Source organism: Halosolutus sp. DAT137, from assembly GCF_059736405.1.
In genome coordinates this window covers 224,730-282,400 of the sequence record NZ_JCAQID010000008.1, presented here as the reverse complement: position 1 = coordinate 282,400, position 57,671 = coordinate 224,730, and the positions used below count along the sequence as shown (strand labels likewise).

The following is a 57,671-nucleotide window of genomic DNA, read 5'->3' as shown; positions in this document are numbered from 1 at the left end:
CCCGCGCGATCGAAGCGCCTCGACGACATCGAAATTCGCGCCCGGATCGACGAGGACGGTTCGATCGCCCGAGACGAGATGGGCGTTGCTCGTGAAGGTCTGGACCCCCTGTGCGAGGTTTTCGATCATAGCCACAGATAACGGGCCGACCCGTTTGTGCGTATCGACATCGTACGTCGGGGTGTGCATATCGCCATCGTACTGTCGCTCTCGTGCGATCGCGACCTTCGGCTTCAGAATCAGTGTTCTCCGGAAGCGGTGCCGGTAGCCGCCGTAATTCGGCGTTTCCAACGTATTCACAAGGATTTTTAGCTTCGGCACGTAGTGATAGACGAATGAATCGGTCGGTCTTCGCGGGATTCGTCGTCCTCGTCGTCCTCGTCGTCGCTGGCAGCGGCGTCTCACTCGCGGTGGTCGGGTCGCCGACAGTCGCCGCTGAGGAGGGACCGGCCGCCACGCCGTCACTACAACAGGAGTTCTCGTCGGAGACCATCGTGCTCGCTTCCCAGAGCGAGTCCCCGGATGCAACAGTCTCCTCTGCGGACATCATCATCCAGGAGTTCGATACCACGACATTCGAGGTCACCGTCTACGAAAACGGAAGCGCGACGTGGACGTTCCACCACAGACAGCGACTCGAAGACAGCGACGAGGAAGCGAACTTCGAGACGTTCGCAGCGGAGTTCGAATCCGAGGAGACGGACGTCTATAACCGCTTTCGGACGCAGGCGGAAGCGCTGACGGAAACCGGTGGTGAAGCCACCGATCGCGAGATGGAGGCGCGCGATTTCAATCGATCTGCACAGATCGAAGATGGACTCAACCCGACGGGCGTCGTAGAGATGTCGTTCGTCTGGGACGGGTTCGCGGCCACCGAGGACGGATCCGTCGTCGTCGGTGACGTGTTCCGCGACACGTACATCGCCTCCGACCAGACGATCGTGTTCAACGCCGGCGGTGATCTCGTCTTCGATCGAATTGCACCGGTCGACGGGGAGTACAATAGCCCAGAACTCGAGGACGCGTCCACGGTGCGCTGGACCGGCGAACGCGAGTTCCTCGATGGCCATCCGCAGGTCGTTTTCGACGATCCGAACCAAGATACGGGCGGCGCTGATAGCCCGGGTTCGTCGATGCCATCCGGTGGAACAGGTGTACTGTGGCCGCTCGCTACGATCGGGATTTTGCTGAGCATCGGCGGGATCGCACTCTGGTACCGACGAAGCGATCGGACCGGTACGGATGCGGAACCGACCGACGTGGCGGCCGACTCTCCGACCGCACCACCGGATGCGGACGACCCACGGGGAGACCACGAGGAGGACGACGCGGGAATCGACGAGACAGACCCGCTTGCCGACGGGGAGTTACTCACCGACGAGGACCGCGTCGTCAGACTCATCCGCCAGAACGGCGGCCGGATGAAGCAGGTCAATATCGTCGAGGAGACCGGTTGGTCGAAATCGAAGGTCAGTATGCTCCTCTCGGATATGGAAGACGACGGCACCATCAGCAAACTCCGCGTCGGCCGCGAAAACATCATCAGCCTCGAAGGATTCGAGCCCGAGGCGACGAAATCTCCCTTCGACGAGTGATCGGCCGAGGTCGCGAGTGACGATACTGCCTCGGACGACTGCTGTAGCCACTGGCAGACGGTACAGACCTGATCGCACGATGGCTGTGCGATCAGTGTGTAACCCGTTTCAGTTGGTACTACCGGTGGCGTCGATTTCCCGAATGCGTGTCACCGTTCGACACCGTCGCGTCGAAACGGAATGCTTAAACATCGTTCGCCGCTACGAACGAGTGCACGCGACGTGCGCTCCGATGGTGTAGTCCGGCCAATCATATTGCCCTCTCACGGCAATGACCTGGGTTCGAATCCCAGTCGGAGCATCCCTTCCTGCCGCCGTCTCCTGGTTTTGAGCTGTGGCGATCGGTGCTATCTTCCCTTGTAACGATCCTGAATGCTAGCCGTAACGGCTGGCGTAAGAGCTTATAAAGGATGGTCTAGATACACACCTGCTTGTCTTCGGTCGCAGTGATACGGCTCTCAGGCAGTTTACTGCTCGTTCGAGCTCATCCTCTTCGATACTGTTTTCCTATATCGTGTATAGGAAGCGGAACATCTTTAAATAATCATAATAGTGATAATTCAATGGAAGAAGAAAGATCGAACGACAACACCTCGAAATCAGGACGTTCTACTCCGACGATTGATTCTCTTCGGGAGAAGTACGATATAGATAACAGATATCGCAAGCACGGCAGCTTTTCCGATAACGAATCCTGCCACGGAAACGGGAAATACCCACCAGACTGGGATAGGAATCGGAGCGATATCAACGATGCAAAAGGTGGCCGACGAGAAGCGCTCCTGGAATATCAGAACTACGAATGTGGCCGGTGTGGAGCCGATCTACGATCAGGCGCGCACTGTCACCACTACCGCCCAATCAACGACGGCGGTACACACGAACTACAGAATCTTGTCGCACTCTGTATACCCTGTCACAAACTGATCCACCCAAACGTCGACAGGCTGGACGGAGATTGGCAGGATGCACCACTGTTCCCCGCAACCAATGCAGACCCGCGAGTAGCGACGATTCGAAAAGCCACGACGCCAGCGGAACGTGACCAGTACCTCCCCGAACTGGAACTTCTAGAGCTCACGAGCGCAGTTGGCGAGAACACGTTCACAACCTCTGATGTCACGTACGCTACCAGCCCAACAGATGCGATCGAGGCTGCTGAGAACCTCACCGACTTGCTTGAGAATGTCGATCTCACGCCGAACCAGAGCCTGATGATCCATGTGATCAATGCAGAACACAGTCCGCTTCGGGACGCCAACGTCGAACTAGAAATCGATTTGGGAGATCATGGAGTCTATACCACGGAACAGACCACGGACAAACATGGGGAAGCTCACTTTGCGATCCCGGAGCCGGAACGAGCGCGTGCGACCGTCCAAAAAGATGACTTCGAACCGGCCAGTATCGTCGTCCCCACGGAGAGCGAACCGTATGAGAGGACGGTGAAACTCAAGCTCACTGGAACAGCTGCCGCATCCGGTGCCACGGCAGCGGAAAGTTCGAGCGATAGCGGCTCCAATACGTCGCGGCGTGGAGCGTTGACAGTCGCTGTAGGTGTGTTAGGTGGACTGGGTGTGTATGGATACCTCTCCGCCACTCGGAACGAGGAATCTGAAGATATCGTCGACGACGGGGGGCAAACCCAAACTAGTGGATCATCTGAGACTGGTTCTGCCGGGCTCACAGAGAACTGGAACGTTGACACCGGAACGAGTGCAGCCATCCAATCTATCGAGACCGACGACGATCGAATCTATGCGAATACGAAAACTGGGGCGGTCATCTCTCTGTCATCTACCGGGGGCCAGCGATGGACTGCTGACCTCCGAGCAAAATCCACGGAACCACTGACGATTGTCGACGGTCAAATCGTTGTTGCTTCCCAGAATCAGATCCAGGCGTACGATGCAGACACCGGTGACAGCCAGTGGGAGTTCGAAGCGGCGGCGTCGGACGAGATGCCCCTCATCACCGCAGGAGGAGACGGCGTTCTCGCCGTCCTAGAGAACAGCGACGAAGAGATCATCGAGATGGCGTCCATCGATACTGCCTCCGGAGACGAACATTGGCGGACGGAAATCGATAGTTACCATCGCCCTGTTGGAGCCGGTGATGTAATCTGCGTACCTTTCGAAAATGGTATAAAAATTCACAATCAATCTGGTGAGTTGGACGAAGCAGTGGAGTTCCCGGAGCGTCCATATAGCGCCGGTGAGCTGACCGTAGTGGGGAATCGTGGGTATATACTCAGCGGTGAATCTGGTACGTTCGAGGATTACAAAACACTGGATCTACATGCCTTCGACATTGAGTCCCAAGTTCACCTGTGGCAGACTGAGTTGTCGGGTTCGGAGGATGAAGATGCAAAAATACCAGCACCAATTGTCAAAGACAGTCAGGTAATGCATAGCGTTTCCTCTATCATCAACACATTCGATGACTCTGGGGTGGCTTCTTGGGAGACAAATGTTGAGCAGAACATTACCTCTGTACCTGTAATTGGAAATGAACGTGTGTACGTCGGACTGGATGGCACAGATCAGTATTCGATTCAGGAGTTGGATAGATCAAACGGAGAAATAATCTCTGAAACAACAATTAATCAGTCGATTGTTACCAGCGCGTTAGTTGACACCAATCTTATCGTTGGCACCAGTCGAGGTACTATCCGAGAATTTGGACTCTCCGACTAAACTTCACACTATCTATTCGTGCATTCTATAAGATTAATTAATATTGGCCTATAACGATTTCACCATCTCTCCTGAATCACATTACGTTTTAGTAGGACAAATCTTGACATAATAATGAAGAAGATGACGATCGCTGACAGGTAAAAATACATTTGACGAGTATCGTGGTCGATATCTTCGCTACGGTCTATCCGAGCAGAACATTTGTCTGTTGGGTAGCGTGAATTTCTTTTATATGTGCATCGATAGACGGACTCTACATCACATATTCAACGGATCAATATTATGTCGTAGGACAATTTCTACAGTAACCCGTTGTTAATTTTAGCTACCCGATCGGGGTTGGCGAACAGAATGCAAAAGATTGTAATTACAGGAATCTTACACGAGGACGCATGAGTTCAGTCAGAGCAATCGAACTTGCCTAGCAGGCAACGAACTGGTGATTTATATGCATTCGCGGTGTTCATCGTGTTGTCGCAGTCTCAAACCGGGATTGCACAGGAGGTTTCGTTCAGTTCGGCCGCCAGCGTGTCGTGAGTGCGGTTGGCCTCTCACGGCAATGACCAGGGTTCGAATCCCTGTCGGAGCATTCGTTTGCGATCGAGGTTCTTCGAAGGTGTCGTCCGCTGCAGTTCGGTGGTGACGGTCGAAGACCAGAACGGTTTCTTTTGATCGAGACCTTCATTCAGTATGGCGTCGCTCAACCCGATCGCAAAGCGGATTCACAACGTCAGCCCGGAACCGATCAGGCTAACACTCGACGATGGCACCGAGGATGTGTTTCGAGTATCCGGAGCCGAGTTCTTCCAGCAGGAGTTTCAGGCAGAAGCCACTCGTGAGGGCGACAGCGCTGCCTACCGGCTCATTTCGAGTGAAGATAACGACGCGGTTCTCGTCGGCCGCAAAGATGCAGACGAGACAAACTGGTCGATGGTTGGGATCGTAGCAGACGCGACGGCCGTCGAATCCGGCACAGAGGGCTGATTCATCGTTATCCGTCCGCATGTTATCGCCGGAAACGATCGATTCGGCGGCGATCGGGGGAACGGCACGTCCGGTGTTCGCGGAACGACGGCCGATCGTCGAACTTTCGAGCAGAGCCGGAAACCGGAACTCCAAACCGCGGTCGTTATTCGGCCGCGGCCCCGAGAACGACTGTGACTTCAGTCGAACCGAACGCCCCTGCCAGCGGTGAGTCGCTCCGGACCCGCGGCTACCACATAACTGTCGACGACGGACGTGATTCGTTTTTTGCACTGAGCATCGAACGGCCGGACAGCGACACGGCATGGCTCATGTCTGACACCGTGGTGTCGCTGGACGAGATGCGGTAGCCGCTACCGAGCGAGTGTCAGAACCCCTGCTTGGGGGGTGCCCTCGATATCTGCCTGCCGATCGATTGCCGACCACGCAGCGCGCCGTCGATCGGTCCGGCCGGTACGATCTGCACCTCATCGGCCCGCGCGCGAGCATCGTAGTGCGCCGTGACTGTGATTGGCCCCCGGTAGTGGCCGCATCCGACAGGGGTGGTGTTTAACCACAATAATATAGAAAATGAATGTCGCTTCGTCGATCACATTGGGCCGTTCGAAATCGATCGTGGTATCCTCATTCGGATCTCAGTAAATTTTCACGGTAGCGCCGCTAGAATCCGTAATCTCATTTCGGCCGCGAAACTGGACACCGTTTTATTGACAGCAATGATCGTTGCACTCGGAGAACCACCAGTAAGTATCACGGAAAACGATGTGTGATACCGACATCTCGTGACACGGGGATTTTTAACATCGGACACGTACGGGGCGGATATGACACTGCATAACAGGGACGTTCGACAGGATGTCCGCGAACTCGGGACCCTCCTCGGTGAGGTTCTCGAGGAACAGACTTCACGACGATCGTTCGACACCGTCGAATCGTGTCGGCAAGCAGCGATCGACTACCGGGCGGACGATATTGAAACCCGAAAGCCGCTCATCACGGAACTCGAAGGGCTGTCTCCCCACGAACAGCGGATCGTTGCGCGAGCGTTTACGACCTACTTCGAGCTGATTAATCTGGCAGAGGAACGCGAACGGGTTCGATCGCTCCGGGCGGAATCCCAGGAAGGAACGCTCGCGGACAGTCTCGAGACGGCCGCCGAAGAACTCGGCGAACGGGACGTCGAGACGGTTACGCAGGTGCTCGACGACGTGCTGATCGAGCCGACGTTCACCGCCCACCCAACCGAGGCGCGACGGAAGACGGTCAAGTCGAAACTCCGGCGCGTCGCGACGGAACTCGAAACCCTCGACGAGCGGCTGTTGACGAACAAGGAGAAAAAACAGATCTGGCGCGACGTCGATTCGGAGGTGACGAGCCTCTGGCAGACGCCACAGGTCCGGCGTCGCCAACCCGAACCCGAAGACGAGGCGCGAAACGTCCAGTGGTACCTCGAGAATACGCTGTTCGACGTCGTCGGGGAAGTGTACGACGAACTCGCCGACGCGATCGACGAGGAGGTCGAGAACGATCTCGAGATCCCGAAACTGTTCGAGTTTCGTTCGTGGGCCGGCAGCGACCGCGACGGGAACCCGTACGTGACCCCAGAGGTGACGGCGAACACGCTCGAACGCCAGCGTGAAGTCGTCCTCGAGAAGTATCGCGACCAGCTCAAGCGCCTCTCGGGCGTCTTGAGCCAGGATGGCAGTCGAATCGACGCCGGATCGGCGTTCCAGGCCGCACTGGAGGCCGATCAGGAGCGACTGCCGGGGAGCGCAAAAACGGCCGAGGAGCGATACCCCGGGGAACCCTACCGGCAGAAGCTCAAACTCATGCGCGAGCGCCTCGATCGCGTCGGCGACGTTCGGCCCGGCGGCTACGACACCGTCGACGAACTCTTGGCGGATCTCGAGGCGATCGCGGAGAGCCTCCGGAACAACGGCGCTGAAACCGTCGTCGAAGCCCACGTCGATCCGATCCGCCGGCAGGTCGCGACGTTCGGCTTCTCGCTCGCCAGCCTCGACCTGCGCGAACACCAGCAAAACCACACCGACGCGATCGCTGAAGCCCTCGAACGAGAGGGAATCGACTACCACGCGCTCTCCGAAGACGAACGCGTCGAGTTGCTGACCGACGCCGTCCTTCAGGACGAGCCTCTGATCGACCTCGAGAACACCGAGGGTCTCTCCGACGAGTCGACGCGCGTCCTGACGCTGTTCGACCGACTCGCAGACTGGCAGACGGAGTACGGCATCGAGGCGATCGACACCTACGCGATCTCGATGACCGACGAGCCGAGTCACGTCCTGGAAGTGTTGTTCCTCGCGGATCAGGCCGACGTCGTCGCCCTGCCCGAACACTGTGGGATCGACATCGTGCCGCTGCTCGAGACCGAGTACGCGCTTTCGGGGGCTCGACGTATCATGGGGACGCTCTACGAGAACGAGGCCTACGCTCAGGTCCTCGAAGCCCGCGGCCGAACCCAGGAGATCATGCTGGGGTACTCCGACTCGAACAAGGAGAACGGCTTCCTCGCCGCCAACTGGTCGCTGTACAAGAACCAGCGCCGACTGGGCGAGATCTGCGCCGACTACGACGTCACCATGCGGCTGTTCCACGGCCGCGGTGGTTCGATCTCCCGCGGTGGCGGCCCGATGAACGAGGCGCTGCTCGCGCTGCCGAACTCCACCGTGACCGGACAGGTCAAGTTCACCGAGCAGGGCGAGGCGATCGCGGAGAAGTACGCCAATCCGCGCATCGCTGAGCGAAACATCGAACAGATGGTCAACGCGCAGCTTCGATCGCGACTGTACGCGATGGAACAGCCCACAGAGGAGGTTCCTGAGGAGTGGATCGACGCGATGGAAACCATGGCCTCCGCCGCCCGCCAGGAGTACCGCGACCTCCTCGAAAGCGAGGGCTTCGTCCAGTACTTCGAGCAGGCGACCCCGATCACCGTCATCGAGGATCTCGACCTCGGCTCGCGGCCGGCCTCCCGGAGCGGCGAACGGACGGTCGAGGACCTGCGAGCGATCCCGTGGGTCTTCTCGTGGACGCAATCGCGGTGCATTTTACCGGGCTGGTACGCCATCGCGACGGGCGTCGACGCGTACCTCGACGACGGCGGCTCCGTCGAGACGCTCCAGGAGATGTACGACGAGTGGGCGTTCTTCCAGACCACCCTCGACAACGCCGCCCTTTCGCTGTCCCGAACCGAACCGGAGATCGCTGAACAGTACGCCAGCCTGGCCGATGAGGACCTCCGCGATCGGTTCTTCCCGCGTTTGATCGATGAGTACGAGCGCGCGGCGGAACTGACGAAAGAGATCGGCCAGCGCGAGGAACTGCACACCCGCGACTGGCTCGGTGAGAACCTCGAACGGCGCAACCCGTACGTCGATCCGCTGAACTTCCTGCAGACGTATCTCCTCGATCAGACCCACCGGACCGATATCGAGGAACGGACGCTGCGACTGACGGTGAAAGGAATCGCCGCCGGTATGAAAAACACCGGGTAATCGCGTCTGGCCACACGTTCTCTGGAGTCGTATCGTGGCTCGATCCGAGGGGCGTGATCGACTCACAGACCTGCAACGAATCGAAACGGGTAAAAACGTGTCCCGGATAGATAGTGATGAGCCGAGATAGCCTAGCCCGGCCAAGGCGGCAGATTCGAAATCTGCTGTCCTCACGGACTCGGGAGTTCAAATCTCCCTCTCGGCGCTTCTCCGCCAACAGTCCGTCTAGCATCGACTGGTGAGTCCGGTTTCCGTTTGCTGACTTCCACGTTCGCCGGCGGTTTCGCGACACAACCAGAGTACGGTAACCTGATCGGCGTTCAGGGTCGGAGGCTGTCCGATCGACTAAACCGAACGGTCGAGTCGATCGAAATCGGTGAACTCGTCCACCGCACGGCCGTAGAGTGCAAGGCGATTTTTTATTCGCTCACGGCTGCTTCTTGTGCGTGTCAGTAGCTACCAATGGTCGCGTTCTACGAGATCACTACGATTCGGGGTGAGGGTGTTCGATGAGCACCGGTGAAGATGACGACTCGGCGGCGGACGCGTTTCACCCGCTCGGGGAAGGGTGGCAAGAGCGGGCCGAAGCGATGCTCGAGGAAACCGAGTACGACGCCGAACTCGGGATGCGGATGGCCGAAGACGCGATGAACGTCACGAAGGGGGAACTCTCGGAGGCAGAGTTCCACGGTCGGTACCACGACGACGTCATGGAGGAGTTCGGGGAAGACGAGCGCCCGATCGAATCCGGTGAACGCAGTCGGTTCGGTGGGGTGCTCGAGCGCTTCGGCGTCGACGAGGAATCGCGCCGAGACGTGCTGAAGAAGATGGGTGCGGGTGCTGGGGCAGTCGGACTGGGGGCCTGGGGAACGGCCGATTCGGGGGATGGACGGGCACTCGCGGCGACACAGGACGAGGACGACGACGGCGACACACCCGAACACGCTGAAGGGACGCAGTGGGGAATGGTCCTCGACCTCGAGCACTGCGACGGCTGTCTCTCCTGTGTCACGGCCTGCCAGGAGGAACACAGCTGGGACCAGGGCGCAAACTGGATGTACATCCTCTACTTCGAGGATTCGACGCCCGGCGGTCGAAACGCGCTTATCCGACCCTGCCAGCACTGCACTGACGCGCCGTGTGAGAAAGTGTGTCCGACGACAGCTCGACACACGCGTGACAGCGACGGACTCGTGTTGACCGACTACGACGTCTGTATCGGCTGTCGGTACTGTCAGGTCGCCTGTCCGTACGGCGTCAACTACTTCCAGTGGGAAGAACCCGACATCTCGACGGACGAGATCGACGACGACCACCTCTACGACGCCCGCGGCCGGTGGGTCAGCAGCCGCGGTCCACGGGGCGTCATGGAAAAATGTACGTTCTGTCCGTCGCGCCAGGACGGGACCAGAGGCGAGGAGTTCGTGGGTCGAACGGCCTGCGAAGATGCCTGCCCGCCGCAAGTCATCCAGTTCGGGGATATGAACGACCCGGAGAGCGACCCGCAGCAGTACCTCTCGAACGTCGCCCGATCGCGGGCGGCGAACATGGTCGAGGGCCAGAGTCCGAGCATCGAGGAGGTCGAGGAAGCCTACGCGTTCGTCGAAGGCGATATCGACCTGCTCGAAATGACGTTCCTGCCGGGCGAGTGGGATCAGACGGAAATCGAAGCCGTCCGATACCTCGAAGACGAGGTCGACGCCGACGAACTCCAGTTCGTGATCGATGCCGAGGAGGAAGAAGACCCGCAAGCCGCAGCAGACGAGGCCATCAGAGAAGTGCTCCAGGGAATCATCGAAGCCCCGGTCACGGACGTGGTCGGCGAGGAAGCGGCCGAATCCGAGATCGAAACGATCGTCGACGTGCTCCTCGACGAAGCCGACGACGGCGATGCCGACGGGGAGGCGCTCGAGGCAGCGAGGAACGAACTGGACACCGTGGTCCCAGACTCCGAAGCCGCGATCGAGGACGTGGTCGAACGGTACGAGAGCCGGGAGATTACGCCCGCCGAGGTGCAGGAAGCGGTCCAGCTTCTCGAGGAGGGAGACGTCGAGCCGGCCTCGGATGCCGGCGTCACCGACGAAGAGCAGGCTGAGCAGGTGATCCAGTCGTACGCCGACGGACGAGATTCGACGTTCAAACTCCTCGAAGACATCGGGACGAACCCGAACATCGTCTACGTGGGTAACGAACCGGGACCGAACGCGGAGGAGGTCGAGACGCCGGTCGCTTACGAGGACGTCGGACAGACCCAAAACCGAAAAGAGGTGCTCGACGATCGGACGGTCAACAGCGATCTGTTCATCTGATCGGTCTGGTCCGTGCTCTCCCGTTCCAACTCGTCGCGGAAACACGAACTCACTCGGTCGAACTCGCCGCGGAAACACGAGAGCTTCATTATCTACAACTCGAACTTTCGACCATGGACCAGCGCCAGCGACTGATCGTCGGAACCCTCTGGATCGGCGTCGCGGGACTGATGGCGTTCACGCTCGACCCGGGGATTCCCTCGTCCGCCAACGCGATCGCACGACTGTTCGTCGTGATGGTTGCCCTGTTTCTCGCCTACCTATTCGATCCGTGGGGCGTGCTCGGTCGACAGCCGTTTCACTAACCGAGCCGAGACACAGGAGTATTGCGGGTGAAAACGGTCAATCGTCCGTCAATCGTCGGCCAGTGCGAGCGGCTGACTCTCCGTTGCGAGCAGCCGATCGAGCGCGTCGACCATCGCCTCGACGCTCGCGCGGGTGATGTCGGCTTCGCTTCGAGCGACCGTAACCGATCGATCGTCGCGGGCCATCGTGACTTCGACGGTGACGACGGCGTCGGTTCCCCCGGTTACGGCGTCGACGTGGTAGGATTCGAGTTCCGCGTCGGCCGCCGATCCGAGCGCCTGACGGACGGCGGAGACGGCTGCATCGACAGGTCCAGAGCCGGTTCCGCTGGCGACGCGTTCCTCGCCGCCAACGTCGAGTCGGATACCCGCCGTTGGAACGTCTCCGCCGCTCGTGGCGGTGAGATCGAGGAGTTCGACGACGCGTTCGCGATCGTCGCCGGTGACGTCTTCGGCGATCGCCAGCAGGTCGGCGTCGGTGACGCGACGGCCGCGATCGCCGAGTTCGGTGACGCGGTTCGCGATTTCCGCAATTTCGTCGTCGCTGGCCTCCACGTCGTGTTCTTCGAGCGTCGCGGCGACGCCGGCACGGCCCGTGTGCTTGCCGAGGGCGAGTCGGCGCTCGCGGCCAACCGTTTCCGGGGCGTAGGGTTCGTACATCTTGTCGTCTTTGAGAGTGCCATCGGTGTGGATGCCGCTCTCGTGGGTGAAGGCGTTCTCGCCGATGACGGCCTTGTTCGGTGGGAGGGCGATCCCCGTCGCTCGCGAGACGATCTGTGCGAGGTCGTACAGCTCCGTCAGTTCGACAGTGTCGATGCCGTAGACGTGGTGGAGGGCGATCGCGACCTCCTCGAGTGCGACGTTGCCGGCGCGTTCGCCAAGTCCGTTGACGGTACAGTGAACGAGATCGGCACCCGCGGAAATCGCCGACAGGGCGTTGGCGACACCCAGGCCGAGATCGTCGTGGGTGTGGGCGCTGACTGGTCCCAGTTCGGCCAGCCTGGCGACGGCTTCGGCGGTGCGCTCCGGCCCGGTGTGGCCGACGGTGTCGGCAAAACAGGTCCGATCGGCACCGGCCTCGAGTGCGGTCCCCATGAGTTCCTCGAGATAGTCGAGGTCTGCACGGGAGCCGTCCTCACCGATGACCTCGACCCAGAGGCCGTGGTCGGCGGCGTACTCGACGAGTTCGGCGGTCTTTGCGAGGTTGTCCTCGCGGGAAGTGCCGACTTTGCCTTCGACGTGGCGATCGCTCGAGGGGACGACGAGGTGAATGCCGTCGACGCCACACTCGAGTGCGAGGTCGATATCGGTCTGTATCCCGCGACAGAAACTGGTGACGCGCGCGTCGAGGTCGAGATCGGTGACGCGCGAAATCGCCTGGCGTTCACCCGCGCCGGTACAGGCGCTGCCCGCCTCGATCACGGAGACGCCGGCTCGCTCTAGCCCACGGGCGATCTCGACTTTCTCGTCGGGTGAAAGCGAGACGCCGGGTGCTTGTTCGCCGTCGCGAAGCGTGGTATCGAGAAGGCGGACGGTACGGTCTGATGGAATCGTCTGGTCGGCGGAGTGAGTTACAGGCAAGAGTGATGAACTGCGACTAGTATCGTCGCTGAATTTCGCATCCAGCCGGGTTGCCCCGACTTCCTCTATCCTCGGAATCCGGCGATGAGAACGAATCTCGTGCCATTGTATGTCGTCCTATCGAATCTCATCGTCTTAAATCCGCCGGTCTGGGCGAATCGATCGGCCGTAATTTTCCCACTATTGCGGATACGCGGCGAAATTGGCCGTAATCGACCGTAATGTTTACACGTCTGTTTTTCACTTGAACTGATATGAGGTACTGTTATGCATGCGGGGAGGAAATTCCGTCGATAGCGAATTTCTGCCCCGAATGCGGGGCCGATCTTCAAGCCATCGACGGAGCGGATTCCGATCGATCGGCCGACGGGGAGGCGAAGACGGGCACAGCGGGGGCTGGCCAACCGGGGGACTCGGGTCGCGGAGGCGACGAGGTTCGAGACACCGGAACGCCGGAAGAAACGACAGACAGCGTCGACGGCGGGCACGAGGACGAAACCGGTGGCGAGTTCGCCACCGCGTCCGCGGATTCTACCGTCGAGACCGAGACAGAGACCGCGAGCGAAGGCGCGTCGGTCGACGACGGGGCTGAGGCGGAACCAATCCCTGACGACGAGGCTGAGGCGGAGTCAGTCGCTGACGACGGGGCTGAGGCGGAACCAGTCCCTGAGGACGAGGCTGAAGCGGAGTCAGTCCCCGAGGACGAGGTTAAGGCGGAACCGGACGCGGAGTCAACGGTTGCGCACGAACCAGCCACCGAAGCGGCATCCGGAACGGACCAGATCGTAGCGGAAGACGACGCTACCCAGGACGCAGCCGACACGGAACCGGACGCAGAGAGCGCCGTTGAGGCCGATACCGGCGTCGAAGACGAGCCGGATCGATCGATCGAACCGGACGACGAGATGCCTGCTCACCGAATAGCGGGCGAGACCGACGAGCAGGACGCGACCGGCGATTCCGAGGGTGCTGGCGAGCAGCCGATCGACACCGAGGACCGATCGACTGGCGAAGCGGTTGCCGGCAGTGAAACAGCTGACCCTGCCGAATCGGACGACGACCCCACCGACCCTGCCGAATCGGACGACGATCCCACTGCCCCTTCCGAATCGGACGACACCGCGGAACCAGCCGAACGGCGTGTCGACGATGCGGGCGAACGTCGCTGGGTCGTCGACGATCGCGACGAGGATCGCTCCGATCTGGACGGAGCGTCGGAGACCGTGACCGACGCCGATGCCAGGTCGACTGAGACGGCAACCGAGGCCGCAGAAGACGACCGCAACGGCGAACCCGAACGCGGGACTGACACGGTCGAGGAGGAACCCGACCCCACCGCGGCCGACGAATCGTCGCCCGTCAATGCTGACTCTCCCACCGATCGCGATCGAAGTGGGGAACGACAAACTGACGACGGAATCGAGTCGGACGGCACGCAAGCGACGGCCGATCGGGCGGCGGCGTCGCCTGACGAAGGGTCGGATCAGGGAGAAGCCTCCCCGCGGTTTACGTACGACGGGACGGCCGACAGCGAGAAAGCCGAAGCAGGGGCTGCGATCGAGCAGTCCTCCGGTGTGGCCGACTCACCTTCGGCCAACTCGTCCGCGACAACTTCTGACCCCATAGATCGACAACAACTTGCGATCACCGGCGGCGTCGTCGGAATCGGGGCGTTCTGTGCGACGTACCTGCTAACCTATCTCGTCGTGATCGTCGACACGCTCTACATCGCCGGCTCGATCGACGGCGAACCGGGCGACTTTGCACCCGGGTCCGGGGCGACCGTCTTTCACGAGGAACTCGGAACTGGCATCGACGTTGCCATCTGGGAACTCGCCGTCTGGGCGGTTTTCGGCGGCAACAACGTCGATCTGGCCACGGCAGCGGAGGGTGGACGGACTGCGGAACCGGCGGCCGCGCTCGAACTCCTCGGGGGCTCCGTCACGGCCGAACTGTACTACGCAGTTGTGGTCGTCGTGCTTGCCGGCGCGGGATTCCTGCTCGCCCGCCGGCAGGGTGTCGACGGGAGCACGCCCCTCGTCGACGGCGTCAAACGTGGGTCGCCGGTCGCGATCGGATACGTCGTCGCGATGCTCGCCGCGGCGAATCTCGTCACCTTCGGGTCGGACCTGATCGCACTCGAGGCCAGTCTCGACTCCGCAGCGCTCTCCGCGGCCGGCTTCGGGATCGTCGCCGGTGGCGCTGGTGGCGCGCTGGCATCCGTTCTCGATGGCGACGCCTCAACGACTGCAGCGGCCGGCGACGCCCGATCGAGTTCGGTTGCGGCGTCGAGTTCCACCGAGGACGAACCCGAAGCGGCGGCGGCAGACCTCGAGTCGGAGCCAGCCCCCCGCGAGGTGGGGCGAAATGACTGACGGAGTTGTGAACTCACCCCTCCGGAATACTGTGGCCTGTCTCGCGGTTCTTATGATTGCGACAGTGGTCGTCACGAGCGCGGGGGTTGCAGGGGCAACGACCGTCGATCCGTCGTTCGACGGAACGGTCTCCGTTATCGAAGGCGACGTCGCGACGATCGGCGTCAGCGTCGATCCGGGCCAGGAGGTGACGGTAACCGTCGGTGACGAGGAGGAGGTTAATTACGAGGTCGACGTGACCGTCCGTGACGAAGACGGCGACGGATGGATCGATCTCGAAATGAATACGTACTACGCCGGTGGCTGGCACTCCGATGCCAGTACGGCCGATGCAGTCTTCTCCGGCGGCGACGGAACGACGGTGGTAACGGCGACGCGAAAGACGAACACGCTGAGTTCTCCGGTCGAACAGGGAGACTACGTTATCGATCTGCAAAGCGGCGGAGAATACGTCGATACCTCATTCCTCGTTATCGAAGGGCCTCGATCCACCGAAACGATCGAATCGGGCGTACTCCCCGGAACGAGTACGCCACAGAGCGCCAGCGATATCGACTCGGCCGCGGAGGGAACGAGCACGATCGCTGACGGGGATCTGGCCGTTTTGGGTATCGCCGCGACCGGACTCGGCGGGTACGTTGACGACGTCTCCGATCTCGATCCGGGATCGGAAGGCGTCTCGTTGACCGTCACGACCGATCCCGGCCCGAACGTCGACCAGAGCGAGGTCGATATCAGTGCCGTCGATCTGTACAAGGCGACCGCCGAGGGGTATTTTTACGTCCTCATCGACACCGCCGACAGCGCGCTGGAACCCGGCCAGGAGTACACCGCCGCATTTTCGATCGACGACGAGAACCCGTACGTCGACGGCGAAGAGCGCGTGGAGACGACGTTCGACGTGATCGAGGGAGAGGCCGCGTTCGATCCGCGACAGCCGGTCGTCGAACCGGTGCCCGATGCGACGATCACCGGAGAAAGCACCCTCGCGCCGGGATCGGAACTGACCGTCAGCGCACGCGTCTCCGGTGCGTTCGTCGACCAACAGGTCGTCGAAGTTCAATCCGACGGCCGGTTCGAGGCGACGTTCGACGCGAGCGGGGCGTCGACTGGTCAGGAGATCGAACTCGAACTCTCTCACGACGGCACGGAAGTCGATCGAACGGTCGGAACGATCGAGGAAGCGGGAGTCGAAGCGGTAGCTGAGCCCCAAATCGATGCGTACGCGCCGCCGACAGTCGAGGGCGGCGAGCAACTTCCAGTCGACGTGGTGATCGAAAACGCAGGGGATGTGGAGGAAACCTTCGATATCGAACTGTCTCTCGCCGGAGACGTCTCTGAGAGCCAGTCCGTTACGCTCGGACCGGGAGAAGGGACGACAGTATTCCTCTCGGCACCGACGAGCGGGCTTTCAGGATCTGTCGAGTACGAGATACGAGCGGGCTCGGCAAATCAGCGTGGGACCGTCGAGATCGAAGGCGAAACTGACGACGCACAACCGGCCCTCGAAATCGAGGACGTGAGCGTGCCAAACCAGGTCGCGACCGACGATCCGATCGATCTCGCAGTCACGGTGATCAACACGGGCACTGCGAGTACCGAGACCTTCGTCGCAGCGGGATTCGACGACGAATTCGTCGACGAGGCGTTCGTTTCCCTCGATCCGGGCGCATCCGAAACTGTCGAATTTACGGTCGAAGAAGAACGAGCACCCGGCACCTATTCCGTCGAGTTCGCCGTCGAGACGATGCTGGAAACGACAACAGTCGAGGTGGTCGACCCCGCCGAGATCGAATCGACCGACAGCGAATCAGGGGAACCGATCGAACGCGATGGCGACACTCCCCTCAGTATCGACTCGTTCGATCTGAATCTCGATGTCGACACGACCGGCACGCCGACAGCGACGGTGATCAACGACGGAGCGAACAATACCACTGCCGACGCGCGACTCGAGATCAACGGCGAAGTCGTCGATGAGCGTTCCGTTACGCTCGAGTCCAACCGAACCGCCGAGATTACCTTCGACCTCCCGGAACCACTAGGGACCGGAACCCACGAACTCGCGGTCGTCGTCGACCAGGCCGAGCATCGAACGACCGTCGAGGTCGTCGACCGAACCGAGCAGCCGGTCCAGCTCGACGCCGACGGGCAGTCAGGCTTTACCATCGTGGTGGCCATCATCGGCGTTCTCGGAACCGTAGCACTCCGCGTACGTTCTCCATCGGGCGACGGTGGCGATCGAACCGGCTGACAGTACGTCACGCCACCGGCGACGTCACCTCGATCGCCGACGTCACACCGTCGGCCGGTTGGGCTCTCGCTGCGGGGGTATCGACGGTCCGTAACCAGTTCAACGCCAACACCCTTCTCGGTGGCACTCGTAGCGTCGGCCGCCTATGGACCCCATGCTCGAGCCACTCGCCCGGTCGCTCCGTGACGCGCCGGTCGTCGATCGAGACGGCTATCACTACTTCGTCCACGGAGTGACGGACGGCATTCCGATCGTCGAACCGGCGGTGTTGCGAGCGATCGCTGACGGCATTCGAGACCGAGTCGACCTCGAGACGGTCGATACGCTGGTCGCACCCGAGGCGATGGGTATTCATCACGTCACGGCGCTCTCGCTCGCGACGGACGTCCCGTTCGTCGTCGTCAGGAAACGCGCCTACGGCTTTTCGGGAGAAGTTGCCGTCCACCAGCAAACCGGCTACGGCGAGAGCGATCTTTTCGTCAACGGAATCGAAGCGGGCGATCGCGTCGTCCTCGTCGACGACGTTCTCTCCTCCGGGAGCACGATCGACGCCGTCTGTGAAGCGATCGACGACCTCGGGGCGACGGTGGTCGACATCGTCACCGTCCTTCGGCGCGTCGACGGCGATCACGAGGGACTCGAGCGATCCGTCACGAGCCTTCTCGACGTCCGCGTCGAAGACGGCAGGGTCGTCATCGTCGAGTGATCTCGCAGTCGACCTCGTCCCGCGATGGGAGGCGGGGGCAGTCCGCCACGAGATCTCAGGCGTCGGACCGCTCGAGAATCAGTCGATCGCCAGGCTCGATTGCCGATGCGGCGCCAGCCGGGAGTTCGACGATTTGATCGGCCTCCTCGCGACCGAAACTGCGCCACGGGCGAAATCGTTCGACTCGCTGGACGACGTCGTCGACGGTCCAGACGACGTCGATCGGGACGAACACGAACAGCATGTGGACGTCGCGGGTCGACGCCCCGTCGAACTCGAAGATCAGCGCGTAGTCGTCCGGAATCGATCGCCGGAACATGAGTCCACGGGTCTGGCGGAAAAGCGAGTCCGCGATCTCGATCCGCGTCGCCAGAACGGTCGGCTCGTCGTCGATCGGGTCGTGAACCAGGCGCACGCAGTCGAGTCGACAGCCAGTCTACAAAAAGATCACGACCGGACTCGATCCCGAGTCGGCGCCAGATGCCGATCGATAGTTCGACGAGGTGTCACTATCCGGGGCGGTTACTTGCCGAACGAGAAGGTCTCGTCGACGACCGAGTCATCCGAATCGTCGCCCTCGTCCGTATCGTCTACCCTATCCGCATCCTCGCGGTCTGCGTTCGCGTCGTTACCTTCGGATGCCGGGTTCACGCCCTGTTCTCCGGAATCGTCGGTATCCGATCCGGCGGCATCGATTTCGGCGTTCGATTCTGTTTCGGTCGAGTCGACGGTTTCCAGATCGAGATCGGTCGTCTCGGACGCTTCAGTCAGGTCGAGGTCGTCGCCGTCGGTTGCCCCGGTTTCCGTTAGATCGAGACCGCCCGTTTCGTTCGCTCTCGTCTCCGTTAGATCGAGGCTGCTCGTACCGGACTCTTCCGTGTCACCGGTCTGCGCGTCGATCGCGTCGGCCGATCCGGAGTCGTCAGAACGCTCCCCGGCGGACGCTACCTGTGAGCCGTACTCGGCGTCGACGGTCGTCTGGTCGGCGGTGGCGTCGGAGTCGGTCTCGAACCGATCGAGCGCATCCGAAAGCGCTCCCGCCTGTTGTGTCAGATCGTCCGCGGAAGATGACACTTCCGTGAGTGCGGACGTCTGCTCCTCTGCGGACGCGGCGACGTTTTCGGCTTCGGCAGTCGTCTCCTCTGCGATCGTCGCGACCTCGTCGACCATCGCGACTGCCTCCTGCGTGGTGGCTGCCTGTTCTTCCGTCGCAGCGGAGATCGACTGGACGCCGTTGTTGGTCTCCTCGGCGAACTCTGCGATCTCTTCGAGTGCCGCATCGGCGTTCGTGACGAGGGTGTTTACCGCCTCGATTTCCTCGCTCGTTCGGTCGACCATCTCCGCCGATCGCTCGGTCTGGTTTTGAATCTGCTCGAGCCTCGTACTGATCTCGTCAGTTGTCACCTTCACGTCCTGTGATAGCTCTTTGACTTCGGATGCGACCGCGGCGAAGCCGCCGTCGTTGTCGCCGGACGCCGATCTGGACGCCTCGATGTTGGCGTTCAGTGCGAGCATATTCGTCTCTTCGGCAATTTCGGCAATCCGATCGATCAGGTCGTCGACCTGATCGACTTCTTCGCGGAGCTGGGTGAACTCTTCGACGACATCGTCGCGCTGGCCTTCGAGTGTTTCACAAGCCTCGACGGCTTCCATAAGCTCCTCGCGGCCCTGCCGGCCCGTTCGGGCGGTCCGCTCTGCAACGTCGGCGACCTCGTTCGAAGACGCCGCAATCTCTTCGGTCGTCGTCGAGAGGCTGTTCATCTCAGCGTCGACGGACCGCAGGGAATCGTACTGCGCGTCTGCCCCTTCGGAAATTTCCTGAATGGAGCCAGTGACCTGCTGGCTCGCAGCCCGGACCTCCTCGCTCGAGGCGGTGACCTCCTCGCTGGCCGTCGCGACTTCGGTCGCGAACCGACCGAGGTGCTCGACCGTCGCCTCGATTTCGGTGAGCATCTCGTTGAAGTCGGTCGCGATCGTCTCCATCGTCTCGTTGTCCGAAGCCGCTGGGTCCATCCGGACGGTGAGGTCGCCGTCGGCGGCCGCTTCCATGACGCCGCAGTAGGACTGTGCGGCACCCTGTAAGTCCTCGTTGAGAGTCTGGACTCGCTCGCGTTCGCGCTCGGCTTCCGTCCGAGCCGCTTCGGCTTCGGTAATCTTCTCCCGGAGTTCGTCGCGCATCGACGCGAACCCGTCGTACAGCCGACCGATGTTGTCGATACGTTTCGTCTCGAACTCGACTTCGAGATCGCCATCTTCCATCCGGCCGACCTTGTCCGTGAGTCGATCGATCGATTGTGCCGTGCTGCGGCCGATGACGGCACCGAACAGACCGATCAACAGGACGGCGCCGAATGTGGCCAGGTTCCCGTACTGGTCGACGGTCGCGACGAACCCGAACGCTCGGTTTTCGGTCGTGTGCGTGAGTACGAGCCAGCCTTCGTCGGTCGTCGCGTGACCGACGACGTACCCATCGGGGTCGAACTCGTACGGAGGGTCCTGAAGATACTGACTTGGCTGTTCCTCGACAAACGTCGCACCCGTTCCATCCTGACGGATGCGTTCGACGAGATCTTCGTTTCCGTAGCTCTCGTGGAAGGTGAACATGCTGAGGTCTTCACCCAGCGACATGTCGTCGGCAATGACTCGATCCTCCTCGTCGAGGACGGTCGTCACAGTCGACGGTACGTCCGTACTCGTCATCGAGAGGCTCGCGAGGTCGACCGTGAGAATCAGCGCTCGATCGTCGCCCGCGCCGATGTAGTAGGAAACGGCACCGTTGGTCTCGTCGCCAACGGCCGTCGTGTCGACCATTTCGTAGGGGTCGGTTTGCTGGACGACTTGCGTCGAGACGCCCGTACCGAGTTCGTCTTCGGCCGGGAACGCGAATTCGTCAACGTTCTCGACGTTACCACCCGAGTCAGCGAGAACATCACCCGTCGTCGTGTCGACGTACAGGAGGTGTTCGGTCTCTGCAGGGAGATCGCTCCCGAGATTCGTCAAATAGGTGTCGATGGGATCTACGTCACCGTTTTGAACCGTCGGTGTGCTAGCAGCCGACGAGACGGCTCGTTGGTTCTCTTCGTTCCATTGATCGAGTGCGGCCGCCTCCTGTACGGCCTGTGATTCCTGATCGTATAACGCCGATTCTTCGACACTGTCGGTAACCATCCCCGTGGCAACCAGCCCGATCGCTCCAACGGAAATCCCGAGTAGCAACAGGATGATTCCGAACTTGAGTGCGTAGTTCCGCCGTAGTATCGACGGAACGAGTTGTCGTACTCCTCGAACCATAGTCAATAACAACAGCTGTTATTAATAGTTCTGCTGGAATATCACGAAATATGTATTTATAAATTTAAGTGGAAGTAATAAGAATATATTGTACTATATCCGAGACACCGGACGATTCAACTTTCTGCACATCCTCGTAGCACATAATGGAGAAAACACCCCGTGGAACCGCGGTCGGCGTCGACGACCCGTACGAGTTCGCGGGCGTCTGCGATTACCTTACGGGCGAGGGAACGTGCCGGTACGCGTTCGATCACTACGAGCACGACCCCGAGTTCGCTCGGGAACGAGCACGAGCGGACTACGCGTGTCCGATCGTCGATCCCGAAACCGACGAGTCGTGGGCGGACTGCCCGCATTTCCGTTCCCGGAACCGCGATCGGGAGTGCGTCCGTTGTGGTCTCGAGGAAAAACCGATGGCTCACACTGACGAGCGGCCGCTTCTCGAAGAACACCACCTCTCGTACGCTCGCGATGGAGCGACACTCTCACACGAGATAACGATCTACCTCTGTCGCTGGTGTCACGCCAAGGTACACAACTCGTGGGCTCGGATCACCGACGACGCCGCTCCCGAGCCCGAGGCAATCGCCGCACTGGAGGGTCGTCGGAGTCGCGAACTCGAGGAGACGGGGTTCGAGTCGGCCGCACGGCGATACGGCGACGGCTCGAAATCGAACCGCGGTTCGAGGGGGAATCAAAAAACGGGACACGGGTCGGACGACGCTGACGAATCCGATCGGTAACGCGAGTTCGACATTGAATTTGTGATCTGGCGGCCACGTCGCTTTTGCCTGCTGACCGCCGAAATTCAGTATGCACGCACGGCCGAGACTGGGGCACGTCCACCTCAAGGTTCGAGATCTGGCACGGTCGCTCACGTTTTACACCGACCTCCTCGACTTGCATGTCAGCGAACGCCACAACTCGTTTGCATTTCTCTCCTGGGGCGATCGTCACCACGATCTCGCTCTCCAGGCGCTCGGTTCCGACGCCCCGCCGCCGGGATCGGGCGTCGGCCTCTATCACGTCGCCTTCGAGGTCGACGACGAGACCGCGCTTCGATCGATCTACCGCCAGCTTCGATCTGACGACGTCGCGGTGAGTCCCGTCGATCACGGGATCAGTAAGGCACTGTACTTCTCCGATCCCGACGGGAACGGGATCGAAGTGTACCTCGATACTCGATCGAGCCACGGCGAGGACTGGCTGGGCGTCTCGAGACCGTTCGATCCGGAACAGCTGGACACCGAGGTCGCCACGGATGCCGACGAGAGGGACGCGTAGGTCAGGCTCCGATCGAAACGCGTCGACGGTCGTGTCAGTCGAGTATGTCGCCGACGCGACGTGGTTCACCTTGCAAGTTCGGTTGTTCGGCCACCATTTTGAGTACCTCGTGGTCGGTGACGTCGTAGTACTGTTTCTCGATCGCTTCCTCGATCAGTTCCCGTTCGAGGCGAAACTCAGTTCCTTCGTAGACGACGTCGACACCATCGTCGTCGAAAGCGAGGGTCGTCATAGGCGGCTCATACGCGGTGGGGGGTCAAAAGCGAGACGACTGCGCCCGGCGCATGTGACTGGCCCACAGAGTGAGGCGTCCGAAATCGCGGTCACGACTGGTATCGTCAGACGGACGGCAGACGACGCGCGAGGTTTAATAATGGGCGTCTCGTTTGACTGTCAGTGTGGCCATCAGTAGGGACCCGCTCGACGAACTCGTCGTTCCGGACGGCACCGAAGCCAAGGAAGTCGCCCTCGAGACCGCCGGTGACGTCCTCGTCGGCGGGCGATCCACCGTCGAGTTCGGCGTGCGCGGTCGGAACGTCCTCGCCGGAGAGGGGGTTCAGTTCGGCGGCGACATCGAGGCCGAGGGGGACTGCCGTCTCGACATGTGGTGTGACGTCGCCGGCAACGTACTGGTCGGCAACGACGCCTACATCGGGGAACGCGTCCACATCAGCGGTGAAATGAAAGTCGCCGGCGATCTGGACATCGGCGACGACGTCGAAATCGACGAGGGGTTCGAGGCCAACGGCTGGATCGTCATCCGGAACCCGATGCCGACGATCGTTTTCTTGTTCGTCTACCTCAAACACCTCTTGCTGGTCGGCGACGAGGACGCCGCTCAGCGCCTGATATCTGAACTTACTGACGAGGAGGAAGAAACCGAGGTCGACCCGCTCGTGATCCCGCGGAACGCATCAGTCGGTGACGACGCCTGGCGCGTGTCGACGCCCGCGACGATCGGTGACGATTGCAGACTCCACGGCAACGTCCGCGCGGAATCGATCGACGTCGGTGCCGACTGCAACATTTTCGGGAGCCTGCGGGCCCGCGGCGAGATCACGGTCGGTGAGAGAACGCGCATCCACGGCGACGTAACGACGCGAGACGGCGACGTCGTCATCGCACCCGACGCCCGAATCCTCGGCGACGTCTCGTGTGAGAGCCTCGACCTCGGCCCCGGCGCGGAGGTCGACGGGACGATCCGCGCCGACGGCGAGATCACGATGGGGACGACCGAACGAGACGACGAGTGACCGCGTTTCTCGAATCGTCGACCGTCTCACTGTCGATCATCGATTGTTCGTCGGTCGCTGTGGGGTCGGTGGTCGATCGGGAACGGTCGTCGGCCAACCCGATATAAACGCCGGCGTTCCGCCGATCACAGACGGGTTCACGTTCTGCGAGGACGCCACCGTCTGGCGGTCCGTCCGACTGTCTATTTCTGCGAGTGATTGTCACCCACACCCTTATTAGTGTTACCTCCGATAGGAGCCAACAGGCATGGGAAAACGAACCACACCGGAGCAATGGAGGCAACCATGCGATCGATCGTATTGACGAAAGGCGTCCCGGATTTTTCCGAAGGTGCCGTCTCTTTCAACGAAGACGGTCACCTCGAACGAGGAAAGACGCCGACGGTACTGAACCCCAACGACGAGTTCGCTTACCAGGCTGCCCTGCAGACGAAAGTGCGCCACGGCGGCCACGTAACCGGACTTAGCATGGGACCGCCAGGCTACGGCGACGTGCTACAGGAGGGAATGGAGTCAGTGTACGCCGACGACAGCTACCTCCTCTCGGACCGGGAACTCGCCGCGTCGGATACCTGGGCGACGGCGATCACGCTGAGTGCCGGTCTCGAAAAGTATCAGGAGGAGGTCGACGATATCGACGTCGTCTTCGCCGGCTTCAAGACCGCCGACGGGGAGACCGGCCAGACCGGTCCCCAGACCTGCTGGGCGCTGGAGTGGCCGATCGTCACCCACGTTCTCGCACTCGATATCGACCCCGACGAGCGTATCCTTCGGGCGAAACGGCTCGTCGAAGGCGATATCGACGAGATCGAAACCGTGGAAGCGCCGCTTCCGTGTATGGTCGTCACCGACCCCGAGTTCGAGCCGACCTACCGCAAGGCCTCCCACCGGCTGACCCACAAACAGCTCCGGGCGGAGACCCGGGAACGGGCGGCCGACCACGACGACCAGCTGACGGTGTGGAACCACGAGGACCTGAACCTCGATCCCGACTACATCGGTCTCGACGGCTCGCCGACGATCGTCTCGTCGGTCGATCCGATCCCGAAAGCGCCCTCCGAGCGCGAGGCGACGATGATCGACCCCGGCGACGAGGGGGCGATGGAACCGGTACTGGAAGCGATGCAGCCCTACGCTGCCGGAGGTGACTAATCGTGACGACGATCGATCCGGACGAATACACCGTCGACGAACTGACCGAGGAACTCGAAACGATCGACGACGAGGAGACGCTCCAGTCGGTGCTCGAAGCCGAGCAAGCCGGCTCCGATCGGTCCACCGCGCGCGAGGCGATCCGCGAACGGCTCGACGCGATCGGTGGCGGTGACGACCAAACTGCGGGTGTCGAGGGAGAGACGGAGACCGAAGGCGAGTACGAAGCGACGAAAGAAGACGTTGGCGAGGATGCTGAAGGCGAAGAGAGAGAGGAGGCCGATACATCCGACGAGGAAGACGATACCGCAGCAGACGAAGCGACTGACGACGAGCCGGAAGCAGACGACGGGCTCTCACACCCCACCCGAGACAAACGCCACGTCCGCGCACTCGACGGCGGCGAGTACGCCGACATGTGGGTCTTCTGTGAGACTCAGCAGGGCGAACTACTCGACGTCTCGAAGGAGATGCTCGGCAAGGCACGCGAACTGATGGACCAGTTCGCGGAGGACTACGGTGACGACGAACGCGTCGTCGCGTTCTTGATGGGCGAGGACTGCGAGGGACTGGCCGAGGAGTGTATCGCCTACGGGGCCGACGTCGCCGTCTACCACGACGACGATCGACTCGAGCGGTTCCTGCACAAGCCCTACACCGAGATTTCGGCTCACATGGCCCGCGGCGAGGGGGCGACCGAGAGCACCGACTGGCGCGACTACGACGAGCCGCGGTACGCGCTGTTCCCGGCGACGAACAACGGTAGGGACCTCTCGGCAAAGGTCCAGGCCGAACTGGACTCCGGACTCGCCTCGGACTGTTCGGACCTCTACATCGAGGAAAACAAGATTTCGAACCCGGTAAAGACTGGCGAACCCGGCGTCAAGAAAGTCTTCGAGAAGGTCTTGCACATGAAGCGCCCGGACTTCTCCGGGTTCGAGTACTCGACGATTCTCTGCCTCGACAACCCCGGCCGGGACTTCCACCCGCAGGGGGCGTCGGTCATCCCCGGCAGCTTCGAGCCGATGGAGCCGGAGTACGAGCGAGAGGGCCTCGTCGTCGAACACGAGATGGAGCTTCCCGAGGAGTGGTTCCGCGTCGAAATCACGGACCACGATCAGCTCGAAGCAGGGGTCGATCTGACCGACCACGAGGTGGTCGTCTGTCTCGGACGTGGAATCGCGGACGACCCCACGCGCGGGATGGAACTCGGTCTCGAACTGGCCGACGCCTTCGAGGACGCCGAACTCGGCATCACGCGCGGAATCGTCACCTCCTCTTACGAGTTCGACGGCCACGTCGAAGCGTACTCGAAGGAGGAACGACAGATCGGCGAAACCGGGCAGGTAGTCGCCCCCGACCTCTACATCGCGGCCGGCGTCTCCGGTGCGGTCCAGCACAAAGTCGGCATGGACGAATCCGATACGATCGTCGCGATCAACACCGACACCGACGCCCGGATCAGGGACTTCAGCGATTACTTCATCGAGGGAGATCTTTTCGAGGTCCTCCCCGAGCTAACCGCCGCGGTGAACGCCGGTGAACTGCCTGCCGAACCGATCGCGGACGGAGGTGAGGACTGATGACCGACGAGTACGAACACTACGAGGCGATCGTCGTCGGCTGTGGACCCGGCGGGGCCGCGGCCGCAGCGCGACTGGCGGACCACGGCGTCGAAACGCTCGTCCTCGAGCGGGGTACCGAAGCGGGGTCGAAAAACGTCTCCGGCGGGCTAATCTACGCCGAGGAGTCGGCCCCCTACACGATCGACGATCTGTTCGACGGCTTTCGGGATGCCGCCGCCGAACGGCCCGTCACCGACTACTACATCCACAACGTCGCCGGAAACAAGGTCAAGTCGTTCGACCTGACCGACCTCCACGAGCACGACACCGACTGGTGTGACGCGGTGCTCCGGCGGCGGATGGACGGCTGGCTCGAAGATCGCGTCCACGAGAAGACGAGCGAAACGGGCGGCGGGGTGCTGACGAACGTTCGCGTGAACGGACTCCTCCGAGAGAACGGAGAGATCGCCGGCGTCACCTGCGACGAACTCGACCCCATCACGGCGGACTTGATCGTCGCCGCCGACGGGGTCAACTCCGAACTCGCGCGCGATGCGGGGCTGATGGACTGGGACGAACCCGAGGAGTGGTTCCAGGGCGTCAAAGCTACCGTCGAGATGGACCCCGACGTGATCGACGATCGGTTCTCGATCGATTCCGACGAGGGTGTTGCCCACCTGTTCTCGGGTGATCTCTTCGAGGACGTCCGCGGGGGCGGTTTCCTGTATACGAACGAGGACTCGCTGTCGATCGGCACGGTGTTCCACCTCGACAGTCTGGTCGAACAGCGGGCCGAACCGCACGAACTGCTCGACGCCCTGTTGACCCACCCGCTGCTCGCGACGTGGCTTGGCGACGAGTACGACGAGCGCGAGTACGCCGCGAAACTGGTTCCGGACTCGAAGAAGGTCGCCCACCCCGAACCCCACCAGGGACGACTCGTCCTCGTCGGCGACGCGGCCGGCCAGATGCAGGCACAGGGACCGATCATCAAAGGGATGAACCACGCCGTTACTGCGGGCGCACTCGCAGCGGACGCCTTCGCGACGACGCGAGGGAACGCCGACCCCGCCGCTGCCGGCCGGCGGTACGCGCAACTGCTCGAGGACTCGGGGACGATGAGCAAACTCCGGCCAAGACGGTACGAACTCGCCCGCACCGTTGGCGAGCGAGATGCGGTCACCAGCGTCGTCGAGACGGTTCTCGACTCCCCGATCGGCTCGGTCGCGATCGGCAACCCGATCGCAAAGCGAGCCCTGAAGCGGGCGTACAACTCCCCGTTCCTGGTGTCGATGCTGCCGGATACGAAAACCGGGTACGTCACGCTCCCGGCGCTCATCGGTGAGCACCACGGCAAGACGGTCTACTGGGACAGCGAGATCGAGCCGCCGAGTCTCGAAGAACGAATCGGAGACCTCACCTACGACACGGACGTGGGCAACCCGCACATCGAACTCGTCGACGAGTCGTTCGAGGCCAGCGGGGCCGCCGTCGCCGCGTGCCCGGTCAGCGCGACGGATTACGGCGGCGGCTGTTACCGATCGGAGCAGGTCAAACGAAACGGGAGCGTCGAGACGGTGGTCAGCCTCGACACCCAGCCCTGCGTGGAGTGTGGCACCTGTGCGATCGTCGCTGAGACCGAGTGGGAACACCCCCGCGGCGGCAAAGGCGTCGAGTACCGCGAGGGATAGCCGTGAGTCGGTACGGACCGCGAATCGCCGCGCTCGCCCGACGGGCCGAACGCGATCGGGCGGCCGTCGACCCCTACACCGCGACGGCCGACGAGGCGATCGACTATCTTCGGGAGGGCGCAGGGCAGGCCATCTGGCTGTACATCGAAGCCCGCACCGGCGGCCGAATGGTCCCGTTTAGCGAAGCGGAGTTCGACGCGCTCGAACGAGCGATGAACCGCTGGCTCGAGTGTTACACCCGCTGTCACGGGGTCGCCCTCGACGCGGAGTTTACCGTTCGCGAGGGGGCGGAAGTACTTCTCGAAACGCGAAACGTCGTCGACACGGCCCAGCTACTGACATGCGTTCCCGAACGTCCGCACGATCGGGTACCAGAGTAGAATTCCGTCGCTCGGGCGGAGATCGGACGACTCCGACGGGAACGAAAGTGACGCTACCCGAGACCGGAGACACTCTCGGGGACTCTCACTCAACTAGATCGTACTCCCTTTTGACTAACAAGCAGGTGACGGGTTGTTGATTATCGGGTTCGAGCTATCAATATCGTGTATGGAACGTGACGACCAGTTCTCCCGACGACGGGTGCTCCAGTTCACAGGTGCTGCGGCAGTAACGACGGCCTTCGCCGGCTGTACGGACGGCGGTGGAGGCCCCGGAGAAGAGAACGGTAACGGAAACGGCAACGAAACCGAGAACGGCGACGAAACCGAGAACGGCAACGAAACCGAGAACGGCAACGAAACCGAGAACGGCGAGGAAGGCATGGGTGACGGCGAGGCGATCAGTCCGGACGACGAGATCGAACTCGGTGGCGAAGTGCAAGCCTGGATGGGGCAGGCTCCGGACCAGATCGCAGATGAAGAGAATCCGACGCTCTCGCTCCAGGAGGGTGAGGCCTACAGCATCACGTGGGAGAACCTCGATGGGCAAGAGCACAATCTCGTAATCTGGGACGAGAACGACGAAATCGTCGACGACTACGAGACCGAACTGATGAGCGAAGAGGGCGAAACCCAGACTCTCGAAATCGACGAGATCACCTCCGAAATGGTCGCGTACGTGTGTGAGCCACACTCCGGGACGATGATCGGTGATATCGAGGTCGTGAGCGGCGGAAACGGCGGCGAGAACGGCGAAGACGCCGGTAACGAAACCGAGAACGGCGAGGAAGAGATGGGCAACGGCGCTGAGAACGGCGAAGAAGACACCGGTAACGGCGACGAAGAGAACGGAAACTGAAGCGACGACGAAGACGACTCGCCATCGCCGGCGATCGGTTCGACGCATTCCTTTTTGCAGGACGGCGAAATCCCGTAGCGTCGCCACTGGTGGGGTCGCGAACCGGTCCGACTCGCCGGCCGACCGCCACAGCATGCTGTACTTTGCGATCGGAGACGATCCGATCGAGACCCACAACAGGTTCGAGACTCTCAGTAAATGAGTTCGTCGTCGTTTTCGACCATGTACAGCGTTCTGGCGGCGATGTTGACGGAGTGATCGCCAACGCGTTCGAGGTCGCGAATCGTCAACAGGAGCCGAGAGACGTCCTGGAGGAGTCGCTCGACTTCCTCCGAGGCTTCGAGTTCCCGTTCGATGAGGTCGCGAACGACGATTCCGCTGGCCCGTTCGGCAAAGTGGTCCAGATCATCGTCGCGATCGGCAATTTCGTAACAGGCCTCGGTGTCTTCAGTGTCGTAGGCGATCATCGCGTCTTCGAGCATTTCGAGTGTCAATTCGCCCATCTCCTGGACGTCGACGTCGGGAAAGAGGTTACGCTCCGACTCGAGCGTATACTCGCCGAGGTTGGTTGCGAGGTCGCCCACTCGTTCGAGGTCGGTGATGATCTTGAACGAAGCGGCGATAAACCGGAGGTCGCTCGCGACGGGTTGCTGGAGCGCGAACAGTTCGATACACTCCTGTTCGAGATCGAGATACATCCGGTTGATCTCGCCGTCGCCTTCGATCACTTCGTGGGCGAGTTCTTCGTCCTTCTGCTCGAGGGCGTCAAGCCCCATACGAAGTCGTTCCATGACGACCTCGCTCATGTACAGGATGTCCTCGCGGATCGTCGCGAGTTTCTCCTGGTACGATTTTCTGGCCATACCTCTGCCCTATTGACGCGCCTTCATGTAGTTTGCGCTCAGCGGCGTTTTTTTGAGATTCGAACGCCGATCTTGTGGAACGCTGATTGGAACGACGAGAGCCACGAGCAACGCGATCACCGTGTCACTCGGTGCAGTTGGTGCGATATTTCGGTGGCCCAGCCGAAACTCACGTCGAGAGCGCCCCGCGGGAATCCGATCAACTTCGCGGATCGTACTTATTTCGGATGAGTATCGCGACTGCGTTCATCAGAAGCAAGATCGTGAGCAAGACGACGATTCCGGCCGCGGCGACGTGCTGGAACTCCGCTTCGGGCAGCGTCGCCCACTCGAAGATCATCATCGGCATCGCACTGAACGGACTGGTGAGACCGTCCGGCGGGACGAACAGCGACGTCGCCGCGCCGACCATCAGGATCGGTGCCGTCTCCCCGATCGCCCGCGAGAGCGAGAGGATCGTCCCCGTCATGATGCCGGGGAGCGCGCGGGGTAACACGACGTCGCGGATGACCTGCCACTGGGTCGCGCCGACGCCGTACGCCGCCCGCCGCTGGGAGTCGGGCACGGCCCGCAGCGCCTCCTGCGTGGAGACGATGACGATCGGCAGGATCAACAGCGTCAGCGTGAGCGCGCCGGCGATGAGACTCGCGCCGAGCTGGATTCCCCGGACGAAAATCGCCAGGCCGAGCAGGCCGTAGACGATCGAGGGGACGCCCGCGAGGTTCGCGATGTTCGCCTCGATGAAGGATTTTAGCCGCGATTCGGCAGCGTACTCCTCCAAGTAGACCGCCGCGCCGACGCCGAGGAAGACGGTGAAGACGGCCGTTAGCGCGATGAGGAAGATCGATCCCACGATCGCAGGATACATTCCGGCGCCGCGTCCGCCCGGCAGGAAGTTCTCGATTATCTGCGATGGCGGGTAGGTCAGGAACTCCCAGGTAACCCAGCCCCACGACTCATAGAGCACGTCGCCGATCAGCGCAACGAGCGCGACGATGCCGACGAGCGTCGACGCGAAGCAGATCGCGACGAAGACGCGACCGATCGTTCGTTTGCGCTCGATGTTTTCGGTCCCGTCCGAAAACGGCTGTGTCGTGCTCATTGGTACTCCTCCCGGTAGCGCGATTTGACCCACAGACTGATCATATTCATCAGCAGCGTCATCGCAAACAGCGTCAGTCCGACGGCGAACAGGCTCTTGTAGCCGATCGATCCGACCGAGATATCACTGATCCCGATCTGGACCATGTACGCCGTCATCGTCTGCATCGGTTCGAGGGGGTTGGTCGTGATCTGGGGCTGCATCCCGGCGGCGAGCGTGACGGCCATCGTCTCCCCGATCGCCCGCGAGAGCGCCAGAATGTACGAGGCGATCACGCCGGAGAGTGATGCGGGGACGACGACGTTGGTCGATACCTCGAACTTCGTCGCACCGAGACCGTAGGCGGCGTTACGAAGATCGTCGGGCACCGCCGACATCGCGTCCTCGCTCAGGCTCGAGACCATCGGAATGATCATGATACCGACGACGATCGCGCCGGCAGCGGCGTTGAACGTTCCCGTCTCCGGGAAAAACCGCTGGATAATCGGTGTAATAAGTGACAGCGCGAAAAAACCGTAGACGATCGTCGGAATCCCCGCGAGCACTTCGAGCGTCGGCTTGACGATCTTCCGAACCTGGGGGTTCGCGTACTCGGAGAGGTAGATCGCCGTCGCCGTCCCGACCGGAATCGCGATCAGCGCGGAGCCGAGCGTGATGATCAGCGTTCCCCAGATCAGCGGCAAGACGCCGTAACTCCGCGGTCTGATCACCGGCGACCAGTTGGTTCCGGTGACGTACTCGACGATCGAAACATCCTGAAAGAACTCGATCGAGCCCTGTAGCAAGACGACGATGATTCCGAGCGTCGTCAGAACGGTGACGAACGCACACGAGAAAAAGACGTACCGAATGAGGTCGTTTTTCCGGTCGTCGATACCGCTTCCGGTCGATGTGATCGTCGATGCGCCGTCGACGCCGCTCATGCGAGCACCTCGTCGATCCGCTCGTCGAGCGTCTCCCTGCTTCGGTCGACCTGTTCGTCGGGAATCGCGTAGTAGCCGACTCGGCGGGCCGCCCACTCCGTCCAGGTCAGGTCCTCTCCGGGCTGGACGATGTCCGCCTCGGTCGCAGCGCCCTCTATCGGCTCGAAATAGAATCGCGCGAACGCCCGTACTTCTTCGCGCTCGAAGGCGTCCGTTCGGAAGTACGTGTACAGCGGCCGGGTCAGGGGCTGATACTCGCCGCTTTCGATCGATTCTCGAGTCGGTTCGACCGGCCCGTCACCGCTGTCGACGCCGAGCAGTTTGAGGTCGTCTTCGTTCTCGTAGTAATATCCCGCACCGCCGAACCCGAGTGCGTACTGACTGCCGCGAACGCCGCGTACGATCACGTTCGTATCCGCACTCGCCGAGTAGTCCGAGCGAATGCGTCCGATTTCGCCGGTAATCTCTTCGGTGAAGTAGTCGAACGTCCCCGAAGCGGGATCGCGGCCGTAGAGTTCGATCTCCTCGTCGGGCCACTCGCTTCGAACGTCACTCCAGGTCTCGACGTCGGAATCCGGTCGCCAGATTCGATCCAGTTCGTCGACAGTGAGTGACTCACACCAGGTATTTTCGGGGTTCGCAAAGACAGCGAGTCCGTCCAGCGCGACTTCGAGTTCGACGTAATCGATCCCGTTTTCGGCACACATGCGCTCTTCATCCTCGAGAATCGGGCGACTCGCGTTCTGCGTGTGCGTCCGATCGCCACAGAACTGCTGAAACCCCGCGCCCGTTCCAGACCCGCTAACGGGGATCTCGACCCGGTTGTTGCGCCACTGAAACTCCTCGGAAACGACGGCACTGTGCGGAAGGACGGTGTTGCTCCCGTCGACTCGAATTTCCCCTTCGAGGCCGCTGTCTTCGCCACGGGCGATACACCCTGCGAGGCTCCCCAGGGCCGCGCCAGTAACCCCCTGTAAAAGACGTCGGCGTGAAACCCCTCCGGACCGGTCACTACTCGACTCGGTTCCCATTGAGTCGACTGTAAGAATATGTCGTCTAAATACCCTACTATGATGGCTATATAATACTATGTTTGGCAACTATGAACACGACTCTACCAATCAATGATGACCCGTAAACAAAGAGAGACAGGGCAGAAACTGATTGAATCGGGGTTCTCCGGTACTCTATAGCTACTGGCAGATTTATAGTCGTTCGCTCGTACTCTCGCATATGGAGACGCGAAAGGTCCAGGTAACCGGGGGGTCTACGTATACCGTCTCGCTGCCGAAACCGTGGGCGACCGAGAACGGTATCGAAGCGGGAACGACGGTCGAGTTCTACCCCGACAGGGATTCGTTATTACTGACACCCCAATCGGAGACCGAGCGACAGGAAGGGACCCTCGATGTCTCGATGATCGAGGGCGATCGACTCACTCGCGCCGTCATGACGATGTACGTCAGCGGCTTCGACATCATCAATCTCGAGGCCACGCGCATTACGACCGACCAGCGCCGGGCGATTCGGGACGCCACCCAGAGCCTCGTCGGCGTCGAAGTAATTTCGGAGACGACCGACAGCGTCGTGATTCAGGACTTGCTCGACTCCTCCGAGCTGTCGATCGTCAACGCCGTCTCCCGTATGCGGCTGATCGCTCGCTCGATGCTCGAGGATTCGGTGATCGCGCTCATCGAGAACGACGACGACATCGCCCACGACGTCATCGAGCGCGATGACGACGTCGACCGTCTCTGGCAGGTCGTCTCCCGAATCTTCCGGGCGACGCTCCGATCGCCGCGTGCGGCCGAAGAACTCGGCGTCCCGCGGGAGGACTGCTTCGACTACCACTCGAGTGCCCGCCAACTCGAACGGGTCGCAGATCACGCCGCCAAGATCAGCAACCTCGCGCTCAAACTCGACGACGTTCCAGCGGACGTCACCGAGGCGCTGTTGGCCCTTCGCGAGGACGCACTCGACATCCTCGAGAAGTCGATGGATGCACTCGTCGCAGACGATACCGAGGAGGCGACGCAACTCGGCCACGACGCCAGGGAAGCGGTTCTCGACATCGACCAGCACACCCGCCGTATCGACGACATGCTCCGCGATCTGGAACCGGTCCAGGCGCAGTCGCTCGGACTGATCGTCGATTCGCTTTCTCGAAGCGCCGACTACGGGGGTAACGTCGCCGAAACCGCACTGCAGAAAGCAGCGCCGCGTCCCTGAACCCCAGTGCTGACCGAACGAAACTGAGCGGAGCGACAATCCCGGCGCCGAACGAGCGACGATGCCGCCGCTGTTCGATCGCGTTCGAGAGAAACGGGGACGGAAGGATTACTCGAGCAGGACGGCGTTGACCTGTCCCGTCTGGCCGGGTCGGGACGTGACGCGGGCGGTCCCTTCGGAGGTTTCGATCACGGCACCCTTCGTGACGATGTTTCGGCGGACGTAGTTCGGGTTGGCCTCGTTCTCGACGACGTCTTCGATCGTCGCGCTGACGGTCTCGCCGTCTTTGTTGACGCTCGCGACGTTCGTCGCCAGTGCGCGGGTCTTGGTCGTGTTCCCGCGAGCGTCGACGGTTCGGAAACGTGGCTCGCCAACCTGTGTCTCGGCCGGGAGGCGTCCAAGTTCGCTCTTGCGGCGATTTCGGACGTTCTTCAGTCGACCACCAGTTCGCTTGCGCGTAGATCGTCCCTGGTCTTGCATACCCGATAGCAGTCCCGGCGGCTATTTGAATGCAACGAGTCGGCTCGCCTGCCCCGTCGCTATCTGCTCGAACGCGATCGACGACTGATTGCAGCCGCAAAATCAGCTCACTGTCGTCAGGTCTAATACGGATCGTTGTACCGTGTTACCGGTGATCGTCCGACGGGGGCCGCGATCGTCGGTAAAGAATTACAACAGAGCGTATCAGTCGTCTTCTTCGACGACTTCGGGGTCGCTCATCGCGCTCTGGAGACTGTCGAGTCCGTTGATCCACTCGGTCACCAGCCCGTACTCCAGTTCTTCGGCAACGGTCATGTCGAGGTCCTCGCCGTCGATAATCAGCGTCCCCGCCTGCGCAGCGTAGCCGAGAGCAGCGTCGAGGTCCTCCTCGGCTTCGGCGTCCGCAGCGGCAGCGAGGTAGTCGCCGACGCTTCCTTCGTCTGCGGGCCCGCTCGCGATGTACTCCTCGGCGGCGAAAAAGACGCAGACGAGACTCGTCTGGACGCCGTCGACGAGAATCAGTTTCTCCTCGTCTTCGATGTCGACTTCGCTCAGAACGATCTCGCGAACGTCGTTGATCTCCGCGATCGCGTCCTCGCCGTCGAGGTCGTCGTCATCGTACGCGGCAACGATCTTGGCGATCGCGATCGCCGTGTCGTCCTGTAGATTCAACAGGAGGCGGGCCGACGATTCGTCTTCCGGATCGATCTCTTCGTCTTTGATGCGATCGATCCAGTTCTGCCAGCGTTCCTCCGAGTAGAACTCGGTCGGCGGATTGCTCATACAGACACCTACACCGGCCGCTTGAAATGCCTTTCTCTACATGGACTCGGGAACATGATCGTCAATTATACTGGTAGTTCCGGGGATCGAGATGGGCGTTAGCGTGCGGTTACGCCGCGGATTAGCCGTCGGCTTCGAGCGTTTCGACCGTGTCGATCCCGTAGACGAGCGCCGGCGTCTCGACGTGTGCGTTCCGGACCGCCTCGTCGTGGTCGTTCTCGAGAAGCCAGGCGACGCGTCGCGGAACCGTCTTCGGGCCGAGGACGGCACCCGGCCGATCGGGGTCGTCGATGTAATCGGTCTCCATCAGGAACGGCTCGCCGCGATCGGCGGCGCGTTCGAGGTACTCCTTCTGGCTCGTCACGCTCGGAATCGGGCCTGCGAGTCGGCCGCTCGCGTAGTGTTTGACGACCCTGCGTGCCGACAGTCCGACGTCCTCGGCCCAGTCGGTGACCTCGGTCATGTCTTCGCTCGCCTCGGCGTGTAACTGGACGGCACATTCGAGGTCTGCGGCGCGCTCGAAGGCGTGGCGCATGACGGCGTTGGACGCGTCCCAGACGGCTTCCTCCACCTCGTAGTGGGGGCGGCCGGATTTCAGCGCCAGCGCGTCGCCCGACTCGACGTACTCGGCGGCGACGTCGATCCCGCCTTGCATGATCTCGCTCGCTTCGTCGGGCGCGTAGCCGCGATCGTCGACGAGTCGGGTGATCAGTCCCGGATGCACCCCGAGGACGGGCCAGGCCCGTCCGTCGAGTTCCGTGCTGGCCTCGTCGACGATTTCGATCGTGCGCTCGAACACCGGCCGGAAGTCCTCGCCCCGCTCGGCCTCGACGCCCAGATGCCACGAGGGTTTGTTCACGACGAGCAGGTGTGTCCCGCCCATACGCGCGAAATCCCGGACGGCGTCGATGCCACGATTGTTGTCCGGATCCAGGTGGATGTGGTTGTCGAGCACAGGCCGATCGTCGTCGATCATAGTCGTCGATGAGGCGTCGAAACTGGAAAAGTCTCCGAAAGGGTCTCGCGACGAATGCCGTCGAACGGCGGTCCCGGATCCGAGCGGTGGGAGCCAACCGACCGATCGTGGGCCCGGCTCGCCGCGTTATCGATCGGGATCGGTTCGTTCGATGGCGACTGCGGTCGCGTAGGTCACGACGAATAGCGTTGCCCCGAGCGAGAGCAGCAGTCCGTACACGACGACGATCGAAAGCAAGTCCCACCCCCACGGCCTGTCGACGACGAACCAGAGGACGAAGAAGCCGAGAATGACGATCGGAACCAGGTTGCCCGAAATATCGCGAAGCGATCCTTTCGAGAGTCCGCGCACGTTCATCGTCTGCCATCCGACCACGTTCGGAAAGATAAAAAGAGGGGACGGGAACGAATCGACGGCGATAACCCCGCAACGATCGACGTGATGACTCCTCCGAGTCTCACGATCGCAGTGGCGACGCGTCCGAGGACGTGTTGGTAGCACCGTCGTCGGTCTCGGTCCCGTCGTCGGTCTCGGTTCCGTTGCCAGTCTCGGCCGTCGCGGGCGATCGATGGACGGAGTTTGCGACGACGAGCAAACTGCTAACCGCCATCAGCACCGCCGCGAGTAGGGGATTGATGACGCCGGCTACGGCGAGCGGAATCGCGATCGCGTTGTAGCCGATCGCCCACGCGAGGTTTCGGCGGATCCGTCTTCGAGTTTCCGCCGCGATCTCGACGATCGCCGGGATCGACTCGAGGGAATCGTCCATCACGACGGCGTCCGCGGCGGTGAGCGCCATGTCGGTCCCGTTCGACAGCGCGATGCCGAGATCCGCGCTCGCGAGCGCCGTCGCATCGTTCGTTCCGTCACCGACCATCGTGGTCGGTCCCGACTCGCCCAGTCGGTCGACGATCGCGTGTTTCGACTCGGCGCGAACGCCGGTGAGAACCTGATCGACGGCGGGATGATCGCCAAACCGGGACGCCGTCCCCTCGTCGTCGCCCGTCAGGACGACGAGTCGTCGATCGTCGGCCGCGAGCTCGTCGAAGACCGCCTCCCACCCAGAACGGGGGGTGTCCCGGACCGCGATCACGCCGCGTGCGGTGCCGTCCCAGCCGACGACGATCGGCCGCGACTCGGTTCCGCGGGTGCCATCGACCGCGTCGGCAACTTCAGCCGGGACCTTCCAGTCGTCGAATGCGGTCGGATGACCGACGGTAACGCGTTTGCCGTCGACGATCGCGGCGACGCGGCGGCTATCGCGTTCGAATTCCGAACCGGTTTCAGTAGCGATCGAGCCGTCCGCGGCGTCGACGATCGCCTCACCGATCGGATGGCTCGATCGTTCCTCGACCGCCGCCGCGCGTGCGAGGACATCGGCCGACGTCTCTTTCGGGGCCGGAACGGTTCGGTCGACCGTCAACTCACCCGTCGTGAGCGTTCCCGTCTTGTCGAAGACGATCACCGCCGAATCCGAGAGCCGTTCGAACACGTCGGCGTTCGTGACGACGACGCGCTCGGCCGCGGCCGCGTTCGTACCGTAGGCGAGCGCGAGCGGCGTTGCGATGCCGATCGAACACGGGCAGGAGATCACCAGCACGGAGATGCCGATCAGCATCGCCGTGCCGACGGATGCGCCGAGTAGCGTCCACACCACCACCGTCAGAACGGCGACGCCGATGACGAGCGGGATGAAGACTGCGGCGAATCGATCCACGAACCGTCGACTGCTGCCGGTACTTCGCGCGTCCCACAGCAGGTCGACGAGCCGATCGCGCGTCGGGTGGTCGTCGTCGAGAGTCACGACGATCGCGTCGTCGACGACGACGGAGCCCCCGAGAACCCGGTCGCCGGCCGATTTCGATCGCGGAAGAGACTCCCCGGTCACCAGCGATTCGTCGACTGGCGCGGTGCCGTCGAGGACGGTTCCGCCGATCGGGACTCGTTCGCCGGCGCGGACGAGAACGCGATCGCCCGCCGAACACTCGGTAACGGATACCGTCTCCGTCGATCCGTCGGGCGTGAGCCTTCGAACCGTTTCCACCCGGGAATCAGTGAGCGCTTCACGACTGCCGAGCGCATCGCGCTTGAGGCGCGATTCGACGTGAGTGCCGACGGTGACGACGACGAGGATCATGACCGCGACGTCGAAGTAGATGTCGCGTCGGCCGAGGCCGAGGGCTGCGACCGAATAGCCGTACGCTGCGAGCACGCCGAGTGCGATCAGGACGTCCGTGTTCGGCTGTCGCATGCGAACGCCGACGTAGGCACCCCTGAGAATCGGATAGCCGAGTCCGACGACGGTGATCGTGCTCCAGATCCCGAGCGGGACGTACACGAGCACCGTCAACGTCGGCGTGTACAGGAACGCCCGGGGATAGACGCCGAGATAGGCCGGATAAATGAACGCGAGGTACGGTGCCATAACCGGCATCATCACGAGCAGTGCGATCGCCGCCCGATACCTGTCGAATCCCGCGACGGTGCTCGCAAACGCAGCGCTCGCGGACGTTGCGCCCGCCTCGCTCGCTTCCGGGTCGTCGCTCGTCTCGTCCGGGAGCGACGCGCGGTAGCCGATCCCGGTGAGTTCCGCGGCGAGATCCGCGGCGCTCACCGTCGTCGGATCGTGTCGAACTCGCATCGTCTCCGTCGCGTAGCTCGATCGAGCGTCGACGACCCCCGGTATTCCGACCGCGACGTGTTCGAGAAACGATTCGCACGTGGTACAACGCATTCCGTCAATCGAGAGGTACGTCGTTTTACCGACGTTCGCGTCGGTGGCGTTTTCGTCGCCTCTCGCCGCCGTGGAAGGATCCTCGGTATCGTTCGCCGTTGTGAACGGGCTCTCGATACCCTCCGCCGGTATCGAGGGGCTCTCGACGCCGCCTGCCGTGGGACTCGAACCTGGATCGATCGACGTCCAATCGCTCGCGTCCCGTTTCACGCTCTCGCGAGGGGGTCCCACCTCGTCGTCGGGCCGCCCGCGATCGCGTTCGGGCAGGCAGCGGTAAACCTCGAGACAGCCGCGACAGCAGAACTCGCCGTCGACGCCGTCGTCCGTTATCGATCGACCGCCCGTCGGAAGGTCACAGAGCGTACAGGGCATCGAAATCGAGCGTTACTCCGGGTCCGGCGGGTCGATTTCTCCGCTCGCTCCCTCGTGTTCGTCGAGCCACTCGTCGTAGGTTTCGCGATCGACGACGGTCACCGTCGCGTCCATGTGGGAGTGGCGTGCGCCGCAAAACTCGGTACACTGGGCGCGGTATTCGCCGGTCTCGTGGACGTTCGTTCGAATCACGGTCTCTTCGTGCGGGAAGACGTCCTGTTTGACGCCGAGTTCCGGCACGGCGAACGCGTGGATCACGTCCCGGGAGGTCATCACGAGAGAGACGTCCTCGTTCGCCGGAATGACGAGTTCGTCTCGCGTCGTCACGTCGGCTTCTGCGTATTCGAACTGCCACTCCCACTGGTAGGCGACGACTTCGATTTCGGTGTCGTCCGCCGGAACCTCGGCGGGCGTCGGACCGGCACCGCTGAAATCCTCCGACAACACACCCGGCGAGACGAGCGGGTTCGCGAGCACCGCGTACGCCGAGACGCCGACGAACAGCAGAATAACCGCCGTAGCCGCGGTCCACGTTATTTCGAGGGCAGGGTCCTCGGCAGTCGGCTGGGGATCGTCGTTGTCCCGAAAGCGGACGACCGAATACGCGAGGATGACGAACACGAACAGCGTCAGCGGGATCGCGACGTAGAGCAACTGGACGTACAGCGAGTCGATGAGCTCCCTGTTCGTCGACTGTGCGGCGGCCGATCCGGTCGCACACAGGAATCCTGCACTCACAGCGCAGGCGATACAGACGTCCCGGACGTTCATCCGGATGTTCGACCACGAGAGGCGGTATATAACCCCGGCACCGCGCGAACACCGCCGCCCCTCCGACGCGGACTCTCGTGAGCATCCCGCGCTCGACTCCGGATCGGCCCTCATCGCAACCGGTACACGGTCTCTCCCCGGCCGCGTCACCGGGGTTTCATACCCCCGTCCGTGGTAGGGAGTCGGGATCGATGACGACTCGGATACCGCACCGTCCGCTCCGAGAGTCTGTGGGTGAGGCCGAAGCTCGAATACGATCGCTCGCGACCGCCGAGAGGCACCGATGAGCGTCGACCCGGACCTCCTTCGGATCGGGATTTTTGCGGCCGTCCTGCTCGGCTGCGGACTCGTTGCGCGACGCGCACGGCGACACGGCGACGGTCGGATCGCTCGAGCCGACGGCGGGGCCGAAGGAGAAACGGCCGGGCGGCCGTCGTCGCTCGGTCTCGAGACGATCGCCTCGGGGATCAAACGCTGGACGACGACGACGAATCACCGGGAAATCGGGATCCTCTACATCGCGTTCGGCACGGCGGCGGCCCTCTGGGGCGGGATCGACGGCATGATGATGCGGACTGAGCTGTTCGTTTCGACGGCGTCGGTGTGGAACGAGCCGACGTACAATGAGTTGTTTACCGCCCACGGCATCACGATGCTGTTTTTCTTCGTGACGCCGGTCTTTTTCGGCATCGGGAACTATTTTCTGCCGCTCTTACTCGGCGCGGATGACATGGCGTTCCCGCGAGTCAACGCGATCGCGTTCTGGCTCCTCCCGCCGTCGCTCGTGCTCGCCCGCGGCGGACTCATCGGGGAGACGATCGGACGGACGCTGGGATTTCTGGTCGGCCAGAACTCAGTCGTGGAGTTCTTCGCAGCGCTCTCCGAACCGGCTCTCGGGTGGACGCTGTACGTCCCGTTGTCGGTTCAAACGACGAATCCGCAGATCGACCTCCTGTTGCTCGGCCTCCACTTGAGTGGCATCGCAACCACGATGGCGGCGATCAACTTCGTCGTCACGATCGTCTACGAGCGCGCGCCGGACGTGACCTGGGCGAACCTCGACATCTTCTCCTGGGCGATGCTCACCACGAGCGGTCTCGTCATCTTCGCGTTCCCGATTCTCGGCAGCGCGATTGTCATGCTCTTGCTCGATCGTAACGTCGGGACGACCTTCTACGCGGTCGATGGCGGCGGGCCGCTGCTGTGGCAACACCTGTTCTGGTTCTTCGGCCATCCGGAAGTGTACATCATCTTCCTTCCCGCCGCGGGGCTGATGAGTTTCATACTGCCGAAGTTCTGCGGCCGCGCGCTGTTCGGCTACCGGTTCGTCGTCTACTCGACGCTCGCCATCGGCGTCCTCAGCTTCGGCGTCTGGGCCCACCACATGTTCGTCACCGGTATCGATCCGCGCATCCGAGCGGGGTTCATGGCGACGACGGTCACCGTCGCGATCCCCAGCGCGATCAAGGTGTTCAACTGGATGACGACGATCTGGGACGGTGACATTCGTCTGACCGCCCCGATGATCCTCTGTGTCGCTTCCATCGCGACGTTCGTCATCGCCGGCGTCACCGGAATCTTTCTCGCGGCGATCCCCATCAACATCCGTTATCACGGGACTTACTACGTCGTCGGCCACTTCCACCTGATCGTGATGGGGATCATCCCCTTCATGATGCTCGCCGCGAGCTACTACTGGTATCCGATCATCACCGGTCGGCTGTTCGACCGCCGGCTCGCTCGCTTCCAGGCGACGCTGTTCGTCGTCGGCTCGACGATCACGTTCACCACGCTCGTCGGGCTGGGCCTGCTCGAACTCCCGCGTCGGTACGCCTCGTACCCGGCTGCCTACGAGCCGATTCAGCAGGTCGCGACGATCGGCGCGTACCTCGTCGGCATCAGCGTCTTGCTGTGGCTGTACAACATGCTCTGGTCGTACTGGGCCGGCCCGCCGGTCGAGGACGCCGACGTCTGGAACTTAAAAGAGACCGAACAGTTCACCCGCGAGTGGCAATGGTTCGAAGACCGCCTCGAAACGAAGTACGGAATCGAACCGACCGAACCGGCAGAGACGCGATCGCCGGCGACGGACGATCCGGCTGAGGGCAGCCCGGTCGTCTCGCAACAGCTCGTTCCGGTCGTCCGCGGCGTCGGTGAGAACGCGTTTCTTGGCGCAGCGGCCGGACTCGTCGCCACGCTGTTGATGAGCGTCGTTCTCGCCGTCGGCGTCGCGATCGGCGTCTTCGATCTCGGGGCCTTCGCTGACCTCGCCCAGCTCCTGGGTATCACCGAAGGGGCAGCCGTCGGCTACGTGATCTTTCTCGTCGGCGGGATAACGGTGTGGCCCTTGCTGTTCGTGACGATCGCACAGTACCTTCCGGGCCGGACGCAGGTCGGTAAGGGGCTCTCATTTACGACGATCATCACGACCGGGTTCCTGATCGCCTTCTACACCGACCAGACCGGGCTGGCGCTCGTCGGGTACGTCGGCTTCTCGACCATCGCTCACTGGGTGTACGGCGTCTCGCTCGGTGCGCTACTCGAATACGCGATGGAGTGACCGACACTATGCACAGGACCGACCGCGACGGGGCGAACGCCGGGGCGCAGACTGATTCCGGAGGGACCACTCCGGGTAGCGAGTCTCGCATCATGACCTACGTCGTTCCGTTCGCCGCTGCGCTGTTGGTCGCGTTCGGGATCGCCGGGACCGTCCTCGGCGGTTGGGGGATGATCCAACCCGCGATCGGGGGCTGTGGGGACCCCGTCATCACCGTCTCGAGTCCGGCCGAGACCGACGAGCGCGTCGGCGGGAATGGCGCTGCTATCGAAACGCTCGCGTACGAAGACCTCACGACTGCCGAACAGCGCGCGATCGGAGAGGCGATCGACGATCCGCAACGCGAGGGCGTCGTTCACGGTGCCTTCGACAACCGGGAGGCGTTCGAGCGCGGCGTCCTCGTGACGGTCGACGGCACCGATCGATACGCGACGCTCGCGTCGGACGATCGGTGTCTCTCCGTCGATCCGCTCGCGCTTCCCCTCGGAGTCGCGTCGCTGGTCGCCGGGCTCGTCGCCTTCGCGATCGTCGCCGTTTTGAACTACCCCTGGCGGTTCGGCCTGTGACTGGGACGGATACCCTTCCCGAATCAGACGGTCGCGCCGACGTAGAGAACGGCCACGAGGAATAGCCAGACGACGTCGACGAAATGCCAGTACAGGCCTACCGTCTCGATCGAGGTGTCCCGGTCCGGCCCGTACTGACCGCGGCGCGCTCGAGCGAACACGAGCGAGAGGAGCACGACGCCGAGTGCGACGTGAAGCCCGTGGAGTCCGGTCAGCCCGAAAAACGCGCTGGCGAAGACGCCGTCGCTGATCGTGAACCCCTCGGTGACGACGAACTCGTAGTACTCGAGCGCCTGGCCGGCGAGAAAGACGACGCCCAGGAGGACCGTCGCGCCGAGAAGGGCCCTGAACCGTCGTTCGCGACCTCGCTCGAGCGACGCGTGTGCGGTGTGGAACGTGAGGCTGCTCGTCACGAGAATCGCCGTATTGAGCAGGACGAGCGAACTCAATAGGGGCGGCAACTCGCCCGGTGGCCACGGTCCCACGCGGACGAATGCGTAGTAGATGAATCCCGCGGCGAACGTTCCGAGGTCGGTCGCTAGGAACAACATCATCGTCGTTACGTAGAGGCCGTGATCCGTTCGGTCGTCGTCTGCTCGGTGCCGACGAACGAACACCCACAGAAACCACCCCAGAAGGCCGGCGATGGTGACGCTCACTCCGAAACCGGCGACGACGACGCCCAGAACCGCGGGAACCGTCCCCGCCGAATACGCGAGCGCCGCGAGCGCCAGCCCGACGTACATCCCCGCCGCACCGACTGCGCCGACGATCGGCCAGACGCTCCGGTGTTCGTGCGGGTGGTCGTGCGGCTCGTCCGCAACATCGCCGCCCCCGGGGTCGGGCAGCCGTGTTCGTGTCATGAGTCGTCGTGGGCGACCGTCGCGCGCAACCGGCGGAACCGGCCGTTCGCTCCGGCACCGCTCGTTCGGGCGCTGCTCCCACTCCCGCGATCAAAAAATCACCACCTGATTCGGCAGCCGGGTCGACCGACCGCAACTCGGTACACGATTTCCAATCAGTCGGTACTATCGCTGTCGATCGTCACCGCCTCGTCCGCGGCGTTCCGGAGCGCGTCCGATCGACCGTACGCCCCCGGTGCGATCGCGACGGTTTCGACACCGACGGTGCCGGCGTATTCGAGGACGGGTTTGAAATCGGTATCTCGGGAGGCGATCGCGAGGCGATCGATCGTCCCGTCGCTCGCGAGCGCGGTCGCGTCGACGGCGAGTTTGACGTCGACGTCGCCGCTGGTGACGATCACCTCGAAGCCCCTGGCCTCGGCGGCCTGAATCAGGCCGGGTGTGGCGTGTTCGTCGAGATAGAGACGGATGACACCGACGCGACCGAGGTCCTCGGCAGCCGTCCGGAGGTCGTCGAGGTCGACGTCGAACTCGTCCCGAAGGACGTTCGGTCCGTCGACGAACAGCCCGAGGGCCGGCTTCCTGTCTCCGTCGGGTGCGAGGCGGGCGCGAACACGATCGAACATAGCCACCCTTTCTCTGCACCGGAAATAGGTGTGACGAACCGGGTTTCGGAGGCCGGCTCGGTTGGCGATCGCTTGGCGGACGAACCGGCCGACGAAAAGACATTACTATATCCGGGGTGTTCTGGCGACTATGCCGCTTCAGACGCCGCCGTTACGTGGGACTCACGACGACCGTGGGGCGAAGTTTACCGAGTTCGGCGGCTGGGATATGCCGGTCGAGTTCGATTCGATCCAGACCGAACACAGGGCCGTCCGCACGGACGCCGGGAAGTTCGACGTCTCTCACATGGGCCAGATTCACGTCACCGGCCCGGACGCGACCGCGCTCATGCAACGGCTCACGTCGAACGACGTCAGTCGACTCGGCGTCGGCGACGCACAGTACGCGGCAATCACGGACGAAGCCGGGGTGATCATCGACGACACGGTCATCTACCGTCTCCCCGACGAGGACGGTGCGGAAACGTACCTCTTCGTCCCGAACGCGGGAACCGACGAGGCGACCCACGAGCGGTGGATCAGCTACCGGAACGAGTGGACTCTCGAAGCGACCGTCGACAACCGGACCGACGAGTACTCGATGATCGCCGTTCAGGGCCCCGAGGCCCCCGCGATCGTCGAGGACGTGACCGAGGAGTCCGTTAGCGACCTGGGCCGATTTCACGCGCGATACGCGACGATCGACGGGGTCGAGTGCTGGACCGCCCGCACCGGCTACACCGGGGAAGACGGCTACGAACTGATCGTTCCCTGGAGCGAGGCCGAGACGATCTGGGCGACACTCGACTGTCAGCCCTGCGGACTCGGTGCGCGCGACACGCTGCGAATCGAAGCGGGGCTGTTGCTCGCCGGCCAGGACTTCGATCGCGAATCGAACCCCCGAACGCCGTACGAAGCCGGCATCGGCTTCGCAGTCGATCTGGAAACGGAGTTCATCGGCCGCGATGCGCTGGAAACGATCGCCGCCGAGGGCGTCGCGGAGCAACTCGTCGGGTTCACCCTGATCGATCGGGGCGTCCCGCGCCACGGCTACGACATCACCAACACGGAGAGCCGGGTGGTCGGCACCGTCACCAGCGGGACGATGAGTCCGAGTCTGGAAACCCCGATCGGGCTGGGGTACGTCCCGGTCGAGTACGCCGACCCCGGCACGACGTTACAAGTCGTCGTCCGCGGCCAGTCGAAAAAGGCACGAGTCGAACCAACCCCGTTCATCGACACGGTATAACAATCATGAGTTTCGAAATCCCCGAGGACCGACGGTATCTAGAATCGCACGAGTGGGCAGCTGAGACTGACGGCGTCGTTCGCGTCGGCATCACCGACTTCGCACAGGACGAACTCGGTGACGTCGTCTTCGTCGAACTCCCCGACGAGGGTGCGGCGGTCGTCCAGAAGGAGGAGTTCGGCGTGATCGAATCGATCAAAGCGGTGTCGGACCTCTATGCGCCCGTCAGCGGCGAGGTTACGGCGATCAACGAGGAGCTGTTCGACGCCCCGGAACTGGTCAACGACGACCCCTTTGGCGACGGTTGGATGCTCGAGATCGAGACCGACGACACGGCCGAACTCGACGATCTGCTCACCGCCGCGGAGTACGAAGACCAGATCGCCTGATCGCACCGCAAGCCCGACTTTCGAGGTCAGTCGGCGGGCGACCAGCGGTTGGTCAGCACCATCACGGCTCCGACGATAGCGACCATCGCTACTCCCCAGAGGAGCCACCCCATCGCCTCGTCGAGTGCGAAGACGATCGCGAGCGTGGAACAAAAGACGACGAGCAGCACGAGCGTCAGGCGGTCGGCGCGATCGAGGTCCATTCGTGTGCCACTACCAACAGAACTTATTTCAGTGTGACGAGGTGCTCTAGCATCTCGTCCAACGGTTCGGTGGTCACGGCGAGCGAGTAGCCGTCGATCCGCGCCAGATCGGCGGCGTGGTCCCACAGGTCGGCCTCGTCGATCCCGTGGAGAATCACGGCGTTCGGGGTCGGGTTGACCACCCGAAGCGCCACCAGCGGCGATTCCCCGCGAGTGACGCCGGTAAAGACGAGGACGCGGTTCGTGCTCTGGCCGTAGAGGCGAAAGAACTCCTCGCTGGAGAGCCGGGTAATCGCCTGAATGCTATCGATGACGGTGTGGCCGCTGATCCGATCGGTCGAACCGGTCGCGATTTCGGTCGCGCCGATCTCGTCGTACAGCGTCGACAGCGGCATCGATGTCGCGTACTCCCGGAGGTCGTGGACGACATCGCTCTCGAAGCCCGCCGAGAGCACGCGACCGTACTGCCGAATGCGATCGCCGCCGCGGCGTTCGTCGATCGCGAGCAGGCCGTCGACGAGTCGGCTGACGACGCCGATTCCGGGGCTTTCCCGACGCCCGCTCTCGTAGTCCGAGATGACCGACGACGAAACGTCGATCTCTCCCGCTAGATCCGTCTGGGAGATGCCGAAGTCGGTTCGCCACTTGCGTAGCGTAGCACCCGGGTCGTCGCTCAGCGTGATCTCACCGGCGATTTTCTCTGCGAGTTCTCGTTTCGGCCCACGTCCGCCCATGGTCGTCGGTCGCGCGGTCACGTCAAGTAAATACCGAACTGTCTCACAGACAATCCGAGAGAGTGATAGTTCGCCGCGGCGAGTGTGCGATATGCCATCGACGGTCGTCCACGTCGGATTCGCCGGCCTGATCGGGACTGCTCTCCTCGGCGACGAGTTCGACACGCGGAGCATCCTGTTCGTCCTCGCCGCCGTTGCGGTGATCGATCTCGACACCCTGATCGGAATCTACGCCCCCGGAACCCACCGCGCCGCGTTTCACAACCTCTGGATCGTCATCGTGCCGGGAACGCTTCTCCTGTGGGACGTCACCGTCCGGGAGGAGTCGTTCCTCCTCGATCGCTGGGGCGCGTACGGCTACAGGGTCGCCTGGGTGACGCTCGTGACGGTCCTGTTCGCCCACCTGCTGCTCGATGCCTTCTTCAACGGGATCAACCTCTTCTGGCCGGTCCACGATCGGTTCTACGATCTCTCCGGGCAGTTCGTCCTGTCGAGCGAACGGGGTGTCGTCCAGACGTTCGTCGAATTCGAAGCTGGCGGAGGCGGCGTCGCGGATTCGACCGCTCGCGGCAGTACGGAGGATACGCACTACTCGACCGGGTTCGATCCGACCCGGGACGACCCGCCGGAAGCCGTCGATCGGATCTTCCCGATCGCCGGAACCGGGGAACGCTTCGTTCTCGCTGTCGCCGGATTCGCGACGGTTGCGTTCCGGCTGTTCGAGGAGCGACGACGCGACGAGTGACTCGACGTAGCGGGACCTGTCACCGTCGTCCGTCGCGCTTCGGTCCGCTAACCTCGTTTCAGCCTGCTTTCGCCGTTTCACTCCGAGTCGTCGCTCGCCGGCGGTTCGATCGTCTCGACGCGCTCTCGAAGCCAGTCGATCGCTCCGTCGACCGACGCTTTGTCCGTTCCCGAAACTCTGAGTCGGCCGGGGCGCTCCTCGCTTCGCGGATAACACCCCACGGAGACGTCGAATCGTCTGGGGAGTTCCTCGAGCGTGTCCGTAAGCGCGCCCTCTGGTGCCGGCGTGAACAGCGTCCGCGCGATCGAGTCGCCCGAAAAGTCGCTGGCGACCTGCTCGAACATGGCCCGCATCTCGTCGGGAATGCCCGCGAAGACGTAGACGTTGCCGACGACACAGCCCGGTGCCCAGCCGTTTTCTATCACGATCGGTCGCGCCCCCTCGGGGAGCGCCGCCGCGGCGTCGAAATCGAGCCGGAGGTCGTACTCGGCCGTCAGCTCCGGATTCTCCTCGCGGAACGCGCGGGCCTTCTCGACCAGTCGTTCCCGGATGCGATCGCGAACCACGAGGTCGTGGCCGAGTCCCTCGGCAACGGCTTCGACGGTGATGTCGTCTGGGGTGCCGCCGATGCCGCCGGTGACGACCACGGCGTCGAACGCATCGCGCCACCGGGCAACGTAGTCGGCGATGACCGCTGGGTCGTCGGGGATCGTCAGGATGCGCTCGACCGTGCCGCCTCGCTCCGTGATCCGATCGGCCAGCCACGACGCGTTCGTGTTGGTCGTCTGGCCGGCCAACAACTCGTCGCCGACGGTGACGATCGCGACCTTCATACCCCGCCGTTCGCACTCTGGAAAGTTATCGCCTCCGGGAATGCATCGAACGGGACGAACCGGTCGGCTGGCCGTTCGGGAGTCGAGCGCCCGATCGCGGGACCGTTTGCCGGCACCATGATTTTTGCGGGTTGCGCGAGGAATACTCGTATGGACACGTTCGCCGACGGTGGGACTGGCACCCCGCTCTCGTCGATCGGTGGGTGCGATCCCGACGCCGCCGCCGTGTCGAACCGTCGGATAGGGAATCGATCGCGACGAGCTGGACCTGACGCGGTGCCCGCAGCATCGAATCGCCGGTCACCACGGCGGAGGGTACGATGGTAGACATCGCGTTTTCGTTCGGCCGACTCCTCTTCGCGTTCTTTCTGGTCTTCTTGAACGGATTTTTCGTCGCCTCGGAGTTCGCCTACGTCCGCATTCGATCGGCACAGATCGAGACGCTCGTCGAGGAGGGGCGATCGTCGGCGACGCTCATCCAGGAAGCCGAGGAGAACTTGGACGACTACCTCGCGACCACTCAGTTGGGGATCACGATCGCGTCGCTGGGACTGGGCTGGGTCGGTGAACCGGCGATCGCCTCGCTTCTCGAACCCGTCCTGGGATCGGTGCTTCCGGCGGGGTCGATCCACCTGGTCTCGATCGCGGTCGGATTCAGCGTCATCACCTTTTTGCACGTCGTCTTCGGAGAACTCGCGCCGAAGACGCTCGCCATCGCGGACGCCGAACGAATCGCGTTGCTAGTCGCTCGGCCGATGAAGTTCTTTTACTACCTCTTCATTCCCGGAATTATCGTCTTCAACGGCACGGCGAACTTCTTTACGCGGCTGATCGGCGTTCCGCCGGCCTCCGAGCGCGACGAGAGCCACACCCCCGAGGAGATCATGCGCATCGTCACGCGATCGGGCGAGCAAGGCACCGTCGATACCGACGAGGTCGACATGATCGAAGCCGTTTTCGACCTCGGCGACACCGTCGCCCGCGAGGTGATGATCCCCCGTCCCGACGTCGTCACCGTTTCGGCCGACCTGCCGCTGTCAGAACTGCGAAGCGCGGTCGCGGGCGGGACCTACACCCGGTTCCCCGTCGTCGACGAGGACGAGGACGACCCGGTCATCGGGTTCGTCCACGCCAAAGACGTGCTCAAAGCGATCGAAACCGCAGATCGGGACGACGAACCCACCGCGCGCGATCTGGCACGAGACGCGCTCGTCGTCCCCGAAACGCGCCGGATCGACGAGGTTCTCGCGGAGTTCCGCCGGCAAAACGTCCAGTTGGCCGTCGTTATCGACGAGTGGGGTGCCTTCGAGGGGATCCTGACGATCGAAGACGTCATCGAGGAAGTCGTCGGCGAGATTCAAGATGAGTTCGACACTCCCGCGATGGACCCTTCCATCGAGGAACGCGCCGACGGACGCTACGTTATCGACGGGAGCGTCCCGCTGGACGACGTCAACGCCGACCTCGGAACCGCGTTTCAGAGCGACGCCTTCGAAACGATCGCCGGACTGGTGTTACACCGCCTCGGCCGCGCACCGGAGACCGGCGATCGGATCGAAACCGACGGCTACGAAGTGAGCGTCGAAGAGGTCGAGGGAACGCGAATATCGAGTGTACTCGTCAGCGAGCGCCAGCCCGATTCCGAGCGATCGTCGGAGTGAACGCCCGTCGCCAGGGATATCAGATCGGAATTAGGTCAGCGTCGACCGCTCGCCGCATGGACGATCGAATCGCCACCACGATCTCGCTCGGGTCGGATCGAGGACGACTCCGGAGCCGTCAGGACCACTGGGCGAACGGCGTACCGGTTTTCGCCCGGCGAATGTACTCGCGTTGCATCTCGTGGACGGCGTCCTCGAAACTCATCCCCGAATCGAGGTGGTCGCGGACGCGATCGAGTTTCCACCGACTCGGGGTCGTCCGGTTGGTCCACCGGGCCTCTATCGGTCCGAGAGACGCCTCGATCGCGTCGGTCGAAAGCCCGCGCTCGCGGAGGCCGCGGCGGGCGAACGCGAACAGTTCGTCGTAGATCACGCCGGAGTCGGTAGTGCGATCGCCGTCGGCGGTGATCCACGCGAGGTCGGCGTCGATACCGTCTTCGACTGCAGTGTAGAAACTCCGTTCGGCCGCCGACCGATCGAGGGACGCGATCGGGTGACCGGCCAGACACAGGCCGTGGACGAGACCGGTCACCAGACAGTGAAACCCGACGTTGTCCGCGACGGTCGGCTGGGTCGGGAGCGGCCGGTACTCGATTCGGATCGACCACCGGTCGCCCCCATCGACCGGTTGGCCGCCGATCACGGCCCGGAGCCAGCGCCAGTAGGTCCCGCGCTTGTGGGAGAGTTCCCAGAACTGCTCGGGGAACGTCTCGCGACCGTCGTCCGCGACCCACTCGCGGAAGAACGGCGCACAGGTCGGGTCCGCGACGAGTTCGTCGATCACGTCCGCCGCGTGCTCGATGTCCTCGGGGAACCGGACCTTCTCCCAGGCCCCGTTTATAGACTGCTCGAATACCGGAATCCGGAGTTCGTGATAGGTCTCCTCGAGCAGACGGGACGGGTCTTCGATGTCGTACAACTCAGGGGGCAACAGCGGTGAATTGGTCGCGAGTGCGAGCACCGGGCCGAGCGTCCGGACTGCAGTGTTGTGGTATCGCGGAAACGCCGCCGTCTTGGGAATCTGCAGATGGGGCTGGATCGAACTCGCGAGAGACTCGAACAGGATCGAAGGGAATCGACACTCTGCCCCCGGAACCGAGAGGGTGACGTCGCCGCCAGTTTCGCTCAGGATGTCGTTGTCGATCGCACAGTAACGAGGCGACGGCGTCATGTTTGTCGCGGTCGTAACTCCCGAATCTTCGCGGACGGCCGTGAGGTAGGCTTCCGCTCCGTCGGTGGGTGGAATCGTCCACATCGCGTCGAGGACGATCGAGGTCCCCGACTCCGCGGCGACCTGCTGGGCCTGCTGGTACTGCTCTCGGAGCTGTCTCGCCTGTGCAGCGACACCCGCCTCGGTGAACGGGTCCGCTTCGGTGTTGAATTCGACGTTGTGGAGCCCGAGTTCCTTCTCGCAGGGACCGTCGAGGACAGCATCCGGGACCCGCGCGAGTCGTCCGTCCTCGTCGACGGCGTAGGCTTCGAGTTCCATCCCGAGTCCGAAACTCGGGCTGTCGAGTCGCCCCTCGCGAAGGGCTGCCTCGAGACGGGCGGCCTGTTCGTCCACGCGCCGATCGAACTCGCGTCGCGTTTCGTCCTCGAGCGATCGTGTAACGAGTTCGACGAGTTCCGACATTACCGAACCAGAGTGATCCCAGTCGCTTATCTGTTTGCTGTCTCGTTTCAGTGGGCGCTACTCCCCGAAGTAACGCCGACGGTACTGCGATCGGGTGTGCACCGACCGTCAGTGCGATCTTGATTCAAGGAGAGAATCCCGCCGTTTAGGGCGTCCTCAGAACGCAAGCGTTCTGATGGGCATCGCAAACCTTCGGTTTGCTCAACGGGCGTGAATCCGACATGGTTCGAAACAACCGCCGTCGGTTGCCCGGCGAAACCCCAACGATTAGTACACGCCGTGACATAGATGTTAACAAGGGTCGCGTCGGCTCCCGGCACTTGCGCGGGAGTACGAGACGCGCTAAAACCAACGTCCGAGGTTTTCTCGGGCGTCAATGACACGCTTGCGGATGGGAGCGCCCGTGACAGCGCCACAGGACGCTCCCGAGCGAGGGACGAAACCCGTCCCACCGACCTCGGGAGAGACGGTCCTGAAACCTGCTCGGCAATAGTAGCAGTACCGGTTGGGTCTCGCGGAGAGTCGAATCGGTTACGAAGAGGGTACGTACCCGGTGACTGAACAGGTAGTCGACGACGATCAGTCGTCGATTGGGGCCGCACTCGACAGTTCTTCGTCGATCTCTGCGTCTTCCATTTTCTCGACGAGAGCGTCGATTACCTCCTCGCGTTTCCCTTTGACGAACTTGATCGAACCGACGACGAGGTGGCCGCCGCCGGAGACGCCGCCGCCGGAAACCTCCTCTTCGAGTTCCGAGACCATCCGCGGGATGTCGAGACGGACGCCATCACTGCGAAGCACCGCGAAATCGGGACCGTATCCGACCGTAATCACGGGATCGCCGGTCTCCTCGATCTTGCGATCGTGAATCTCGCCCGTCGTCTTTCCGGGCGCGGGGTAGGTGAACCGGTGGGCGTAGTTCTCGACGTCGATCCGGTAGAGGTGTGCGCCGTTGTCGAGATCCTCGTGTTCGAGGTGGGGCATGGCGGCGTCGAGTTGCTCGTCGACCTCCTCGCGAGCACGGGAGGCGAAGAAGGAGACGAGTTGGCGGTGGCGTTCGTCCTCGCCGTCCTCGTCGCCGTCGAGTTCGAGCAGGTCCTCGATCAACTGATCGCCGGAGTTGTACCGCAGCCAGAAAGCCGCGTAGTCGAGCGCCTCGCTGACATCTTTGAGCCGCGCTTCGTCGTACCCCTCCTCGGCGGCGAGATCGAGGTAGTCCTCCATCGCGTCGGCTTTCGATCGATCCGAGAGCCCGGCGACGGCGGGAATGTGCCGGAGTTCGTCGGTCAGATCGGGATAAATCATCCGGGCCAGTTCGACACAGCACATCCCCGTCGTGATGCGGTAATCCTCGTCGTGGAGGTACGGATTGACGTGTGCATCGAGGAGATCGTCGACGGCCTCGGGGTCGGGATGGTGGTGATCGACGACGGCGATCGGGATATCGTAGTGGGCCAGCGTCTCGTAGGCCGGGACGTCCTCGGCCGTCGAGCCGTTGTCGAGCATGAGCAACAGCGGGAGTTGCTGGCCGTGTTTCTCGCGGTCTTCCAGCGCGAAGTTCAGGTCGCGCGTCGCGTCTTCCATCTCGTAGAACGGTGCCTTCGCGGGCAGACGCTTGATGAGGTGACGCGGCGCGTCCGCGTCCTCGTGGACCTCGGCAATGAATCGCTGGAGCGCGATCTGGACCGGAACGGCCGCGCACATACCGTCGCCGTCGGCGTGGTGGCGAACCCGGATCGGACGCCCTTCGAGGACCGTCCGACGGAGCAGTGTCGCGACCTCGTGGAGGTCGGGCCGGAGTTTCTCGAAGGCCGGCCAGTCGATCAGCGGTTCGACGTCGTGGGGTTCGGCGCGAGATTCGAGTGCCGATTCGAGACGATCGCGGGCCTCTTCAGCGTCTTCGCCCTCGAGTTTCGAGAGTCCGTCGACCTCGATCTGGAGGGAGTTCTGGCGGTGTTCGGGCATCCCGGTGACGCGAACGATATCACCGACCTCGATCGTTGGGTAGGCGCGGACGCCGGCCTCCTCGAAGGCGGCACACGGGATGACGCCGTATTCGTCCGTGACGTGGAAGATCGTCGGGCCGCCGGTCTGTTTGACCTGCACGACTTCCCCCTCGAGGTGGATCTGTTGACCGACGTTGGCCTCGAGTCGATCGGTTCCGGTCAGGGCGTACTCGTGGTCGACTGCCTCGACGGCGTACTCTTCGACGTCGGCGGGTTCGAAGGCCATATCGCCGTTTTCGCGAACGCTTTCGAGTTCGACGACGAGTTCGTCACCGACGGCGTAGGTTCCTTCGAGGACGGACTCGTGGACGAGTCCGGAAACCGACTCGGAGAGGTCGACGAAGACGCCGTAATCGACGATACCGTTGATTTCGGCGAGATAGAGGGTGTCCTGTTCGATATCTTCTGCGGTACACTCGGCGGCAAGATCGTAGACGACGGAATCCCCGCCGTCTGTGCCGGGGTCTCCGGCAGACTCAGCAGTCATCGTTGGCCGTTCTTTGAGACGGTCGCGTATAACCCTTGTCAAGAAGTGCCGGCACACCGCTGGCGGACCCGTTCGGAGCGCCGATCACTCCCCCTGTGCGTCGACCGTCGCGACGGCCGCGAGGTTGACGATGTCTGAGACCTCGTCGCCGCGCTGGAGGACGTGAACCGGTTTTTCCATGCCGACGAGCATCGGTCCGATCGCTTCGGCACCACCGAGGCGCTGGAGCAGTTTGTAACAGATATTCCCTGCCTCGAGATTCGGGAAGACGAGCACGTTAGCCGGCTCCGTTAGCTCGGTGAACTCGTAGTCTCCCTCGAGCATGGATTCGACGACCGCAGTGTCGGCTTGCATTTCGCCGTCGACCGGGAAGTCCACGGTCGGGTCGTTGCGGAGCCGTTCGGCCGCACGGCGGGGTTTCAGAGTGCCGTCGTTGTCGACGCTGCCGAAGTCGGAGTACGAAAGCAGCGCCGCCCGCGGTTCGACGTTGAACCGTCTGGCGAGATCCGCCGTGTGACGAGTGATTTCGGCCAGTACGTCCTCGTCGGGATCCTGATTGACCGTGGTGTCCGCCAGGAAGACGACCCGGTTTCTGAACGTGAGCATGTAGACTCCCGCCGCGTACTCGGTATCCGGTGCCGTCCCGATCACCTGCAACGGCGGCCGCAACGCGGAGGGATAATGATTCGTCAGTCCCGTGAGCATCGCGTCAGCATCGCCCTGTTCGACCATCACGGACGCGAAGTAGTTACTGTCCCGAATGCGATCGCTCGCCTCCGTTCGCGTCACACCCTTGCGCTGGCGACGCTCGTAAAGCGCGTCGACGTACGCCTCGTGGTCACCAACGGCCGGGTCGACCACTGCCGGCTTGTACTCGAGGCCGAGTGCCGCGATCGTCGCCTCGATTTCGCGTTCGCCGCCGATCAGTATCGGTTCCGCGAGGTTTCGATCAGCGATCTGGGCGGCCGCGCGAATGATCGTTTCGTTCCCGCCTTCGGCCAGCGCAATGCGCTTGGGGTCGGTTTTGGCCTTGTTGAAGACGGTCCGCATCATTTCCCTGGATTTTCCGAGGCGGGCTTCGAGCCGCTCGACGTACCTGTCCAGATCGATCTCGACGCGGGCCGCACCCGTCTCCATCGCGGCACCGGCGACGGCGGGCGCGACCTCGAACAGCACCCGCGGATCGAGCGGTTTCGGGATGATGTACTCCGGGCCGAACTGGAGGGGCTGGTCGCCGTAGGCCTTGCGCACGGCGTCCGGAACGTCCCGCTTTGCGAGGTCGGCGATCGCCTCCGCGGCGGCGACTTTCATCGCCTCGTTGATCTCGGCTGCACGCACGTCGAGCGCCCCACGAAAGAGAAACGGGAAGCCGAGGACGTTATTGACCTGGTTCGGGTAATCCGACCGGCCCGTCGCCATGATAACGGCGTCGTCGCGCGCGTCCTTCGCCGTCTCGTACTCGATTTCGGGGTCGGGGTTGGCCATCGCGAAGACGATCGGATCGTCGGCCATCGACCTGACCATCTCCGGCGAGACGATGCCGCCAACCGAGAGACCGACGAAGACGTCCGCGTCTACCATTGCCTCCGCCAAGCCGCCCTCGGGAACGTCGCGAGCGAACTCGCGGGTGTACTCGTCGAGTTCGCCGGCCTCAGCGCGTTCGGTCGTCAGGATGCCGTCGATATCGACCATCGTCACGTTCTCCGTGCGAACGCCGAGAGAAACGAAAAATTGGGCGGCCGCGATCGCCGCCGCGCCCGCGCCAGCGAACGTGACCGAGAGGTCAGCGAGTTCTTTCTCTGCGAGTTCGGCGGCGTTCAACAGTGCCGCCCCGGAGATGATCGCCGTGCCGTGTTGATCGTCGTGGAAGACTGGGATGTCCATTCGGTCGCGAAGTCGGTCCTCGATTCGAAAGCATTCCGGTGCGGCGATATCCTCGAGGTTGATTCCACCGAACGTCGACTCCATCGCGACGACTGATTCGACGAACGCGTCGGGATCCACGTGATCGAGTTCGATGTCGAACACGTCGATATCCGCAAACCGCTTGAACAGGACGCCTTTTCCCTCCATGACCGGCTTCGAGGCCTGCGCGCCGATATC

General features: G+C 62.5%; 48 protein-coding genes and 2 tRNA genes (2 of these 50 cut by a window edge). 27 read left to right on the top strand and 23 right to left on the bottom strand.

The features are described from left to right. Positions 1–129: the start of an MBL fold metallo-hydrolase gene (locus AC6I6L_RS14490; protein WP_497918476.1), read on the bottom strand. The gene continues 450 nt to the left of window position 1, outside the view; 129 of the gene's 579 nt are visible here — the first part of the coding sequence; its start codon is at positions 127–129; its stop codon lies off the left edge, out of view. A 206-nt stretch (positions 130–335) separates the two neighbouring features. Between AC6I6L_RS14490 and AC6I6L_RS14485 the strand changes: the two genes are divergently transcribed. The 9 genes from AC6I6L_RS14485 (at position 336) to AC6I6L_RS14445 (ending at position 11,407) form a co-directional block, all read left to right on the top strand. Then, complete coding sequence (locus AC6I6L_RS14485; RefSeq protein WP_497918475.1) at positions 336–1,595, top strand: helix-turn-helix transcriptional regulator; 1,260 nt, start codon at positions 336–338, stop codon at positions 1,593–1,595. Between the two features lie 226 nt (positions 1,596–1,821). Beyond that, a tRNA-Glu gene (locus AC6I6L_RS14480) sits at positions 1,822–1,896 on the top strand. Positions 1,897–2,158: 262 nt separating this feature from the next. Then, complete coding sequence (locus tag AC6I6L_RS14475; RefSeq protein WP_497918474.1) at positions 2,159–4,291, top strand: outer membrane protein assembly factor BamB family protein; 2,133 nt, start codon at positions 2,159–2,161, stop codon at positions 4,289–4,291. Positions 4,292–4,984: 693 nt separating this feature from the next. Beyond that, a complete protein-coding gene (locus AC6I6L_RS14470; RefSeq protein ID WP_497918473.1) occupies positions 4,985–5,278 on the top strand; it encodes a DUF8072 family protein in 294 nt (97 codons plus the stop codon). Between the two features lie 173 nt (positions 5,279–5,451). Then, positions 5,452–5,628 (top strand): hypothetical protein, encoded by a 177-nt coding sequence (locus AC6I6L_RS14465; RefSeq protein ID WP_497918472.1) that lies wholly within the window; start codon positions 5,452–5,454, stop codon positions 5,626–5,628. Positions 5,629–6,102: 474 nt separating this feature from the next. Continuing rightward, positions 6,103–8,793, top strand: coding sequence for a phosphoenolpyruvate carboxylase (gene ppc / locus AC6I6L_RS14460; RefSeq protein WP_497918471.1), 2,691 nt, complete (start codon positions 6,103–6,105; stop codon positions 8,791–8,793). A gap of 120 nt (positions 8,794–8,913) precedes the next feature. After that, positions 8,914–8,998: transfer RNA gene (locus AC6I6L_RS14455), tRNA-Ser, on the top strand. Between the two features lie 304 nt (positions 8,999–9,302). Next, positions 9,303–11,102: a 4Fe-4S ferredoxin N-terminal domain-containing protein gene (locus AC6I6L_RS14450; RefSeq protein WP_497918470.1), complete on the top strand. Its 1,800-nt coding sequence runs from the start codon at positions 9,303–9,305 to the stop codon at positions 11,100–11,102. A 113-nt stretch (positions 11,103–11,215) separates the two neighbouring features. Continuing rightward, positions 11,216–11,407 (top strand): hypothetical protein, encoded by a 192-nt coding sequence (locus AC6I6L_RS14445; protein ID WP_497918469.1) that lies wholly within the window; start codon positions 11,216–11,218, stop codon positions 11,405–11,407. 48 nt (positions 11,408–11,455) lie between these two features. On the opposite strand, the gene AC6I6L_RS14440 is transcribed toward AC6I6L_RS14445, so the two are convergent. Next, positions 11,456–12,988, bottom strand: a complete 1,533-nt coding sequence (locus AC6I6L_RS14440) for a (R)-citramalate synthase (RefSeq protein WP_497918468.1) — start codon at positions 12,986–12,988, stop codon at positions 11,456–11,458. 254 nt (positions 12,989–13,242) lie between these two features. Between AC6I6L_RS14440 and AC6I6L_RS14435 the strand changes: the two genes are divergently transcribed. From AC6I6L_RS14435 to hpt, 3 genes are all read left to right on the top strand, one after another. Then, a complete protein-coding gene (locus AC6I6L_RS14435; protein WP_497918467.1) occupies positions 13,243–15,363 on the top strand; it encodes a DUF7978 family protein in 2,121 nt (706 codons plus the stop codon). Beyond that, positions 15,356–17,617: a BGTF surface domain-containing protein gene (locus AC6I6L_RS14430; RefSeq protein WP_497918466.1), complete on the top strand. Its 2,262-nt coding sequence runs from the start codon at positions 15,356–15,358 to the stop codon at positions 17,615–17,617. The genes AC6I6L_RS14435 and AC6I6L_RS14430 overlap by 8 nt, the downstream gene beginning before the upstream one ends. 145 nt (positions 17,618–17,762) lie before the next feature. Then, positions 17,763–18,323, top strand: coding sequence for a hypoxanthine/guanine phosphoribosyltransferase (gene hpt / locus AC6I6L_RS14425; protein ID WP_497918465.1), 561 nt, complete (start codon positions 17,763–17,765; stop codon positions 18,321–18,323). A gap of 55 nt (positions 18,324–18,378) precedes the next feature. Here the strand turns inward: hpt and AC6I6L_RS14420 are convergent, their stop codons facing one another. Both AC6I6L_RS14420 and AC6I6L_RS14415 read right to left on the bottom strand, forming a co-directional pair. Continuing rightward, the gene (locus tag AC6I6L_RS14420) at positions 18,379–18,738 is read right to left on the bottom strand and encodes a DUF192 domain-containing protein (RefSeq protein ID WP_497918464.1); all 360 of its coding nucleotides are present in this window, start codon (positions 18,736–18,738) and stop codon (positions 18,379–18,381) included. A gap of 107 nt (positions 18,739–18,845) precedes the next feature. Next, entirely contained in the window at positions 18,846–21,614 is a 2,769-nt protein-coding gene (locus tag AC6I6L_RS14415) for a methyl-accepting chemotaxis protein (RefSeq protein WP_497918463.1), read from the bottom strand. 146 nt (positions 21,615–21,760) lie between these two features. On the opposite strand from AC6I6L_RS14415, the gene AC6I6L_RS14410 reads away from it, so the two are divergent. Next, positions 21,761–22,360: a DUF7097 family protein gene (locus AC6I6L_RS14410; protein ID WP_497918462.1), complete on the top strand. Its 600-nt coding sequence runs from the start codon at positions 21,761–21,763 to the stop codon at positions 22,358–22,360. 70 nt (positions 22,361–22,430) lie between these two features. After that, a complete protein-coding gene (locus AC6I6L_RS14405) occupies positions 22,431–22,901 on the top strand; it encodes a VOC family protein (protein ID WP_497918461.1) in 471 nt (156 codons plus the stop codon). A gap of 34 nt (positions 22,902–22,935) precedes the next feature. Here AC6I6L_RS14405 and AC6I6L_RS14400 read toward each other — a convergent pair whose 3' ends face one another. Beyond that, positions 22,936–23,133 (bottom strand): DUF5800 family protein, encoded by a 198-nt coding sequence (locus tag AC6I6L_RS14400; protein WP_497918460.1) that lies wholly within the window; start codon positions 23,131–23,133, stop codon positions 22,936–22,938. A gap of 166 nt (positions 23,134–23,299) precedes the next feature. On the opposite strand from AC6I6L_RS14400, the gene AC6I6L_RS14395 reads away from it, so the two are divergent. The 6 genes from AC6I6L_RS14395 to AC6I6L_RS14370 all read left to right on the top strand — a co-directional run bounded on the left by AC6I6L_RS14395 (position 23,300) and on the right by AC6I6L_RS14370 (position 29,801). Continuing rightward, positions 23,300–24,154 (top strand): polymer-forming cytoskeletal protein, encoded by an 855-nt coding sequence (locus tag AC6I6L_RS14395; protein ID WP_497918459.1) that lies wholly within the window; start codon positions 23,300–23,302, stop codon positions 24,152–24,154. 285 nt (positions 24,155–24,439) lie between these two features. Next, positions 24,440–25,306, top strand: a complete 867-nt coding sequence (locus tag AC6I6L_RS14390) for an electron transfer flavoprotein subunit beta/FixA family protein (RefSeq protein WP_497918612.1) — start codon at positions 24,440–24,442, stop codon at positions 25,304–25,306. 2 nt (positions 25,307–25,308) lie between these two features. Then, positions 25,309–26,889: an electron transfer flavoprotein subunit alpha/FixB family protein gene (locus AC6I6L_RS14385; protein WP_497918458.1), complete on the top strand. Its 1,581-nt coding sequence runs from the start codon at positions 25,309–25,311 to the stop codon at positions 26,887–26,889. Further along, positions 26,889–28,562 carry an FAD-dependent monooxygenase gene (locus AC6I6L_RS14380; protein WP_497918457.1) on the top strand — a complete coding sequence of 558 codons (1,674 nt, stop codon included), beginning with the start codon at positions 26,889–26,891 and terminating at the stop codon, positions 28,560–28,562. Before AC6I6L_RS14385 ends, AC6I6L_RS14380 begins: the two co-directional genes overlap by 1 nt. Positions 28,563–28,564: 2 nt before the next feature. After that, positions 28,565–28,942: a DUF8055 family protein gene (locus AC6I6L_RS14375; RefSeq protein ID WP_497918456.1), complete on the top strand. Its 378-nt coding sequence runs from the start codon at positions 28,565–28,567 to the stop codon at positions 28,940–28,942. Positions 28,943–29,111: 169 nt separating this feature from the next. Further along, the gene (locus AC6I6L_RS14370) at positions 29,112–29,801 is read left to right on the top strand and encodes a plastocyanin/azurin family copper-binding protein (protein ID WP_497918455.1); all 690 of its coding nucleotides are present in this window, start codon (positions 29,112–29,114) and stop codon (positions 29,799–29,801) included. Between the two features lie 191 nt (positions 29,802–29,992). On the opposite strand, the gene phoU is transcribed toward AC6I6L_RS14370, so the two are convergent. The 4 genes from phoU to AC6I6L_RS14350 all read right to left on the bottom strand — a co-directional run bounded on the left by phoU (position 29,993) and on the right by AC6I6L_RS14350 (position 33,720). Next, positions 29,993–30,664: a phosphate signaling complex protein PhoU gene (gene phoU / locus AC6I6L_RS14365; RefSeq protein WP_497918454.1), complete on the bottom strand. Its 672-nt coding sequence runs from the start codon at positions 30,662–30,664 to the stop codon at positions 29,993–29,995. A gap of 199 nt (positions 30,665–30,863) precedes the next feature. After that, positions 30,864–31,766, bottom strand: a complete 903-nt coding sequence (gene pstA, locus AC6I6L_RS14360; RefSeq protein WP_497918453.1) for a phosphate ABC transporter permease PstA — start codon at positions 31,764–31,766, stop codon at positions 30,864–30,866. Then, a complete protein-coding gene (gene pstC / locus AC6I6L_RS14355; RefSeq protein ID WP_497918452.1) occupies positions 31,763–32,689 on the bottom strand; it encodes a phosphate ABC transporter permease subunit PstC in 927 nt (308 codons plus the stop codon). Before pstC ends, pstA begins: the two co-directional genes overlap by 4 nt. Then, positions 32,686–33,720, bottom strand: a complete 1,035-nt coding sequence (locus AC6I6L_RS14350) for a PstS family phosphate ABC transporter substrate-binding protein (RefSeq protein ID WP_497918451.1) — start codon at positions 33,718–33,720, stop codon at positions 32,686–32,688. The genes pstC and AC6I6L_RS14350 overlap by 4 nt, the downstream gene beginning before the upstream one ends. A gap of 202 nt (positions 33,721–33,922) precedes the next feature. Between AC6I6L_RS14350 and AC6I6L_RS14345 the strand changes: the two genes are divergently transcribed. Then, on the top strand, positions 33,923–34,918 hold the full coding sequence (locus tag AC6I6L_RS14345; protein WP_497918450.1) for a PhoU domain-containing protein: 996 nt from the start codon (positions 33,923–33,925) through the stop codon (positions 34,916–34,918). Between the two features lie 108 nt (positions 34,919–35,026). Here AC6I6L_RS14345 and AC6I6L_RS14340 read toward each other — a convergent pair whose 3' ends face one another. From AC6I6L_RS14340 to coxB, 6 genes are all read right to left on the bottom strand, one after another. Further along, on the bottom strand, positions 35,027–35,398 hold the full coding sequence (locus tag AC6I6L_RS14340) for a 30S ribosomal protein S8e (RefSeq protein WP_497918449.1): 372 nt from the start codon (positions 35,396–35,398) through the stop codon (positions 35,027–35,029). A gap of 204 nt (positions 35,399–35,602) precedes the next feature. Then, complete coding sequence (locus AC6I6L_RS14335; RefSeq protein WP_497918448.1) at positions 35,603–36,181, bottom strand: DUF2150 family protein; 579 nt, start codon at positions 36,179–36,181, stop codon at positions 35,603–35,605. A 121-nt stretch (positions 36,182–36,302) separates the two neighbouring features. Continuing rightward, positions 36,303–37,157, bottom strand: a complete 855-nt coding sequence (locus AC6I6L_RS14330; RefSeq protein WP_497918447.1) for a TatD family hydrolase — start codon at positions 37,155–37,157, stop codon at positions 36,303–36,305. Positions 37,158–37,283: 126 nt separating this feature from the next. Continuing rightward, positions 37,284–37,514 (bottom strand): DUF6684 family protein, encoded by a 231-nt coding sequence (locus tag AC6I6L_RS14325; protein WP_497918446.1) that lies wholly within the window; start codon positions 37,512–37,514, stop codon positions 37,284–37,286. A gap of 100 nt (positions 37,515–37,614) precedes the next feature. After that, a complete protein-coding gene (locus tag AC6I6L_RS14320; protein WP_497918445.1) occupies positions 37,615–40,263 on the bottom strand; it encodes a heavy metal translocating P-type ATPase in 2,649 nt (882 codons plus the stop codon). Positions 40,264–40,275: 12 nt separating this feature from the next. Then, positions 40,276–41,034, bottom strand: a complete 759-nt coding sequence (gene coxB / locus AC6I6L_RS14315) for a cytochrome c oxidase subunit II (protein WP_497918444.1) — start codon at positions 41,032–41,034, stop codon at positions 40,276–40,278. Positions 41,035–41,317: 283 nt separating this feature from the next. On the opposite strand from coxB, the gene AC6I6L_RS14310 reads away from it, so the two are divergent. Both AC6I6L_RS14310 and AC6I6L_RS14305 read left to right on the top strand, forming a co-directional pair. Next, on the top strand, positions 41,318–43,594 hold the full coding sequence (locus AC6I6L_RS14310) for a DUF6789 family protein (RefSeq protein WP_497918443.1): 2,277 nt from the start codon (positions 41,318–41,320) through the stop codon (positions 43,592–43,594). A gap of 8 nt (positions 43,595–43,602) precedes the next feature. Continuing rightward, positions 43,603–44,160 carry a DUF7979 domain-containing protein gene (locus tag AC6I6L_RS14305; RefSeq protein ID WP_497918442.1) on the top strand — a complete coding sequence of 186 codons (558 nt, stop codon included), beginning with the start codon at positions 43,603–43,605 and terminating at the stop codon, positions 44,158–44,160. 23 nt (positions 44,161–44,183) lie between these two features. Here the strand turns inward: AC6I6L_RS14305 and AC6I6L_RS14300 are convergent, their stop codons facing one another. Both AC6I6L_RS14300 and AC6I6L_RS14295 read right to left on the bottom strand, forming a co-directional pair. After that, positions 44,184–45,023, bottom strand: a complete 840-nt coding sequence (locus AC6I6L_RS14300; RefSeq protein WP_497918441.1) for a cytochrome c oxidase subunit 3 — start codon at positions 45,021–45,023, stop codon at positions 44,184–44,186. A 155-nt stretch (positions 45,024–45,178) separates the two neighbouring features. Next, entirely contained in the window at positions 45,179–45,649 is a 471-nt protein-coding gene (locus AC6I6L_RS14295; RefSeq protein WP_497918440.1) for an NYN domain-containing protein, read from the bottom strand. A 130-nt stretch (positions 45,650–45,779) separates the two neighbouring features. Between AC6I6L_RS14295 and gcvT the strand changes: the two genes are divergently transcribed. Next, a complete protein-coding gene (gene gcvT, locus AC6I6L_RS14290; protein WP_497918439.1) occupies positions 45,780–46,877 on the top strand; it encodes a glycine cleavage system aminomethyltransferase GcvT in 1,098 nt (365 codons plus the stop codon). A gap of 5 nt (positions 46,878–46,882) precedes the next feature. Beyond that, complete coding sequence (gcvH, locus tag AC6I6L_RS14285; RefSeq protein WP_497918438.1) at positions 46,883–47,266, top strand: glycine cleavage system protein GcvH; 384 nt, start codon at positions 46,883–46,885, stop codon at positions 47,264–47,266. Between the two features lie 26 nt (positions 47,267–47,292). Here the strand turns inward: gcvH and AC6I6L_RS14280 are convergent, their stop codons facing one another. Both AC6I6L_RS14280 and AC6I6L_RS14275 read right to left on the bottom strand, forming a co-directional pair. Further along, on the bottom strand, positions 47,293–47,469 hold the full coding sequence (locus AC6I6L_RS14280; protein ID WP_497918437.1) for a hypothetical protein: 177 nt from the start codon (positions 47,467–47,469) through the stop codon (positions 47,293–47,295). Positions 47,470–47,492: 23 nt separating this feature from the next. Further along, positions 47,493–48,203 (bottom strand): helix-turn-helix domain-containing protein, encoded by a 711-nt coding sequence (locus AC6I6L_RS14275; RefSeq protein WP_497918436.1) that lies wholly within the window; start codon positions 48,201–48,203, stop codon positions 47,493–47,495. A 91-nt stretch (positions 48,204–48,294) separates the two neighbouring features. On the opposite strand from AC6I6L_RS14275, the gene AC6I6L_RS14270 reads away from it, so the two are divergent. After that, complete coding sequence (locus AC6I6L_RS14270) at positions 48,295–48,948, top strand: metal-dependent hydrolase (protein WP_497918435.1); 654 nt, start codon at positions 48,295–48,297, stop codon at positions 48,946–48,948. A 77-nt stretch (positions 48,949–49,025) separates the two neighbouring features. Here the strand turns inward: AC6I6L_RS14270 and AC6I6L_RS14265 are convergent, their stop codons facing one another. Then, entirely contained in the window at positions 49,026–49,781 is a 756-nt protein-coding gene (locus tag AC6I6L_RS14265; RefSeq protein ID WP_497918434.1) for a competence/damage-inducible protein A, read from the bottom strand. A 320-nt stretch (positions 49,782–50,101) separates the two neighbouring features. Between AC6I6L_RS14265 and AC6I6L_RS14260 the strand changes: the two genes are divergently transcribed. Continuing rightward, positions 50,102–51,442, top strand: coding sequence for a hemolysin family protein (locus tag AC6I6L_RS14260; protein ID WP_497918433.1), 1,341 nt, complete (start codon positions 50,102–50,104; stop codon positions 51,440–51,442). A gap of 118 nt (positions 51,443–51,560) precedes the next feature. Here the strand turns inward: AC6I6L_RS14260 and AC6I6L_RS14255 are convergent, their stop codons facing one another. From AC6I6L_RS14255 to AC6I6L_RS14245, 3 genes are all read right to left on the bottom strand, one after another. Further along, on the bottom strand, positions 51,561–53,075 hold the full coding sequence (locus AC6I6L_RS14255) for a glutamate-cysteine ligase family protein (RefSeq protein WP_497918432.1): 1,515 nt from the start codon (positions 53,073–53,075) through the stop codon (positions 51,561–51,563). 579 nt (positions 53,076–53,654) lie between these two features. Further along, positions 53,655–55,568, bottom strand: coding sequence for a Hef-associated nuclease (gene han, locus AC6I6L_RS14250; RefSeq protein ID WP_497918431.1), 1,914 nt, complete (start codon positions 55,566–55,568; stop codon positions 53,655–53,657). Positions 55,569–55,652: 84 nt separating this feature from the next. Further along, positions 55,653–57,671 carry the 3' portion of an NADP-dependent malic enzyme gene (locus tag AC6I6L_RS14245; RefSeq protein ID WP_497918430.1) on the bottom strand. It continues 234 nt past the right edge of the window, so 2,019 of the gene's 2,253 nt are visible here — the last part of the coding sequence; its start codon lies beyond the right edge, outside the window — the gene reads right to left on this strand; it ends in the stop codon at positions 55,653–55,655.

Excerpts from the sequence above, each read along its gene's own strand:
- AC6I6L_RS14485 (WP_497918475.1), top strand. The coding sequence starts at position 336 with ATGAATCGGTCGGTCTTCGCGGGATTCGTCGTCCTCGTCGTCCTCGTC.
- AC6I6L_RS14475 (WP_497918474.1), top strand. The coding sequence starts at position 2,159 with ATGGAAGAAGAAAGATCGAACGACAACACCTCGAAATCAGGACGTTCT.
- AC6I6L_RS14470 (WP_497918473.1), top strand. The coding sequence starts at position 4,985 with ATGGCGTCGCTCAACCCGATCGCAAAGCGGATTCACAACGTCAGCCCG.
- ppc (WP_497918471.1), top strand. The coding sequence starts at position 6,103 with ATGACACTGCATAACAGGGACGTTCGACAGGATGTCCGCGAACTCGGG.
- AC6I6L_RS14450 (WP_497918470.1), top strand. The coding sequence starts at position 9,303 with ATGAGCACCGGTGAAGATGACGACTCGGCGGCGGACGCGTTTCACCCG.
- AC6I6L_RS14445 (WP_497918469.1), top strand. The coding sequence starts at position 11,216 with ATGGACCAGCGCCAGCGACTGATCGTCGGAACCCTCTGGATCGGCGTC.
- AC6I6L_RS14435 (WP_497918467.1), top strand. The coding sequence starts at position 13,243 with ATGAGGTACTGTTATGCATGCGGGGAGGAAATTCCGTCGATAGCGAAT.
- AC6I6L_RS14430 (WP_497918466.1), top strand. The coding sequence starts at position 15,356 with ATGACTGACGGAGTTGTGAACTCACCCCTCCGGAATACTGTGGCCTGT.
- hpt (WP_497918465.1), top strand. The coding sequence starts at position 17,763 with ATGGACCCCATGCTCGAGCCACTCGCCCGGTCGCTCCGTGACGCGCCG.
- AC6I6L_RS14415 (WP_497918463.1), bottom strand. The coding sequence starts at position 21,614 with ATGGTTCGAGGAGTACGACAACTCGTTCCGTCGATACTACGGCGGAAC.
- AC6I6L_RS14410 (WP_497918462.1), top strand. The coding sequence starts at position 21,761 with ATGGAGAAAACACCCCGTGGAACCGCGGTCGGCGTCGACGACCCGTAC.
- AC6I6L_RS14405 (WP_497918461.1), top strand. The coding sequence starts at position 22,431 with ATGCACGCACGGCCGAGACTGGGGCACGTCCACCTCAAGGTTCGAGAT.
- AC6I6L_RS14400 (WP_497918460.1), bottom strand. The coding sequence starts at position 23,133 with ATGACGACCCTCGCTTTCGACGACGATGGTGTCGACGTCGTCTACGAA.
- AC6I6L_RS14390 (WP_497918612.1), top strand. The coding sequence starts at position 24,440 with ATGCGATCGATCGTATTGACGAAAGGCGTCCCGGATTTTTCCGAAGGT.
- AC6I6L_RS14380 (WP_497918457.1), top strand. The coding sequence starts at position 26,889 with ATGACCGACGAGTACGAACACTACGAGGCGATCGTCGTCGGCTGTGGA.
- AC6I6L_RS14370 (WP_497918455.1), top strand. The coding sequence starts at position 29,112 with ATGGAACGTGACGACCAGTTCTCCCGACGACGGGTGCTCCAGTTCACA.
- phoU (WP_497918454.1), bottom strand. The coding sequence starts at position 30,664 with ATGGCCAGAAAATCGTACCAGGAGAAACTCGCGACGATCCGCGAGGAC.
- pstA (WP_497918453.1), bottom strand. The coding sequence starts at position 31,766 with ATGAGCACGACACAGCCGTTTTCGGACGGGACCGAAAACATCGAGCGC.
- pstC (WP_497918452.1), bottom strand. The coding sequence starts at position 32,689 with ATGAGCGGCGTCGACGGCGCATCGACGATCACATCGACCGGAAGCGGT.
- AC6I6L_RS14350 (WP_497918451.1), bottom strand. The coding sequence starts at position 33,720 with ATGGGAACCGAGTCGAGTAGTGACCGGTCCGGAGGGGTTTCACGCCGA.
- AC6I6L_RS14345 (WP_497918450.1), top strand. The coding sequence starts at position 33,923 with ATGGAGACGCGAAAGGTCCAGGTAACCGGGGGGTCTACGTATACCGTC.
- AC6I6L_RS14340 (WP_497918449.1), bottom strand. The coding sequence starts at position 35,398 with ATGCAAGACCAGGGACGATCTACGCGCAAGCGAACTGGTGGTCGACTG.
- AC6I6L_RS14335 (WP_497918448.1), bottom strand. The coding sequence starts at position 36,181 with ATGAGCAATCCGCCGACCGAGTTCTACTCGGAGGAACGCTGGCAGAAC.
- AC6I6L_RS14330 (WP_497918447.1), bottom strand. The coding sequence starts at position 37,157 with ATGATCGACGACGATCGGCCTGTGCTCGACAACCACATCCACCTGGAT.
- AC6I6L_RS14325 (WP_497918446.1), bottom strand. The coding sequence starts at position 37,514 with ATGAACGTGCGCGGACTCTCGAAAGGATCGCTTCGCGATATTTCGGGC.
- AC6I6L_RS14320 (WP_497918445.1), bottom strand. The coding sequence starts at position 40,263 with ATGCCCTGTACGCTCTGTGACCTTCCGACGGGCGGTCGATCGATAACG.
- coxB (WP_497918444.1), bottom strand. The coding sequence starts at position 41,034 with ATGAACGTCCGGGACGTCTGTATCGCCTGCGCTGTGAGTGCAGGATTC.
- AC6I6L_RS14310 (WP_497918443.1), top strand. The coding sequence starts at position 41,318 with ATGAGCGTCGACCCGGACCTCCTTCGGATCGGGATTTTTGCGGCCGTC.
- AC6I6L_RS14305 (WP_497918442.1), top strand. The coding sequence starts at position 43,603 with ATGCACAGGACCGACCGCGACGGGGCGAACGCCGGGGCGCAGACTGAT.
- AC6I6L_RS14300 (WP_497918441.1), bottom strand. The coding sequence starts at position 45,023 with ATGACACGAACACGGCTGCCCGACCCCGGGGGCGGCGATGTTGCGGAC.
- AC6I6L_RS14295 (WP_497918440.1), bottom strand. The coding sequence starts at position 45,649 with ATGTTCGATCGTGTTCGCGCCCGCCTCGCACCCGACGGAGACAGGAAG.
- gcvT (WP_497918439.1), top strand. The coding sequence starts at position 45,780 with ATGCCGCTTCAGACGCCGCCGTTACGTGGGACTCACGACGACCGTGGG.
- gcvH (WP_497918438.1), top strand. The coding sequence starts at position 46,883 with ATGAGTTTCGAAATCCCCGAGGACCGACGGTATCTAGAATCGCACGAG.
- AC6I6L_RS14280 (WP_497918437.1), bottom strand. The coding sequence starts at position 47,469 with ATGGACCTCGATCGCGCCGACCGCCTGACGCTCGTGCTGCTCGTCGTC.
- AC6I6L_RS14275 (WP_497918436.1), bottom strand. The coding sequence starts at position 48,203 with ATGGGCGGACGTGGGCCGAAACGAGAACTCGCAGAGAAAATCGCCGGT.
- AC6I6L_RS14270 (WP_497918435.1), top strand. The coding sequence starts at position 48,295 with ATGCCATCGACGGTCGTCCACGTCGGATTCGCCGGCCTGATCGGGACT.
- AC6I6L_RS14265 (WP_497918434.1), bottom strand. The coding sequence starts at position 49,781 with ATGAAGGTCGCGATCGTCACCGTCGGCGACGAGTTGTTGGCCGGCCAG.
- AC6I6L_RS14260 (WP_497918433.1), top strand. The coding sequence starts at position 50,102 with ATGGTAGACATCGCGTTTTCGTTCGGCCGACTCCTCTTCGCGTTCTTT.
- AC6I6L_RS14255 (WP_497918432.1), bottom strand. The coding sequence starts at position 53,075 with ATGTCGGAACTCGTCGAACTCGTTACACGATCGCTCGAGGACGAAACG.
- han (WP_497918431.1), bottom strand. The coding sequence starts at position 55,568 with ATGACTGCTGAGTCTGCCGGAGACCCCGGCACAGACGGCGGGGATTCC.